This is a genomic window from Variovorax sp. GW458-11-26-14-LB1, from assembly GCF_059423965.1.
The window spans coordinates 1-54,517 of sequence record NZ_JBWKYW010000014.1; the positions used below are offsets into that span (position 1 = coordinate 1).

Below are 54,517 nucleotides of genomic sequence, written 5' to 3' on the forward strand. Positions count from 1 at the left end.
CGCCCTCGTCGTCATCGGCTGCCGCGCCGACCCCGGTCGCCGCCGCACGGCCCGCCCCGGTCGCCGCGCCGCGCCCGGCACCTGCCGCGCCTGCCCCGCGCGCGGGTGGCGGCAATCCATTTGACGCGCTCAAGTAATTGTCCGGTTTTTGAATTGGTTTTTAAACCAATGTATTAACGAATGGGCGTGCGATCTGGAAATGGGTCGTACAACTTTTTAATTCGTTTCTCAGTCCTATTGCGAAGGTATTGAAGCTTATGGCGACCAAAAGACAGAGCGTGCAGAAGCGTCTCCAAAAAGTGCGCCCGCCGCGCGTGCAACTCACGTACGACGTGGAACTCGGTGACGCCATCGAGAAAAAGGAATTGCCTTTCGTCGTCGGCGTGATCGCCGACCTGGCGGGCCAGTCCGAGGTCGAGCAGCCCAAGCTCAAGGACCGCAAGTTCGTCAACATCGACCGCGACAACATGGACGACGTCATGAAGGGCGTGGCCCCGCGTGCCGCCTTCCAGGTGCCGAACAAGCTGGACGGGCGAGGCGGCAGCTTCGGTGTCGACCTCACCTTCAACTCGATGGACGCCTTCTCGCCCGAAGCCGTCGTCGAGCAGATCGAGCCGCTCAAGCGCCTGCTCGACGCGCGCACCAAGCTGGCCGACCTGCGCAACAAGATGGCCGGCAACAGCAAGCTCGAAGACCTGCTGGCCGACGTGCTGAACAACACCGAGCAACTCCAGCGCCTGGGACAGAGCGCCGGCAAGAAGGACGAAAGCTGAACATGACCGCGCAAGCACTTTCGGCATCGAGCGGTGCCGCTTCGTCCGAGGCCACGGTCGACCTGCTCGACCAGATCGTCGAGAAGAGCAAGGTCGCCAAGTCCGACGTGGAACACACGCGCACCAAGGACCTCATCGGCGAACTCGTCAGCCAGGTCCTCGAAGGCTCGGTGATCGTCTCCGACAACGTGTCGGCCATGATCGACGCGCGCGTGGCCGACCTCGACGCGCTCATCTCCGCCCAGCTCAGCGCCGTGATGCACGCGCCCGAGTTCCAGAAGCTGGAGAGCACCTGGCGCGGCCTGGAGTACCTGGTCAAGGAAACGCCGACCGGCACCATGCTCAAGATCAAGGTCATCAACGCCACCAAGCGCGACCTGATCCGCGACTTCAAGGCCGCCGTCGAGTTCGACCAGAGTGCGATGTTCAAGAAGGTCTACGAAGAAGAGTTCGGCACCTTCGGCGGTGCGCCGTTCGGCGCGCTGGTGGGCGACTTCGACGTCACGCGCCAGCCCGAAGACATGTACTTCCTGGACCAGATGGCGCACGTGGCGGCCGCCGCCCACGCGCCCTTCATCGGCGCGGCCTCGCCCGAGCTGCTGGGCCTGGAAAGCTTTGCCGACCTGGGCAAGCCGCGCGACATGGCCAAGGTGTTCGACACCGTCGAATACGCCAAGTGGAAGTCGTTCCGCGATTCGGAAGACTCGCGCTACGTCGGCCTCACGCTGCCGCGCTTCCTCGGGCGCCTGCCCTACCACCCGCGCGAAGGCACGGTGGTCGACAGCTTCAACTTCGTCGAAGACGTCGACGGCACCGACCACGCCAAGTACCTCTGGTGCAACGCCGCCTGGGCCTTCGCCACGCGCCTGACGGCCGCGTTCGACGACTTCGGCTGGTGCGCGGCCATCCGCGGTGTCGAAGGTGGTGGCCTGGTCGAAGACCTGCCCACGCACACCTTCAAGACCGACGAAGGCGAGATCGCCCTGAAGTGCCCGACCGAGATTGCCATCACCGACCGGCGCGAAAAGGAGCTCAGCGACCTGGGCTTCATTCCGCTCGTGCACTGCAAGAACTCCGACTACGCGGCGTTCTTCGGCGCGCAGTCGTTGCAGAAGGCCAAGAAGTACAACACCGACAGCGCCAACGCCAACGCGGTGCTCTCGGCGCAGCTGCAGTACATCTTCTCGGTGTCGCGCATCGCGCACTACCTCAAGGCCATGATGCGCGACAAGATCGGCAGCTTTGCCTCGGCGCACAACGTCGAACAGTTCCTGAACCGCTGGATCGCGCAGTACGTGCTGCTCGACGACAACGCGACGCAGGAACAGAAGGCCCAGTTCCCGCTGCGCGAAGCCGCCATCCAGGTCGGCGAAGTGCCCGGGCGGCCCGGCGTGTACCGCGCGGTCGCGTTCCTGCGCCCGCACTTCCAGCTGGATGAACTGTCTATTTCACTGCGCTTGGTCGCCGATCTGCCGAAGTCAGTGAATAAGTAAGGAGGCAGATCGGGTGCGCGGCCGAGGGGCCGTGCTGCAACACGTTAACTGTCAGTAATCAATCAATCAAGAAGGGGAAGAAACATGAAAGATATCTACGTCAAGTTCGGCAGCCCGGCCATCAACGGCGAGTCGCAGGACAAGGACCACAAGGACTGGATCGAAGTCAGCTCGTGGCAGCACAGCATCGTGCAACCGCGCTCGGCCACCGCGTCGACCGCCGGCGGCCACACCGCCGAGCGCTGCGAGCACGGCGAGATGATCTTCACGAAGGACATGGACGTCGTCAGCCCGCTGCTGTACCAGCACGCGTCGGGCGGCACCACCTTCGACGAAGTCACGGTGCAGTTCTACCGTGCCGACGGCGAAGGCAAGCGCGTGCAGTACATGGAGATCAAGCTCAAGTACGTGCTGATCGCCAGCGTGAACCCGAAGGTCGTGAGCACCGACGTGGCCAGCGTGCCGAGCGAGACCTTCTCGCTGAAGTACGCCGCCGTGCAGTGGAAGTACACGCAGCAGAAGATCGGCGGCAACCAGGGCGGCAACTCGCAAGGCGCCTGGAGCCTCACGAAGAACGACAAGACCTACTCGGTCTGACGCCAGTCGGGCAATGACGACCGCGGCGCAGGCCGCGGTTTCTTTTTGGCGCCGCGCCCCTCGTGCGGCGCCGTGCCCGTTGTCCGACGCGAGAGACAGGGAGTGACCCATGACAGGATTCGAACCGGGCCTGCTCGACAAGCTCTTCGATGACGACTGGCGCGGGCCGGCTTCGCCGGTGCTGCGGCATTTGTCGCTTGACGAGGTCAAGAACGTGGTCGCACGCGACCTCGAATCCCTGCTCAACACGCGCATGGTCTTCGACGACGCCAAGCTCCAGGCCTACCCCGAGTGCCGGCGTTCTGTCATGACCTACGGCCTGAGCGATTTCTCGGGCCTGAGCCTGGCCAGCCACTACGACCGTTCGTTCATCTGCCGCTCGCTGGAGCAGGCCATCGCGCGCCACGAGTCGCGCCTGCGCGATGTCTCGGTGTCGCTCGAGGTCGACGGCCAGGCCAGCACCCACATGCTCTATTTCGGAATCACCGCCCTGCTCGTGCTGCCGGAGCTGGCCGAGCCGGTGAACTTCGACGCCATGCTGCAGCCCACGACGCTGCAGTACTCCATCACCCGCGGCACCGGCAAGAGCCGGTACGCCTAGCGCCACGCCGGACCCCGACGCCCACCATGGACGAGTTGCTGCCCTTCTACGAACGCGAGCTGGCCTTCCTGCGCGGCTACTCGCAGGAGTTCGCCAAGGGCTACCCGAAGATCGCCGCGCGCCTGGCCATCTCGGCCGACGCCAGCGAAGACCCGCACGTCGAACGCATGATCCAGTCGTTCGCGTTGCTCACGGCCCGCATCAGCAAGAAGCTCGACGACGACTACCCCGAGCTCACCGAAGCGCTGCTCGAGGTGATGTACCCGCACTACCTGCGGCCCTTTCCGTCGTGCTCCATCGCGCAGTTCGACGCCGGCGGCGCGGCGCTCGCCAAGCTCAGCAAGCCCGTCACCATCGCGCGCGGCACCGAGCTCACCTCGCAGCCGGTGCGCGGCGGCGCCTGCCGCTTTCGCAGCGTGTACGACGTCACGCTGGCGGCGGTGCAGGTGTCGAACGTGGTCTACCACTCGGTGGTGAATGCGCCTGCGCAGGCCTCGCTGCCGCGCAACGCCACGGGCTGCCTGTCGGTCACGCTCGAGGCCACCGGCGAGCAGAAGTCGCTCGGCACCCTGGCGCTCACGTTGGCGCGCCTGCGCACCTTCATCGACGCTGAGCCCTCGCTGGCCACGGCGCTGGCCGACGCCATCTTTTTGAAGACGGCCGCCGTCTTCGTGGAACCCGAGCGCAGCGGCAAGTGGACGCTGGTGCAGGGCGAGGCGCTGCACCCGGTCGGCTTCGAGGAGGCCGATGCGCTCATCGAGCTGCCGGCGCGCTCGCACCCGGCCTATCGCCTGCTCAGCGAGTACTTCGCGTTCCCCGAGAAGTTCAACTTCGTCGACATCGACCTGGCGAACGCGCTGCGCCACATCGGCTCGTGCCGCTCGATCACGCTGCACCTGGTGATGACCGGCGTGCGCGCCGATTCACCCACGGCGCGGCTGCTCGAGGGCGTGTCCAGCCGCAACCTGCGCCTGGGCTGCACGCCCGTCATCAACCTCTTCAAGCAGCGCAGCGACCCCATTCGCGTCACGCATGCCGCGGCCGCCTACCCGGTGGTGGCCGATGCGCGCCGTGCCTTCGGCTTCGAGGTCTACAGCATCGACTCGGTCAAGCTCGTGAAGCAGACCGCCGAGGGCGACGCGTACATCGAGTTCCGGCCCTTCTACTCGCTGCACCACGGCGAGCACCCGAAGGAGGCCGAGCACTACTGGTTCGCGCGGCGCAACGAGCTCGTGGCGCAGCGCAGCCCGGGCTACGAGACCGAGCTCTCGATCGTGGACATCGACTTCCAGCCCTCGCTGCCGCAGACCGAAACGCTGAGCATCGACCTCACCTGCACCAACCGCGACCTGCCGCACTCGCTGGCCTTCGGCCTGCCCGGCGGCGACCTGTTCATCGAGGGCAACTCGGTGGCGCGCTCGATCCGCATGCTGCGCCGCCCGACGCAGACGCTGCGCATGCCGCGCGGCAAGGGCGTGCAGTGGCGGCTGGTGTCGCACCTGTCGCTCAACCACCTGTCGCTGGCCACCAGCGGGCTGCCGGCGTTGAAGGAAATGCTGCGGCTGTACGACCTGGGCCGCTCGGCCGTGTCGGCGCGGCAGATCGAGGCCATCACTGCGATCGAGCAGCAGGCCACCACCCAGTGGTTGCCGGGCAAGCCCTTCGCGACCTTCGTGCGCGGCATCGAGCTCAAGCTCACGGTCGACGAGACCGGCTTCGTGGGCAGCAGCCTGCAGGCCTTTGCCCGCGTGATGGACCATTTCTTCGGTCTCTATGTGCACCTGAACAGCTTCACCCAGCTGGTGATCGTTTCGGCGCGCGACAAGGAGGAGCTGGTGCGATGCAAGCCCCGCAGCGGCGAATCGATCCTCCTGTAGCCGAAAGGCTGCTGCGCGAACCCTACCGCTTCGAGTTTTTCCAGGCGGTGCGGCTGATCGAGCTCATGCTGCTCAAGCGGCAGGAGCGCGACGTGCACCAGCGCCTGGTGCCCGGCGAGCGCATGGTGCCGCGCTGGGTGCGCTTTCGCAGCTCCACGAGCCTGAACTTCCCGCCCAGCGAGATCGAGGCGCTGGCGGTGCGCGACGCCGTGGGCGAGCTGATGTCGGGCGCGCAGCTGTGCGAGCCGCCGCTGCCGCATGAGGACGAGCACGGCCTGAGCCGCATCGAACTCACGCCCGCGTCTTTCGGCATGCTGGGCGTGTCGGGTGCGTTGCCCATCGTCTACACCGAGATGCTGATGCGCCGCGAGCAGCATCTGCGCGACAGCTCGGCGCGCGCCTTTCTCGACGTGTTCAGCAACCGCGCCGCCGCGCTCTTCTATGCGGCCTGGCGCAAGTACCGCCTGCCGCTGCACTACGAGCACGAGCGCAGCCGCGCCTACCTGCCGGTGCTGCTGTCGATGGCCGGGCTGGAGCACACGGCCCAGCGCGATCCGCTGACTGACGGCACGGGCACCGTGTTCGACGAGACCGTGGCCGGCTACGCCGCCGCGGTGCGCCACCGGCCGATGTCGGCGGCGTACCTGCAGCGCGTGCTGTCCGACTACTTCCGCAGCCACATCCGCATCGAGCAGTTCCTGGGCAAGTGGTACGACATGCCCGTGCAGCAGCGCTCCAGGCTGGGCGAGGGCAACGTGAGCCTGGGCCAGAACGCGATGGCGGGTGAACGCATCTGGCAGCGCGACCTGCGCATCCGCCTGTGGATCGGCCCGCTCAAGCGCGGCGCGCTGCGCGAGTTCTTTCCGGGCCGCGCGCATGCGAAGGCGCTCGAAAAGATGCTGGCGCTGCTGGCCGGCGTGACCTGCGAATACGAAGTGCGCCTGATCCTGGCGCGCGAAGAAGTGGCCGCAGTGCAGCTCAGCGACAGCGGCGGCAGCCACCTCGGATGGGACAGCTTCATCACCACCCGCGAGGCCGAGGGCGACCGCAGCGACACGCAGTACGAGCTTCAGCCCCTGCAGTGACCTTTCAACGAACACGACCGACAGAAGAACACCACCGCTCATGAGCACCTCGCTGAAGACACTGATCACCAAGCTCAACGCCAGCGCCCGCATGGCCACGCAGCGCGCCGCCAACCTGTGCCTGGCCCACGGCCACTACGAGGTCGACCTGGAGCACCTGTTCCTGGCGCTGCTGGAGCAGACCGACAACGACCTCGCACGCGTGCTGCACGCCAACCGCATCAGCGCCACCGCGATCCAGTCGGACCTGGAGCGCGAGATCCAGACCTTCAAGAACGGCAACACGCGCACGCCCGTGTTCTCGCAGCACCTGCAGCAGCTGTTCCAGCAGGCATGGCTGCTGGCCTCGCTCGACGCGCACGCGGCGCAGATCCGCTCGGGCCACCTGCTGCTCGCGCTGCTGACCCAGCCCGACCTCGCGCAGCTCGCGCAGCGCGGCTCGCCGCTCTTCGCCAAGATCCGCCTCGAAGACCTGAAGCACGACTTCGACAAGCTCACCGACGGCTCGAGCGAAGCGGCCGAGGCCGGCGCTTCGGGCGCGGCCGCCGAGGGCGACGCGCAGCAACCGGCGGCCGACCCGCTGGCCGCGGGCGTTCCGGGCAAGACGCCCGCGCTCGACCAGTTCACCACCAACCTCACGCAGCGCGCGAAAGACGGCGCGCTCGACCCCGTCATCGGCCGCGACACCGAGATCCGCCAGGTCATCGACATCCTGATGCGCCGGCGCCAGAACAACCCCATCCTCACGGGCGAGGCCGGCGTCGGCAAGACGGCCGTGGTCGAAGGGCTGGCACTGCGCATCGCGGCGCAGGACGTGCCCGAGTCGCTGCGCGCCGTGGCGCTGCACACGCTGGACATGGGCCTCTTGCAGGCAGGTGCCAGCGTGAAGGGCGAGTTCGAGAACCGCCTGAAGAACGTGATCGCCGAAGTGAAGAAGAGCCCGCACCCGATCGTGCTGTTCATCGACGAAGCCCACACCATGATCGGCGCGGGCGGCCAGGCCGGGCAGAGCGATGCGGCCAACCTGCTCAAGCCGGCGCTCGCGCGCGGCGAGCTGCGCACCATCGCCGCCACCACCTGGGGCGAGTACAAGAAGTACTTCGAGAAGGACGCGGCGCTCGCGCGGCGCTTCCAGGTCGTGAAGGTCGAGGAGCCCAGCGAGACGCTGGCCGCCGCCATGCTGCGCGGCATGGTGCCGCTGATGGAGAAGCACTTCAACATCCGCGTGCTCGACGAAGCCATCACCGAGGCTGTGCGCCTGTCGCACCGCTACATCAGCGGACGGCAACTGCCAGACAAGGCGGTGAGCGTGCTCGACACGGCCTGCGCGAAAGTCGCGCTGGGCCAGAGCGCAACGCCGGCGTTGATCGAGGAAGCGAACCGCGGCCTCGAACGCATCGAGGCCGAGAGCGCCGCGCTGGTGCGCGACACCGCGGCCGGCGGACGCCATGAAGCGCGCCTGGCCGAACTGGCGGAAAAGAAGAGCGCACTGCAGGCCGAGCTGGCCGCGAGCCAGCAGCGCCTGGCCGAAGAGAACGCGCTGGTCGAACGCATCCGTGCGCTGCGTGCGCAACGCGACGAATCGGCTGCGCAGCCCGAAGCCGCACCCGCTGTGGCGGAGAAGGCCCCGGTCCGCGCCGCCAGCCGCAAGAAAACTGCGGCCACCGCCGACCCTGCGCGCGACGAACTCGATGCCCTGCTCGCCGAACTGCGCGCACTGCAAGGCACCACGCCGATGGTGCCGCTGCAGGTCGACGGTCACGTCGTCGCCGAGATCGTCTCGGCCTGGACCGGCGTGCCACTGGGCCGCATGGTCAAGGACGAGATCAAGACCGTGCGCAGCCTCGACACGTTGCTCGCCGAGCGCGTGATCGGCCAGGACCACGCGCTCGCCGCCGTGGCCCAGCGCGTGCGCACCGCGAGCGCGCGCCTGGAAGACCCCAACAAGCCGCGCGGCGTGTTCATGTTCGTCGGCCCCTCGGGCGTGGGCAAGACCGAGACCGCGCTCGCGCTGGCCGACATCCTGTACGGCGGCGAGAAGAAGCTCATCACCATCAACATGAGCGAGTACCAGGAGGCGCACAGCGTCTCGGGACTGAAGGGTTCGCCGCCCGGTTACGTGGGCTATGGCGAAGGCGGCGTGCTCACCGAGGCCGTGCGCCGCCAGCCTTACAGCGTGGTGCTGCTCGACGAGGTCGAGAAGGCCCACCCCGACGTGCTCGAGATGTTCTTCCAGGTGTTCGACAAGGGCATGATGGACGACGCCGAAGGCCGCGAGATCGACTTCCGCAACACGCTGATCATCCTGACCTCGAACATCGGTTCGTCGCAGATCATGCAGGCCTGCCTCAACAAGGCCGACGACGAGCGCCCCGCGCCCGACGCGCTGGCCGAGGCGCTGCGCCCCGTGCTCATGAAGGCCTTCAAGCCGGCCTTCCTGGGCCGCATGAAGGTGGCGCCGTTCTATCCGATCACCGATGCGGTGCTCGAGCAGATCATCGCGCTCAAGCTGGGCCGCATCCGCGACCGCATCGCGACCAACCACAAGGCCGTGTTCGAGTGGGACGACGCGCTGGTCGAGGCTGTGCTGGCGCGCTGCACCGAGGTCGACTCGGGCGCGCGCAACGTCGACCACATCCTCAACGGCACCTTGCTGCCCGAGATTGCCGAGGCCGTGCTCACGCGCATGGCCGACGAGACGCCGCTGGCCAAGATCAAGGCCAGTTGCGGCAAGGGCGGCGAGTTCCGCTACCGGATCACCTAGGCGCCGCCGCCGCGCGTGCCCACGGGAGAACAAAAACAATGACGACGACCTTCACATCGGCCTCGCTCGGCGGCCTCATGCGCGCGGGCACCACGCAGCGCGATCGCCTGCTGGTGCTGCACACGCCGCTGGGCGAGAACAAGCTGTTGGCCGAGCGCCTGGACGGCGTGGAGTGCATCGACGGCGGCGGCTTTCGCTTCGAGCTCACCGCGCTGAGCGACGACGCGCACATCGAGCTCAAGGCCCTCATCGGCCAGGGCGTGCGGCTCGATCTGCAGACCGCGCAAAGCCGCACCGAGCTGCGCCCCTTCCATGGCCATGTGAGCGAGGCCGAGTGCGTGTCGAGCAACGGCGGCATGGCGCGCTACCGGCTCGTCATCGAGCCCTGGATGGCCTTCCTGCGCTACCGCCAGGACAGCTGCCTGTTCCAGCACCAGAACGTGTTCGACATCGTCGATGCCGTGTTCGGTCGCTACCAGAGCCAGGGCCAGCTCGCGCCGCAGTGGCGCTGGGAGATCGCCCAGCGTGACATCTACCCCGTGCGCGGCATCACCACCCAGTACCAGGAAAGCGACTTCGACTTCGTCGCGCGGCTGCTCGCTGAAGAGGGCCTTTGCTACTGGTTCGAACACGCCACGGGCAAGGACGGAGCACTGGGCAGCCACACCCTCGTCATCGCCGACCACAACGGCGCCTTCCGCGCCAATGCCCAGCCCACCATTCGTTTCCACCGCGCCGATGCCAGCGAGCGCGAAGACACCATCCAGCAGTGGCGCGGCCATCGCCAGCTGCAGACCAACAGCCTCGCGCAGCAGAGCTGGGACTACAAGAGCGTGAATGCACGCCCCGTGCAACAGCAAAGCCGCGCCGCGGGCCAGCGCACCCTGCACTGGAGCGACGACCCCGGCGCCTACGGCTGGGAGACCTCCGCGCAGGGCGAGCGCCTGCTCGCCAACGCCCTGCAGGCGCTGGAGCTGCGCAACAAGCGCTTCGAAGGCTGCAGCGCCGTGCGCACCCTGGCGCCCGCCACCACCTTCACCCTGAGTGGCCATGAACAGCACGACAAGGACAGCGAACAGGACCGCCGCTTCGCCGTGCTGGCCGTGCGCCACATCGCGCGCAACAACTTCGACGAAGACCTGAAGACCGGCATCGGCGAGCGGCTGGGCCTGCCCGACATCGCGACCGTGTTCGACAGCGGCAACGGCGATACGACCGCAGACGCCGTCACCCACTACCGCAACGAATTCACCACCGTGCGCGCGGCCATCCCCTACCGGCCGCTGAGCCTGGACGGCCACGGCCAGCGCATCCACCCCAAGCCCAGCGTGCACGGCAGCCAGAGCGCCATCGTCATCGGCGTGGGCGGCGCCGATGCGCCTGTGCACACCGACCGCGACCACCGCATCAAGGTGCAGTTCCACTGGCAGCGCGGCAGTGCGTCGAGCGCGCGCCAGTCGCGCACCGACGGCCAGGACAACGCGCCCGCCGCCGACCGCCTCGGCGCCTGGGTGCGCGTGGCCGCCAGCGCCGCCGGCGACAACTGGGGCCAGATGAGCCTGCCGCGCGTGGGCCAGGAAGTGCTCGTCGAGTTCCACCACGGCGACATCGACCGCCCCGTGGTCGTCGCCGCGCTGTACAACGGCGCCGGCCAGGTCGACGCCCAGCACAACCAGAAACCGGCGGGCGCCGCCCAGTCCACCGGCAACGCGCCCGCGTGGTTCGCCGGCGAAGGCAAGGGCGCCAAGGAGCACGCGCACAACGCCGTCTTCAGCGGCATCAAGACCCAGGAGCTGAGCGCCAGCCAGAGCGGCGACGGGGGCTACAACCAGCTCGTCTTCGACGACACCCCCGGCCAGGGCAGCACCAGCCTGGCCACCACCCAGGCCAGCAGCCGCCTGCACCTGGGCCACCACAAGCAGCAGGACGACAACGCGCGCGGCAAGGGCCGCGGCCACGGCGCCGAACTGGCGACCACCGCGCATGGCGCCATCCGCGCCGGCGCGGGCCTGCTCGTGAGCGCGTATGCGCAGCCGAACGCCAAGGGCGCGTTCATGGCGAGTCGCGAAGCGCAGCAGCAGACGAAACAGGCGGAAGAACTCGCCACCTCACTCGCCCAGAGTGCGCAGACGCAGGAGGCGCAGATCAAGGGCGAAGGTGCTCCGGGCGAGCTGCCGGCGATCGCCGCGCTGAAGCATGTGGCCGAGGTGTTGGAGGCGAAGCAGGAAGGTGGCGCTGCGGCATCGGGCAGCAACGGTGGTTCAGGCGGCGGCGAGATCAAGGCCACCGAAGGCGGCCACGGCAGCGTCACCGCGTACAGCGAGCCTCATCTGCAGTTCAGCGCGCCGATGGGCATCGGCTTCGTCACGCCGAAGGAAGTGATCGCCGTGAGCGGGCAGCACACCGCGATCGTCGCGAGCCAGGATGTCGACCTGCCCGCGCAAGGGCAGATCGCCCTGAGCGTGGCCAAGGGGGTGAGCCTGTACACGGTGGGCGCGAAGGCCGGGGAAGGCGGCGAGCCGAACCAGGAGCGTGGCATCGCGCTGCATGCGGCCAGCGGCAAGGTGAGCCTTCAGAGCCAGACCGGCGCCACGAAGATCGCGGCGGACAAGAAGGTGACGATCGCCAGCACGGCGAAGGACGTGGCCGTGGAAGCACCCAAGCACGTGCTGCTGACCAGCGCGGGGGCGTACATCAGGCTGGAAGGATCGAGCATCAAGATCCATGCGCCGGGGAAGGTGACGTTCAGGGGGATGCATAACTTCGTGGGGCCGCAAGGGGACAGCAGCAGCAACTCGCTCTCCGGCAGTGACCTGCAACCCTGTCCCAAACAAGACGACGCCGCGGCCAGCGGCGCCGTCGCCTTGTGAGGCAGCCACCCATGTTTGAACGCCTTGCCAGGCAACTGGGTGAATCATTGCAGGAGGACGAGACGCTCTCGGCCTACGTGCTGATCGACCCGATGCTGCGCGAGCCCTTTCCCGCCGAGTGGCTGGAAGCGGAGTCGCGCCAGACATGGCCTGTCCCCGTTCACCATCCGCTGCTCAAGGACAGGCAACTTCCCCGCCTGATCCATCTGCATCCGCATGACACGCGGCTGCTCGAAGCCAGCTTGGCACAGGCAGCAGATGAACAGGCCGATCCAGACTCCGAGCGCACGCAGGGGTTCGCGCTCGGCGGATGGCTGTTGACTGCCGCGCCAGTGGACGCGCTGGTTCGCCACCTTGCACGCGTCATGCAAGGTGGGTTCTGGGGGCAACGCAGTTCGCAGCTCATCCGCTGGGCCGATCGCAGGGTCATGCAGTGGATGTGGCCTGTACTCACGCCGGCACAGCAGGCTAGCCTTCTCGGCCCGGTGCAACGCTGGTACAGCCTCGACAGGTGCACGCAGCTGGTGCTTTTCCAGTCCGATGCCAGTCCAGACCCGGCGTCGGCCCGGTTCAGCACGGCGCAATGGAACCATGCGCTCAAGAGCGAAACGGTGCACGACCTCCTGCGGGGCTGGCAGCGCTTTGCCGGCGTGCTGCCGGCCGACCACCTGCAGCAGGCGTCGCGGGCCGCAGATGCGGTCATTGCCGCAGGCGTGGTCAATCGACAGGACCGGGTCCTGCTGGGCGCCTACGTCCTGCAGATCCACCCCGAGCTGACGACACACCCGACCGTGCGCACGGCCATCGCGCGTGCCATCGGAGGCGATGCATCGCTCGCCGAGGCGCTCGACGACATTCCCGACCCTCAAGGCTGGGACGCCATCCGGGCCGAGCTCGACCCGGCGTTCGCACCGGCCTCCATCCAACAGACTGCACAGGGAGAACACCTTGGCTAGCACCATGGCCCTCAATTCCTACTCGGCGGCGGCGAACAAGGCGGCCGCCAACACGCCCGCCTGCGCGACAGGAGGTTGCCCGGCCTGCGAGAAAGCCGGCCTCCCGGTGCTTCTGGTGCGTCCTGGTGTGGCCGACAAGGCGTATGCCGAGAACGCGGCGCGCAGCGGAACGACCCGGGTGCTGATGGATTCCAAGATCCCGGCGCCGCAATTGCCAACGTCGGGGCATGTCGCCAGAACGCTGCGCCCCGGTTATGTCATTGCCTACTACGAGAAGTCGCACACCCCGACCCTGAAGAGCCAACGCGGCTGGGAAGCCTTCAAGGTGCATGAAGGTGGCTACCTCACCCCGCACCCTCTCGAAGGCTCGGCCTCGGGCAAGGACGAAGAGGCCTTTTCCTGCAGTCGCACCGCCGCGTACGCCAGCGCGATGCTGTTCGTGATCCAGGACGCCAAGAACGCCGGCAAGGTCTGGGTGGCCTACAGCGACCATCTCTGGAGCCCGGAGGTTCGGCATCTGTACGGGAACGACAAGACGCTGCGTCGCAAGCGAATGACCAAGATCGATGCGCCCGACGCATCGTGCAGCCAATCCCTGCCGTTGACCGACAAGCTGGTGCAGACCGCGGTGGCCGACTACGATCCCGGCCGCCCTGCATCGGCGCTTCGCGGCAACCCGTTTGCACCGCTGCCCGGTTCCGGAAAGCCGGGCGTGGCCCACACGCGCCCGGAAACGGCCGGCACCCTGCATACGGAGGCCCAGCGAATCCTGGCCGCCGGCAACCAGGCCAGCAAGAAGAAGCCCTACTCGCCCAACGATGTCATGATCGTCGGCCTGATCGACCCGATCGGTGCGACCGCGGAAACCGCCCAGCGTCGCATCACCCTGTGCAACGATGCCGCCGAATGGGTCATCACGCAGACGTCCGGCTACCAGAAGCTGCAAACGGCGCTGACCATCGAAGGGCTTCTCAAGCGGGCCGACGAGCAGGCGCAGGCGCGCAAGGCGCCATTGACCGATCCGCAGTACGCCGGCCTGAATGGCAAGGAGGTCGGCGAAAAGGAGTTCAAGGACATGAAGGCGGCAGGCAAGCTCCCGCCCGAAGCCACCCTGGAACCCAAGTACACATACAACAACTACCGTGCCAACGGCAGTGGCCGCTACGTTGTGCCTGGGCGCGGCATCATTTCGTTTCCCAGCGCCTCGAAGATCGATGAGCAGGCCACCAGCCTGAAAGAAGACATTCTGGACGGGGTCACGGGGGGCAAGCGCAAACCCGCCCACCGCACCTTCCTGGGCAGCTACCAGACCAAGATCAAGGAAGACCGCCAACGCCTCGAACGTCTGGAGCTGGACTACCAGGTCTGGCTGCAGTCCGAGCAACGCAAGCTGATCACCGGCTTCGACTTCGACGAGGCGACACCCAGTGACGGCATCTTCTACGCCGCCGCGGTGGGCATGTGCACCCATGGCGGGCCGATCACCGACAAGGGCACCGAGTGGTTCAAGGACTTCCTGCTCAAGGACCCCAACGACAAGGAGGCATTGCTGGTGCGGTCGTTGCTGGGCAACCAGAAGTCGGCTTTCGAGAGTTTCCAGGAGGCCTTCAAACCCACCAAGGTCCACAAGGAAATCAAGAACCTCTTCAAGCTGATCGAGGAAATCGAGAAAGCGGTCGCCGCCGGCACGCCCTTGCCGGCCGGCGACAAGGCGTTGCTGCGTGCCGTGCCCGAGATACGCTGGCTCGCCCAGCAATTGCCGCTGCTGAAGAACCTGGCGTCCACCTATGGCCATCTGACCCTGACCGTCGTGGGCGCCACCTCCATGGCGCTGGACAAGCTCCAGCAACTGCCGGCGCCGCTGCGCGACAAGTTGCAGGCACTGACCGAATCGATCACCAACACGCTGGGCAAGGCCGCGGGCGTGACCGTGCACAAATTCAGCATCTCGCTGGACAAGGCGGCCGCCTACTGGCGCCAGCAGATGGGGCTGGTGCGGGGCCTGGCGCAGCGCGCTGCCGATGCGGCAGACAGCAAGCAGGTCAAGAGCCTGGTCCTGGGCGGCGCCATGTGGTTCAACGTCGGCGGCAGGCCGGGCACGGCCAACGCGCTGATCGACGTCTACGTCGCCGTGCGCCAGGGTGCCGCCGCCGCGCCGGGGGCGGTGGATGCGGCCACTGCGGCCGGGGCCAAGGCCGGCTCGGACGCGCGGGCAGCGGCCGGTGCGTCGGCCGACGCCGTGGCCGATTTCGCTCGCCGGGTCGGCAAGACGGGCTCGGACGTCATGCGCGAGAGCATGGCCGTATTCAAGCAGGGCAGTGCGACGTTTTCCGCGGCCGGCGCGCTGCTGCAGGTGCTGTCCATCAGCAAGACCTGGCACACGCTCGAGACGGGTACGCAGGAAGAGCGCACCTACGCCAGCATCACCTTGCTGACGACGGGGCTGGGCGTGACCGGCGCGCTGCTGGAAATCAGCGAGGCGTACGCGAAGCAACTCGGCAAGACGGCGTCGGCGCTGGGATTGAAATTGGTGGCGGGGAGCGCGTCGGCGATATCGCTTCTATTCGACGCTGTGAGTGCCTTCTTGCGGCACAGAAATGAAAAAGAAAAAGGAGATTCCGATGCATCGGCCCTGTACCTTGCCCAAAGCCTGTTCTTTGTCGGTGCAGCCATCGCCGGTGGAATGTACGTGGCCGGAACTGCAGGCTGGATCACGGGAACCGTGGCGGCCGGTTGGGGCTTGTCCTGGACGGGGTGGGGATTGCTGCTTCTCGGGCTGGGCTTGATTGCGGGTTTCATCGCCATGTTGCTGAACGATGCGCCCACTGTCGAATGGGTGAAGCGAAGCATCTGGGGCGAAGCCAGTGACAAGTGGGGAAATCTGCAGAGGGAACAGAATGAACTCAACAAGGTCTTGCTGGGTGTTCGCGTCGATTTCTATGCGGGAATCAAGACGACTTTGCAAGGACGCTCGGTTGGCATGGCCCCGATCCTGGTGAACGTTCCCACGGACACATACGAAGCATGGACGCGCCTGTTCATCCCGGTTCAGTTGCGTGAGCTGGTGAAATACGAACTCGGGTTTGAAGTGACTGGCACGCCGGATCAGCGCAAGCAGTGGAAATTGAACGCGCAGGACAAGATCGTCGAAGGGCCGAAGACCAAGATATTTCCGCTGGAAATCAATGATGAATCGATCACTCGACGGGTGGAAATGAGCCGCGACGCGATGAGCGGCATCAAGGGCAATGTGAGGATCTGGGATGCACCTGAAGGAGGCGAGCTCATTGTCGATGAGTCACTCGCCAAGTGACAGATCATGAGCCGTGAAAACAATCCGGACTACGACATTCGGCTGCCGCAATGGAATGCGCCCGACCCGCAGTTTGAGTTCGTCGAGAAAGTCCAGAAGAAGAGCCTGCTGGGAGGAAAGTCTCCCTGGCGCATCGCCTCGCGTGAAAAGCGCGAGCCCGTGCATGGGAAGGCGAGTTCGTGCGATTCCTTGTTGGGCATTCATCCGAACGCCATCGTTGTGGGCGCACCGGCGGGAACGACCGAAATCACATTCATGATGGGGCTGTACGCAGCCCTCATCGGATTCGCTGCCTGCATGTTCGGATGGGGCGCGTTCGAATCCATCATGGATCTGGATTCAAGCAGGTCGGACTACGTTCTGAACTTGTTGATGTCCATGGTTTCGACGATGGCCGCGCTCTTCTTTCTGGTCGCGGCCATCTTTTTCTTCAGAGTCGGATTCCTTACGCCCCGCGATCTGCCGGTTCTCTTCAATCGCAAGACCAGGGAGGTTTCATTCTTCACCGTCGTTCCGATGAAGTTCTGGAAGGTCTGGCAGCGCGCAGGCGTTGGCGAGGTCAAGACCTGTCGCTGGGACGACGCCTATGCGCGCAGCTACCAACTCACCGAGATCACGGGCGAAGCGGCGCGCTCTTCCTATCTGCTGGCGCTGCTGTGGGGCGACCCCAGGCAACCCAGGCAATGCCAGGAGATCGTGACCATTGGCTACAAGGGCTGGTGGGAGGATGAATTGCTCTGGCGCCTGTACGAGCACATTCGACGCTACATGGAAGAGGGCGGCCCGCCGATCCAGCCGGGCGAGAGCCTGCGGCGCTCGGGAACGGGCAAGTTGCCGCAATTCCCGCCAGAGGTCATCGCCGCCGCTGGCGGGTTGGCCTTGAGCGAAGAAGAGGTGCGTCGTTCGGCAGGCATTCGCGAATGACGGACGCCTGCCATGCGAGACAGCCCTTTCATGTCCCAGATCAGTGGAGGCAATGACCGTCATGACATCCGCCGACCGTATTCCCGCGCCATGCGGCGCCCGCGGCCTGTGAAGAGATTCGCGCTGCTTGCTGCGGGTGCTGTAGCACTCCTTATTGCATCGGCGGTGGCCTATCGCGGCTATAGGGTGAACGTGAGCACCTCCGACATATCCACCGCGGTATTGAGCGACGAGAGCCGGGCCCAGGGAAGGCTGTTGGCAAAGCTTCGTTTCGATGCACCGTCCTTTGGCGATTGCTCGGTCCATGACGCGTGGCTGGAAAAGTCCTCCACGTTCGTGACGCGCAGCTGGTTCGGCATCCGTCTTGGAAATGAAACCATTCCCACAGCCGCCATTCATGTGGTCCTCGACATGCCCAAAGATCCGTTCCTGTCTGCGCAGATCTTGAGCTTCGATGAGACGAACCCGACCGCGTCCAGCCTGGGGCTGACCGGCTCGTTCACCCAGACCGTCACGATCAACGCCAAGCGCTACGGGCTGTTCGGATCGAACACCGTGTTTCCGCCGCCTGCGGTCATGACATTCAGCTGTGGCACAGCAAACGCACATGCAACGTTGGCGAACTAGGATTTTTCTGGTCCACGCGATGGCGATCGGCCAGCCCCTGAACCGACAGGGCGGGAAGATCGCGCGCGGCCATGCATCGAACGAAGACCGGCACGACCGGCACTGACACCAGGGAGGTGGATATCCATGTCATCAGACACATCAAGCAGCTTCATGCCGACGCCATGGAAGCTCGAGGGGCTGAACGTCGCGCGGCTGTCGGAGCAGGCGCGGCTCATCAAGCTGCAGCTGCCCGCGTCGGCGCCGCAGAACGCCGTCGTCGTCGAGCGCTTCACCGGCACCGAAGGCCTCAACGAACTCTTCGACTTCACCATCGACACCCTCGCCACCTCGAGCGAGTTCGACCCGTTCGCGCTGATCGGCGAAGAGCTGAGCCTGCGCCTGCTGCTGGCCAACGGCAGCTTTCGCACCTGGCACGGCTACCTCACGGCCGTCGATGCGCTGGGCGGTGACGGCGGCCTGGCGCGCTACCGGCTGCACCTGCAACCCTGGCTCGCCGCGCTCGGCCTGCGCCGCGACAGCTTCGTGTACGCCGCCAAGCACGTGCAGGACATCGTCAGCGAAGTGTTCGCCGATCACACCACCGCGAGCTTCAGCTTCGAAGTCACGCAGGAGATGCCCGTGCGGCCCACCTGCGTGCAGTACCGTGAGTCGGACCTGGCCTTCGTTCTGCGCCTGCTGGCGGAAGAGGGCCTGAGCTTTCGCTTCGAGCATGAGCAGCAACAGTCGACGGGCAGCGGAAGCGGCAACACCACGCCCTCGCACCATCGCCTGGTGATCTTCGACCGCGCGGCAACCCCGCCCGACTGCGCCCTTTCTCAGATCCGCTTCCACCGCGTCGATGCCACCGAAGCGACCGACGCCATCACCGCCTGGAGCAGCCGGCGCCAGGTCGCCACCAATGCCGTCATGCGCAACGCCTGGGACGCCAGCGTGCTGCAGGCCCCCACCGGCGCGGTGCAGAGCGCGCTGGCCATGGGCGACGTGCCCGTGCTGGAGCACTACGACGGCACCGGCGCGCAGCGCTATGCCGACAGCGCCACCGCCGCCCGCCGCGCCGAACAACAGCTGGTGGCCTTCGAATCGCGCATCAAGCGCTACGGTGCCGCGGGCAGCGTGCGACAGCTCGGTGCCGGCGAGCGCTTCACGCTCACGCAACACGACCGCTACGACGGCCGCAGATTCCTCGCACTGCGCGTGCGCCACGAAGCGGCCAACAACCTCGGCGCACAGGCGGCGCAGGTGCTCGAGGCCGGTGAACTCGAGAAGGGCAGCTACCGCAACAGCTTCGAGGCCCAGCCGGCCGAGGCGCAGGTCGTGCCGCTGTGGCTACCCAAGCCCACGGCTCCCGAGGCGATGGTCGCGCTTGTGGTCGGCGGCGATGACGACGAGGCACCGACCGCCGTCCACACCCAGCGCGACCATCGTGTGCAGGTGCGTTTCCATTGGCAGGCCCAGCGTGCGGACCAGCAGCAGTCGACCAGCAGCGGACAAGGCAGCCTGGTCGCCGCCGGTCGTCACGCCAGCAACCGCCAGTCCGTCTGGCTGCGCGTGGCTGCGCCCGTTGCGGGCCCGAACTGGGGCGCACATCACCTGCCGCGCGTGGGTTCTGAAGTGCTCGTGTCCTTCATCGAAGGCGACATCGACCGACCGGTAGTCGCCCAGCAGCTCTACAACGGACAGGACCTGCCGCCCTGGTCGGCCGGCACCGATTCATCGGCCAACCATGCGGGCGTGCTCTCGGGCTGGCACAGCCGCGCGCTCGACGGCAGCGGCTACAACCAGTGGATCGCCGACGATGCGCCCGGACAGGTGCGCACCCGCCTGGCCAGCTCGCACGCCGCCAGCCAGCTGAACCTGGGTCATCTCAACGCCCAGTCACCCGACGAGAGCAGCCGCGGCGCCTGGCGCGGCAGCGGCGCGGAGCTGCGCTCCGACGCCTGGGTCGCCACGCGCGCCGGCGAGGGTTTGTTGATCTCCACGCTGGCCCAGGAACGCGCGGCAGGCAGCGTGCAGGACACTACCAGCGTGCGTGGCCAGCTCGCCGGCGCGCTGCGCGAGGCGCAGAAGCTGTCCGATGCGGCCGGCGGCGCGAAGGCGCTGGCGCTGAGCGCCACGGCGCTGCTGCAGCTACTGATCGACGACATCGATCCGCAGAAGAACGGGCACTATCCCGGCAGCGTCAACGGACAGGACGCGCGCGAGCCCAAGGGTGGAGAAGGCGCAGGCTCACGCGAAGGGCAAGACCCGGTGCCCGCCTTCGCCAGGCCGCTCATGGTGCTCGATGCGGCCATGAGCCTGAGCATGGCCACGCCCGCCAGCGCGACTGTGTACGCGGGCGAGGCCATCCACTGGACCGCGCAGGCGCAGGCCCATATCGCGGCGGGCAAGACCGTGAGCTTTGCGGCCGCCAAATCTGTGGGCCTTTACAGCCACGAAGGTGGCATCCAGGTCATCGCTCAGGACGGACCCGTGAGCGTGCAGGCGCACACCGACGAACTCGAATGGCTGGCCAAGGAAGGCTTCACGGTCACCAGCAGCAATGACGAGATCCATGTGCTGGCGCAGCAGAAGATCACGCTCAAGGGCGGGCAGACGAGCATCGAGCTGAATGGGGTGAACATCACCTTGAAGATGCCGGGGCTGCTAGATGTGAAGGGGACGAGCAAGAGCTTTGTGGGGCCGGGGCGGGGTTCGGTGGAGTTGCCGCAACTACCGTCCGACGCGATGGACCTCAAGAACTGGATCGCACTCACTTATCACTATGCCGATCTGGACCCCGTCGCAGGCGCCAAGTACACCGCGACCTTTTCCGATGGTTCTGTTCGCAGCGGCAACTTGGACGCACAGGGGCATGCTCGAATGGAGAACGTGCCACCGGGTCCGGTCAAGGTGAAATACGAGGAGGTGAAGACGATCGACCCCTCCGTGCATTCCAAAGACAAGGCACAAGCGGACGTCTCGGCATGGCGCAGCGCGCTCACGGCGGCGTTCGCGGATCAAGTTGAACAGGGAGTCAAAAAATGAGCGGCGACAGAGGTGAATTGGTCAGTCTCGAAGACGCGCATGCGCACACCTACCTGAGCGACGCGTTCGATTGGGTGCGGGACCTGGCGGCCAAGGGCGCGCGCAGCGCTGCGGACACCGTGGACGACTGGACGATCGAACTCGACAAGCTGAACTTCAATGGCTCCGACGCATTGAAAAGCTACCTGCGCGAGCAAGGCAACTGGGTCTCCGACTTGTTCGCTGAAATACTCAGCCTTGTCGAACTGATCAATCCGCTGACCATCGGCAAGCAGATCGCCATCTGGATTCTGGAAGACTTCCGCGACGTGTTGCGCGCCCTGGCGTTGCTGGTCGACTCCAAGGACGACACGGCAGAGGAAACCAAGGGTGCCTTGGTGGAGCTGGGCATGGCCGCTGCCGCCTTGTGCATCCCCTACGTGGGACGGGCTGGCAAGGTGATCTACCGGATGCTGCCGAAGTTCGCCAACATGCGTTTTGCGGTTGCTGCGCTGGAGACCGGCGAAGGTGCCGCGATGCTGCGGTTCCTGGGCACCGGTGACACCCTGGGGTACCTCAAGGGACTGAACTTCCCTTCCTACGCGGGCAAGATCAACTCGCTGCTGCGCCAGATATTCGACAAGATCGGGGCTGCCGTGGGGCGCTACCTGCCCAGGATGTCCAAGGTGATCAGCGAGTGGTACGCCAAGATCAGTGGTTGGGTGATGAGCGCTCTCAAGCAGGTCCAGATCTGGGTGGCTGCTGCCGTTGCCAAGCTCCAGCATGTGGTCTACAACGCCGCAACCAACATCACGAACCCCAAGGTGCTGGACAAGATTCCCGACAAATTGCTCGACTGGATGTACGCGCAGATCAACGGCAACTTGTGCGAGAGCTGCGTGGACAATTACTTCATCAACTTCATGGGCTACTCGCGTCTTTTCCCAGCGCCAAACACATCCAAGCGCGATACCAGCGCGTTCTTCGGCTCGGACCAGGGCATCGATGGCCTCTTCGAAAAAGAGCCCAGTGTGGTGACCGGTGGCACCTTGCTGCCACCGCACTACAACGGTATCCCCAACAGCCTGGGCTGGATACTGGACGAACTCGATGTGGAGATACCTGGTGAGCAGATTGCGAAGGCGGCCGTCAGCCGCAGCATCAAGCCCTTCGGCGATATCGATTCAGACTTCAACCCGGTGACGGGCAAGCCCGCAACGTTTCCGCGCTTTGTGGTGATGGAGGCCAAGTTCGGCTATCACGTCAAGTCGGGCAACAAGCTTCAGGACATTGAATGGAAGAACAAGCTGGGGACGACGACGACGGGACAGAAGCAAATGAGTCGCAACTGGATCAATAGTCGTCTGCAAAGCACCGTTTTCCCTCCCGATCCCGTCACAGGACAACCACCTGCAAAGCTGAAATCCGTAATAGCACAGTATCTTCGGTGGCTCTATGGTTGCCAGCCCGCAAATGCCAAGAACAAGAAGGTAGCGCAATCCCGAGGTGGAAGGCGCATGAAGGGCCTGGCCTTCTTCCCACCTTATGCATTGCGTGGCTACGACATCGACAAGATGAATTGGAAAGTTTAAGAGCGGACAAATGAGCAACTTCTACTCGATCCGACGTGAGAGGTTCTTGAACGAAGAGCCCTACGTAGTTCAGACCAAAGGCAGGACTGCATCGATCCAGGACTACCAACGCTCACTGGTCGAAGAACTCGCGGATGCTGGCGAGTTCGCGTGGCATGGTTGGAACTGGTTCATCGCCTCGAATAAGCTCGAATTGCTGGTTCTGAACTATTCAGCTGGCGAGCCGATTGGCGAGTTGGCGCTTTCTTTTGAGAATGTGCTTGCAGCTCAGGAGCCATCTGCCCTTCCGCACCCTACACAGCGCACGGAACCAGTTTTCCTCGAAGAACTCGATGGCTACCACTACGCCATGACTTTGCTGTCGTTGGCCAAGCTGCTGCGCCACGACGACCTCGTTCCACGCGTGGTCGCACTGTTCGAAGTAGCTCGGACCGAGAACCGCGGGAAAGATGCCTTGTATGAAGCGCTGCTGGAGAAACTGGGCCTACCAACAGTTCATGCAACGGGCATGCTGCGCTTCCTGAAAGCCCATCCGCTGCTGCTAAAGGCCATCGAAGCTGAACCCCGAAAGCGCCCGCTGTTTATCGCCGAGTTCTTAAAAAAGTGGTATCCCTCCATGAAGGGGACTTACTGGCATGGCCTGCACGACAAGGTACCGCAGAGCTTCTTCGGCTACTGGGCCTTCGAGGCCGGGCTGGTGACCTACCTCTGGGACATCGACGACAGCAGCTACCGAGACCTGCCGTTCTATCCCAAAGACCTCGTTGACTATGCGCGCACGCATAGCGCGGTCGCATCGCCTGACACCAGCGCTTCCCTTTCGGCACAAGACGGCCCTCCGATCTCAACACGAGGTGGAGAGCCCTGCCCACTGGCCGGCTGGTGGTTCACGCCAGCCAAGGCGGGCAGCCGACGCTACTTCAAGGCGGACGAGGTCATGCCCGTCATCGAGGGCAGCAGCTACGGCGCAACCTTCTGGCAATGGAGTGCGGATCAAACGGCGCCCAAGCTCTGAGACTCAAGTCAAATGCGCGGTTTGGACTGGTGAGCTATGAGTAGTTCTTACTCGAAGCGTCGCGAACGACTTGTGAATGAAGAGTCATGAGCACAACGATGAAATTTTTCGATACGCAGGATATCGATGAGCTTGTTACCGAACTGAAGGAGTGTGGCGACGACTTCGAAAAGATGAATTGAAAAGTTTGAGAGCGAACAGATGAGCAACTTCTACTCGACCCGACGCGAGAGGTTCTTGGACGAGGAGCCTTATCTACTTCTTGTGAACGCAACCCGAGCAAACGTCGCGGAGCTTGAAGGCTATCTAAGAAATGATCTGGCCTCCGCGGATGAAAATGCTTGGTCCCGCTGGCACAGCTTCTTGGCCGGTTCGAAATTTTCCTTGTTCGTTGGGGACTATTCCGCAGGGAGCCCGGTGCAGGAAATCGCGAGAGCTTTTCCTTCTTTGATTCAAGCTGTCGAGGCCGAAAATCTGCCTCACCCGATCTATCAGACAGAGCCTGTTTTCCTCGAAGAACTCGACGGCTACCACTACGCCATGACCTTGCTGTCGTTGGCCAAGCTGTTGCGCCACGACGGTCTTGTTCCGCGCGTGACCGCCCTGTTCGATGTGGCTCGGGCCAAAAATCGCGGAAAGGATGCTTTGTACGAAACGCTGCTTGGACAGCTCGGCCTACCGACAGTTCCTGCAAAGGGCCGGTTGCGTTTTCTCAAAGCCCATCCGCTGCTGTTGAAAGCCATCGAGGCCGAGCCGAGAAAGCGCCCCTTGTTCGTGACCGAATTCCTCAAGAAGTGGTTCCCCGCCATGAAGGGCACTTACTGGCATGGGCTGCACGACAGAGCACCGCAGAGCTTCTTCGGCTACTGGGCATTCGAGGCCGGGCTGGTGACTTACCTCTGGGACATCGACGACAGCAGCTACCGAGACCTGCCGTTCTATCCCAAGGACCTCGTTGACTATGCGCGCACGCACGGCGCGGTCGCATCGCCTGACATGAACGCGACCCTTGCGGCACAAGACGGCCCTCCCGCCTCCACTCGAAGTGGAGAGGTTTGCCCGAAACAGGGTTGATGGTTCAACCTGTCCCATGTGGCTCTACCTGCATCACACCGCCTCCGACCTCATCGACCTGGACCCCACAACCGGCCGCTGGCGCCCAGTCGACGACGCCGAGAAACCCCCAGGCGCATCGGTCCTCGCCGACCTCCCCGTCAAAGGCGGCTACACGATCGAGAACGACAAGCGCTACTACAGCTACTGGACGTCCGACGAGAAGTTCGTCTTTCGCGCCGACGACGGTGCCGTGTTCAATATCTGCCAGAAGCGCGACGACGGCTCCGTGGTGATGCTCTCGCCCGTCCTGCGCAGCGAGATCGCGCCTTCGCGGTATGGCGATGGGCGTTTGCGGCAGGGCTTCAGCCAGTTCCGGCTGATGAACGCCGCGACAGGCCAGGTCGTCTTCGAGCTGGACTACAACGCCGAGCGCTATCGGCGCCTGTACCAGGCCGACTTCACCGCCGCGGCGGCGGAACAGGATCTGTCCGACTGGGATTTCTTCATCGCCTTGCAAGGCGCCATCGAGATTTTCGAAGAGCGTGCCGCGTCCGGCCGCGTCGCTTTCTCCGTGCAGGACGATGGCTCGGCGCAGGTCCAGGGGCACCGCATGCGCCGCGATGAGCTGCTGTTTGCGGACACGGGCCAAACCTGCCCCCGCTCGGGCGTCTGGGCCTGCCTGACCGATCTGCGGGTGAGCGCGGCGGTCACGCAGGGCGAGCCGATGCCCTCGAACGCTGGGCAGCCGGTGCAATGGGTCTGGAGCCGCACCGACTGAGCAGCGTAGCCCGCGGCTTTTGACCCCGCCCCAGCCGGGTCACAGACCCTTGCGCATAATTGACGCAAGCTATGACTCTCACCGAACTCAAATATATCGTCGCAGTCGCCCGCGAGCGGCACTTCGGCAAGGCGGCCGAGGCCTGTTATGTGTCCCAGCCGACGCTTTCGGTGGCCATCAAGAAACTCGAGGACGAACTCGAGGTCAAGCTCTTCGAGCGCAGCGCCGGTGAAGTGACCGTGACGCCGCTCGGCGAGCAGATCGTCCAGCAGGCCCAAAGCGTGCTCGACCAGGCCGCCAGCATCAAGGAGATCGCCAAGCGCGGAAAAGACCCGCTGGCCGGCCCGCTGAACCTGGGCGTGATCTACACGATCGGCCCGTACCTGCTGCCCGACCTGGTGCGCCAGGTGATCGCGCGTACGCCGCAGATGCCGCTGGTGCTGCAGGAGAACTTCACGGTCAAGCTGCTCGAGATGCTGCGCGCCGGCGAGATCGACTGCGCGATCATGGCCGAGCCCTTTCCCGACACGGGCCTGGCGATGGCGCCGCTGTACGACGAGCCCTTCATGGCGGCGCTGCCCGTGAAGCACAAGCTGGCCGACCGCGAGTCGATCACCTCGGAAGAGCTGCAGAGCGAGACGATGCTGCTGCTGGGCACGGGCCACTGCTTTCGCGACCACGTGCTCGAGGTGTGCCCCGAGTTCGCGCGCTTCTCGAGCAACGCCGAGGGCATCCGCAAGAGCTTCGAGGGCTCGTCGCTGGAGACCATCAAGCACATGGTGGCCTCGGGCATGGGCGTGACGCTGGTGCCGCGCCTGTCGGTGCCGGCCGAGGCGCTCAAGCCGAAGGTCAAGGGGCGCAAGGAGCCCGAGCAGATGGTGCGCTACCTGCCCGTGCGCGACGCGCAGGACCGCGACCCGCCGATGCGCCGCGTGGTGCTGGCCTGGCGCCGCACCTTCACGCGCTACGAGGCCATTGCGGCGCTGCGCAACGCGATCTACGCGTGCGAGCTGCCGGGTGTCAAACGACTCTCCTAGCGATTCGGGGCCTTCGCCTACGCGCGGGCTGTTTGGGATCGCTGATCGCTGGGATAGAGTGAAGCTGTTGCGAAGCCGCCTGCCGGCTTTCAGAATTTCGGTGTTGTCACCCAACTTCAAGAAAGACCCCTCCGCCATGGCCAAACCCTCGAAGAAAACCAAGTCCCCGTCGCCCGCAGCTTCCGCCGGCAAGGTGCCCAAGAAGGGCGGCGCCGTCGTCGCGCAGGAGTCGGGCAGCCGCAACGCGCCGATCATCAACATCGGCATCGAACGCCAGGACCGCGCGGCCATCGCCGAAGGCCTGAGCCGCGTGCTGGCGGACACCTACACGCTGTACCTCACGACGCACAACTTCCACTGGAACGTGACAGGGCCGCACTTCAACTCGCTGCATGCGATGTTCATGACGCAGTACACCGAGCTGTGGGGCTCGACGGACGTGCTCGCCGAGCGCATCCGCGCGCTGGGCCACTACGCGCCGGGCTCGTACGCCGAGTTCAGCAAGATCGCCACCGTGCCCGACGTGCCGCAGACCCCGCCCAAGGCGATGGAGATGGTGCGCATCCTCGTGAAGGGCCACGAGACGGTGTCGCGCATCGCGCGCGAGTTCATCCCGGTGGCCGAAGAGGCCGGCGACGACCCGACCGCCGACATGCTGACCGCGCGCTGCACAGTGCACGACCAGACGGCCTGGATGCTGCGCTCGCTGCTCGAGGACTGACGGCGGCCTCCTGATCTCCCGGTGCGCCGGGAGTCCCTGCAAGAGCGGCACAATGGCCGCTCTTTTTTCGTCTGCCCGTCCGCCGCATGCTTGCCCGCCGTTTTGCGCTCTACCTCGATCTGATCCGCTGGAACCGGCCGGCCGGCTGGCTGTTGTTGCTGTGGCCCACGCTGGGCGCGCTCTGGTTCGCGGCCGACGGCTGGCCCGGTTTGCACCTGCTCGCGGTGTTCACGCTCGGCACCTTCCTGATGCGCAGCGCGGGCTGCTGCGTCAACGACGTGGCCGACCGCGACTTCGATCGCCATGTGAAGCGCACGGCCCAGCGGCCCGTGACGAGCGGCGCGATGTCGGTCAAGGAGGCGTTGGGGCTGGGCGCGGTGCTGGCGCTGCTGTCCTTCGGGCTGGTGCTCACCACCAACCGCACGACGGTGTTGTGGTCGTTCGCGGCGCTGGCGATCACGCTGATCTATCCGTTCGCCAAGCGTTTCGTGTCGATCCCGCAGGCGGTGCTGGGCATCGCCTTCAGCTTCGGCATCCCGATGGCCTTTGCCGCGGTGCAGTCGACGGTGCCGGCCTTTGCCTGGTGGCTGCTGGCGGGCAACCTGTTCTGGGTGCTGGCCTACGACACCGAGTACGCGATGGTGGACCGCGACGATGACCTGAAGATCGGCATGAAGACCTCGGCGATCACCTTCGGTCGTTTCGACGTGGCGGCGGTGATGGCCAGCTACGCGATCTTCCTGGCGGTCTGGATCTGGGCCGGTGCCAGCCGGTCGCTGGGGGCGCTCTTCTATGTAGGCATTGCCGCGGCGGTGGCCCAGGCGCTCTGGCACTGGCGCCTGATCCAGGACCGCACGCGGGAAGGCTGCTTCAAGGCCTTCCGCGAAAACCACTGGCTGGGCTTCGCGGTGTTCGTGGGCATCGTGGCGGGCTACGCCCTCCGATAGCCCGCCGGGCGGGTCAGCCGCGCCCGAATTCCTCGCCCAGCTCGGCCGCGCGCTTCTGCGCCGCGCGGATGGCGGTCTTGAACTGGCCCTTCACATCCGAGGCTTCGAGCGCGCTCAGGGCCGCGTAGGTCGTGCCGCCCTTGGAGGTCACGCGCTCGCGCAGCACCGAAGGCGGCTCGGTGGCGCTGTGCGCCAGCGCCGAGGCGCCGGTGAAGGTGCCGATGGCCAGCCGCTGGGCCTGGTCGGGCGTGAGGCCCATCTCGACGCCGGCCTCGGTCATCGCCTCGATGAAATAGAACACGTAGGCCGGGCCGGAGCCCGACATGGCGGTCACCGCGTCGAGCGCGGGCTCGGCGTCGACCCAGATCAGCTCGCCCGTCGGCGCCAGCAGCTGGCCGACGCGTGCGCGGTCGGCGCTTTCGACGCCCGCCCGCGCGAAGAGGCCGGTCATGCCCTTGCCGACCAGCGCGGGGGTGTTGGGCATGGCGCGCACCACGCGCTCGGTGCCGAGCCAGCGGGCGATGCTGTCGGACGGGATGCCCGCCGCCACGCTCAGGTGCAGGGCGTCGGCCGCAAAGGCGCGCACCGGGCGGGCGGCTTCGGCAAAGGTCTGGGGCTTGACCGCCCACACCACCACGGCGCAGCGCGCGAGGGCCTCGCTGGCCTCGGCCTTGGCGACGATGCCGTAGGACTGGGCCAGCCTGGTGCGGGCCTCTTCGAAGGGCTCGACCACTTCGAAGTTGTCGGCCGCGACGCCTTGCTGGATCAGGCCACCGATGATGGCGCTGGCCATGTTGCCGCCGCCGATGAAGGCGATGGGGGGCAGGGGGCCCGGCGCGGTGCGGGGCAGGAAGGTCACGGCGATGGTCATGGTCGGTCGGTGTAGGCGAAGGCGGCGAACTGCGTCACTTGCAGCGGGTTGAAATTGTCGTCGCTCACGACCACCAGCAGGCGGCGGCCGTCGGGCAGCGATGGGCCCCAGCACATGCCCTCGGTGTTGTCCAGGCGCGAGAGGCCGAGGGTGGCGAAGTTGGCCACCAGGGTCTTGGCGGTCGGGCGGTGGTTGCCGGGGGTGAGGGCGTCGATGGCGAGCACGTCGTCGGCGGCCCGGGTGTCTATTTCATACAGGCGCAGCGAATTGCCGGCGCCCGTGGCGTAGGCGCGTTCCAGCACCAGCATGCGGTGGGCGTCGAGCATCAGCACCTCGCTCACGCCGTTGTCGGCGTAAGTGCCCGGCACCAGCGGGCGCAGCGGGATGGCGTCGGGCACGTAGGCGATCTGGCGCATGGCGCGGCCGGTCGCGAGGTCGAGCTGGGTGAAGCGGCAGGGGCCACCGGGGGCGGTGGTGGTCGGGACGGGGCCGTCCTGGACCAGGGCGTTTTCCATCGCGAGCCAGGCCGACCGGTCGTCGGGCGTGAGGGCCAGGCCCTCGAGTGTCTGGTTGTCGCGTGGACCGTGGCGCTGGGTCGGGTCCGGGGCGAACATCGCCGGCAGGGCGAATTCGCGCAGGAAGCGGCCATCGCGCGCCGATTCATACAGGGCGGGGCCGAAGCCGCGGGCCAGGTCGCCTTCGCTGGTCCAGAGCAGGGTGCCGGCCGAGGGGCGCAGGCGCAGGGCTTCAGGGTCGGGCACGGGCAGGCCGTCGATTGCCTGGCGCCGCCCGGGCCACGGGCCGCCGCCGGGGCGTTGCAGCTGGACAACGCCGGTGGGCTCCGGGGCGGCGTCGGCCGGCTGGGGCCAGCGCGCGGTGTAGCAGCGTACGGGAGCCAGGTCTGACCGGTCATCGCTGAGAAGCAGGTACTCACCTTTGATGGGATCGTAGTCGATGCCGGAGAGGCCGCCTGCCGTGGTGCTCTCTATAGAGCGTCGGTGCGCCCAGCGGGCTTCCCCCAGGCGCTGCAGCCGGCCGGTGTCCGGCGCCGGTGTTGCGCTGCGGCAACCCGCAAGCCCCAGCGATCCCAGTCCCAGCAGGCCCGCGCCGCCCGCCAGCAGGCGTCGGCGCAGCACGGAAGGCGGCGAAACGAGGGGGTGGATGGGGGCGCGCACGCCACAAAGTCTAGCGGCTGTCGAAGTTCGCGTGATGAGGCAGTTGACATCGCCCGGCATGGGTGCCACAATCGCGGGCTTCGCTTTCAAAAGGCGAAGCTTTCAGCCCAAAGCGGAAGCGTCTCGAGTGGTTCGAGGCGTGGACGACGGGCCCAAGACTGACCGCGGTGTCTCCCTCCTGGAGGCTCATCGGTACAAGTTGGGAATATCAAGAAATGATCCAAACTGAATCCCGGCTCGAAGTGGCCGACAACACGGGCGCGAAATCCGTCCTGTGTATCAAGGTGCTCGGTGGCTCCAAGCGGCGTTACGCCAGCGTGGGCGACGTCATCAAGGTCAGCATCAAGGAAGCCGCTCCGCGTGGTCGCGTCAAGAAGGGCGAGATCTACAGCGCAGTGGTGGTCCGCACCGCCAAGGGCATCCGTCGTGCTGACGGTTCGCTCGTCAAGTTCGACGGCAATGCCGCCGTGCTGCTCAACGCCAAGCTGGAGCCCATCGGCACCCGCATCTTCGGACCGGTCACGCGCGAACTGCGCACCGAGAAGTTCATGAAGATCGTGTCGCTGGCACCCGAAGTTCTCTAAGGACACAACGCCATGAACAAGATTCGCAAAGGCGACCAGGTCATCGTGTTGGCCGGTCGTGACAAGGGCAAGCGCGGCGTCGTGTCGCTGCGCGCAGACGATTCGCATGTGATCGTCGACGGCATCAACCTCGTCAAGAAGCACACCAAGCCGAACCCCCTCAAGGGTACGACCGGTGGCATCGTCGAGAAGACCATGCCGATTCACCAATCCAACGTGGCGATCTTCAATGCTGCGACCGGCAAGGCCGATCGCGTGGGCATCAAGGTCACCCAAGGTGCCGACGGCAAGCGCGTGGCTGTTCGCGTCTTCAAGTCGAGCGGCGACGAAATCAAGTTCGCCTAAGAGGTACTCACATGGCACGTCTCCAACAACACTATCGCGAAAAGATCGCGAAAGACCTGACGGAAAAGTTCGGCTACAAGTCGCCGATGCAAGTTCCGCGTCTCACCAAGATCACCCTGAACATGGGTGTGGGTGAAGCAGTCGCCGACAAGAAGGTTCTCGACAACGCTGTCGCCGACCTGACCAAGATCGCTGGCCAGAAGCCTGTGGTCACCAAGTCGAAGAAGGCCATCGCCGGCTTCAAGATCCGCGAAAACCAGCCGATCGGCTGCATGGTCACGCTGCGTGGCGTGCACATGTACGAGTTCCTGGACCGTTTCGTCACCGTGGCCCTGCCCCGCGTGCGTGACTTCCGCGGTATCTCGGGTCGCGCATTCGACGGCCGTGGCAACTACAACATCGGCGTCAAAGAGCAGATCATTTTCCCTGAGATCGAGTACGACAAGGTCGACGCCCTGCGCGGTCTCAATATCAGCATCACGACGACGGCCAAGACCGACGAAGAAGCCAAGGCGCTTCTCGCTGGCTTCCGTTTCCCGTTCAAGAACTGAGGTGATCTGTGGCTAAAGCATCTTTGATCCAGCGCGAACTCAAGCGCGACAAGCTGGTTGCCAAGTTCGCTGCGAAGCACGCAGAACTGAAGGCAACTTCCAACGACGCGAAGAAGAGCGACGAAGAGCGCGCAGCGGCCCGCCTGGCCCTGCAGAAGCTCCCGCGCAACGCGAACCCCACGCGCCAGCGCAACCGTTGCGAAATCACCGGTCGCCCCCGTGGCACCTTCCGTCAATTCGGTCTGGCCCGCGCCAAGATCCGCGAACTGGCTTTCAACGGCGACATCCCCGGTGTCACCAAGGCCAGCTGGTAAGCCAGGCAGGAGCAAACAACATGAGCATGAGTGATCCCATTGCCGACCTGCTGACGCGTATCCGTAACGCGCAGATGGTGGCGAAGCCCACCGTGTCGGTCCCGTCTTCCAAGGTGAAGATCGCGATCGCACAAGTCCTGAAGGACGAGGGCTACATCGACGGCTTCCAGGTCAAGACCGAAGCCGGCAAGAGCGAACTTGAAATCTCGCTGAAGTACTACGCTGGCCGTCCGGTCATCGAGCGCATTGAGCGTGTGAGCCGCCCCGGCCTGCGCGTCTACAAGGCCAGCACTTCCATTCCGCAAGTCCAGAACGGCCTCGGCGTTGCGATCGTCACGACCCCCAAGGGCGTGATGACCGACCGCAAGGCGCGCGCCACCGGTGTCGGCGGCGAAGTTCTGTGCTACGTCGCCTAACCGAGACATCGAGGAGTTACTGAAATGTCCCGAGTAGGAAAAATGCCGGTCGCCATCCCCGCAGGCGTGGATGTGTCGATCAAGGAAGACCAGATCAGCGTCAAGGGCACGGGCGGCACGCTCAGCCTGGCTCGCAACGCGCTGGTGAATGTCGTCAACAAGGACGGCAAGCTGAGCTTCGAGCCCGCCAACGATTCGCGTGAAGCGAATGCGATGAGCGGCACGATTCGCCAGCTGGTGAACAACATGGTGGTTGGCGTGACCAAGGGCTTCGAGAAGAAGCTCAACCTGGTCGGCGTCGGCTACAAGGCTGCAGCGTCCGGCGCCAAGCTGAACCTGCAAGTCGGTTACTCGCACCCGGTCAACATCGACATGCCGCAAGGCATCACGGTGACCACCGCGACCCCGACCGAAGTGGTGATCAAGGGCGCTGACCGTCAACGCGTCGGCCAGATCGCCGCTGAGATCCGCGCTGTTCGTCCGCCAGAGCCCTACAAGGGCAAGGGCATCCGCTATGCGGACGAGAAGATCGTGATCAAAGAGACCAAGAAGAAGTAAGGGGCAGCAAAATGATGTTGACCAAAAAAGCACAGCGTCTTCGCCGCTCGCGCCAGACCCGCATCCGCATTGCGACGCAGGGCGTGGCTCGCCTCACGGTGAACCGCACCAACCTGCACATCTATGCCACCGTCATCTCCGACGACGGCACCAAGGTGATCGCAACCGCATCGACCGCCGAAGCCGAAGTGCGCGCAGCACTCGGCGCCTCGGGCAAGGGTGGCAATGCCGCCGCTGCCACCGCCATCGGCAAGCGCATCGCTGAAAAGGCGAAGGCTGCCGGCGTCGAGAAGGTCGCTTTCGATCGCGCAGGTTTCGCCTACCACGGCCGCGTCAAGGCGCTGGCCGAGGCAGCCCGCGAAGCCGGTCTGCAGTTCTAATCGGACACGAGATTCAAAATGGCAAAGATTCAAGCAAGAACGCAGAACGAAGGTCCTGAGGACGGTCTGCGCGAGAAGATGATCGCGATCAACCGCGTCACCAAGGTGGTGAAGGGTGGTCGTATCCTCGGTTTCGCAGCACTGACCGTGGTCGGTGACGGCGATGGCCGCGTCGGCATGGGCAAGGGCAAGTCGAAGGAAGTGCCTGCTGCCGTGCAGAAGGCAATGGAAGAAGCCCGTCGCAACCTGTTCAAGGCTCCGATCAAGAACGGTACGCTGCACCACCAGGTGCAAGGTCACCACGGTGCTGCCACCGTCGTGATGTACCCGGCCCCCAAGGGTACCGGCATCATCGCCGGCGGCCCGATGCGCGCCGTGTTCGAAGTCATGGGCATCACCGACATCGTGGCCAAGAGCCATGGTTCGTCGAACCCCTACAACATGGTTCGCGCCACGCTCGACGGGTTGAAGAACTCGACAACGGCCGGCCAAGTGGCTGCCAAGCGCGGTCTCACCGTCGAAGAAATCTTCGCCTGAGCGCAAGCTCTCGCAAGGCTGAAGGAAGCATTCAAATGACGCAACAACAAACCCTCAAGGTGCAGCTGGTGAAGAGCCCGATCGGCACCAAGGAATCGCATCGCGCGACCGTGCGTGGCCTCGGCCTGCGCAAGCTCAACAGCGTGAGCGAGCTGCAAGACACGCCCGCAGTGCGCGGCATGATCAACAAGATCAGTTATCTGGTCAAAGTTCTGTAAGAGAGACTGATATGGAACTCAATGGCATCAAGCCGGCAGCTGGCGCCAAGCACGCCAAGCGTCGCGTCGGCCGCGGTATCGGCTCCGGCATCGGCAAGACCGCAGGTCGCGGTCACAAGGGCCAGAAGTCGCGCGCAGGCGGTTTCCACAAGGTCGGCTTCGAAGGCGGTCAAATGCCGCTGCAGCGTCGCCTGCCCAAGCGCGGCTTCAAGTCGCACCTGCTGAAGTACAACGCCGAAGTCACGCTGACTGCTCTCGAGCAGCTCGGCCTGGCCGAAGTCGATGTCCTGGCACTGAAGCAAGCCGGCCTCGTGGGCCAGCTCGCCAAGGTCGTCAAGATCATCAAGACCGGCGAACTCACCAAGGCCGTCAAGCTGACGGGCGTGGGTGCGACCGCTGGTGCCAAGGCTGCGATCGAAGCAGCCGGCGGCAGCCTCGCCTGATCACCATCGGACTGAAAGAAGTTCTTCGTGGCAACTAACGCGGCAACGATCGCAAAAACAGGCAAGTTCGGCGACCTCCGTCGTCGGCTCGTCTTTTTGCTGCTCGCGCTCGTGGTCTACCGGATTGGCGCGCACATTCCTGTGCCGGGTATCAACCCGGACCAGCTGGCAGCGTTGTTCCAGGGCCAGCAGGGCGGCATTCTGAGCCTGTTCAACATGTTCTCGGGCGGGGCGCTGTCGCGTTTCACCGTGTTCGCGTTGGGGATCATGCCGTACATCTCGGCGTCGATCATCATGCAGCTGATGACCTACGTGCTTCCGACCTTCGAGCAATTGAAGAAGGAAGGCGAGGCTGGTCGCCGCAAGATCACGCAGTACACGCGCTATGGCGCGCTCGGCCTGGCTCTGTTCCAGTCGTTCAGCATCGCAGTGGCCCTCGAATCGTCGGCCGGTCTGGTGATCGCCCCCGGTTTCGGCTTCCGCCTGACCGCCATGGTGAGCCTGACGGCAGGTTCGATGTTCCTGATGTGGCTCGGCGAGCAGATCACCGAACGCGGCCTGGGCAACGGCATCTCGATCCTGATCTTTGCAGGTATCGCGGCCGGTCTGCCCGGTGCGATCGGCGGCCTGGCTTCGCTGGTGACGACCGGTGCGATGAACCCCATCGTTGCGCTCTTCATCATCGCTGTCGTGGTGCTGGTCACCTACTTCGTGGTGTTCGTGGAACGTGGTCAGCGCAAGATCCTCGTGAACTATGCGCGGCGCCAGGTTGGCAACAAGGTCTACGGCGGTCAGTCGTCGCACCTGCCCCTGAAGCTGAACATGGCCGGTGTGATTCCTCCGATCTTCGCGTCGTCGATCATTCTGCTGCCGGCAACGGTGGTGGGCTGGTTCAGCGCTGGTGACGGTGGCTTCCGCTGGATCAAGGACATCGCCAGCGCACTGCGTCCGGGCGAGCCGATCTACGTGCTGCTGTACGCCGCTGCGATCGTTTTCTTCTGCTTCTTCTACACGGCACTCGTGTTCAACAGCAAGGAAACGGCCGACAACCTGAAGAAGAGTGGTGCGTTCATTCCTGGCATTCGCCCGGGTGACCAGACCGCTCGCTATATCGACAAGATTCTGGTTCGCCTGACGTTGGCTGGCGCGGTGTACATCACCTTCGTCTGCCTGCTGCCCGAGTTCCTGATCCTGAAGTACAACGTGCCGTTCTACTTCGGTGGTACCTCCCTGCTGATCATCGTGGTCGTCACGATGGACTTCATGGCCCAGGTGCAAAACTACATGATGTCCCAGCAGTACGAATCGCTGCTGAAGAAGGCGAACTTCAAGACATCGTAGGGCTGTGAGTTTCAGTATTGAGTCCGGGCGGTAGACCGCCACGTTAAACAGTTTTAGGAGAATGAAATGAGAGTTTCGGCTTCGGTCAAAACCATCTGCCGTAATTGCAAGGTCATCCGCCGTAAAGGTGTGGTGCGTGTGATTTGCACCGACCCGCGCCACAAGCAGCGCCAGGGTTGATTGAAGAGTATTAGAGGACGCACATGGCACGTATTGCTGGCATCAACATCCCGCCGCACAAGCACGCTGAAATCGGCCTGACCGCCATTTTCGGTATCGGTCGCACCCGCGCCCGTCAAATCTGCGAAGCGAGCGGCATCGAATATTCGAAGAAGATCAAGGATCTGACCGACGCCGATCTCGAAAAGATCCGCGACCAGATCGCTCTGTTCACGATCGAAGGCGATCTGCGTCGCGAGACGACGATGAACATCAAGCGTTTGATGGACATCGGCTGCTATCGCGGCTTCCGTCACCGTCGCGGCCTGCCGATGCGCGGCCAGCGCACGCGCACCAACGCCCGCACCCGCAAGGGTCCGCGCAAGGCTGCGCAGTCCCTGAAGAAATAAGGATAGACAAGCATGGCTAAAGCACCTGCAAACAACGCCGCACAGCGCGTTCGCAAGAAGGTTCGCAAGAACGTTGCGGACGGTATCGCCCACGTGCATGCCTCGTTCAACAACACCATCATCACGATCACCGATCGCCAGGGCAACGCCCTGTCGTGGGCTTCGTCGGGTGGCCAGGGCTTCAAGGGCTCGCGCAAGTCGACCCCGTTCGCTGCGCAGGTCGCTTCCGAAGTGGCCGGCCGTGCTGCTGTCGAACAAGGTATCAAGAACCTCGACGTCGAGATCAAGGGCCCCGGTCCTGGTCGCGAGTCGTCGGTGCGCGCACTGGCTGCGCTCGGCATCCGGATCAATTCCATTGCCGACGTGACGCCCGTTCCGCACAACGGCTGCCGTCCCCAGAAGCGTCGCCGCATCTGATCGTCAGTCCGCAAGGCGCAGCCAGCTTTCGAGCGGCTGCGCATTTGTTTTTTCACTAAGCCCACCGCCATCGGCATATCCGCCGACGGCTCCCGCAGGCAACTGCGGCAGATGACACCAAGGAAATACCGTGGCACGTTACCTCGGCCCCAAGGCCAAACTTTCCCGCCGTGAAGGCACCGACCTGTTCCTGAAGAGCGCCCGCCGCTCCATTCAAGACAAGGCCAAGTTCGACTCCAAGCCCGGCCAGCATGGTCGCACCTCGGGTCAGCGCACCTCCGACTACGGTCTGCAGCTGCGTGAGAAGCAGAAGGTCAAGCGCATGTACGGCGTGCTCGAGAAGCAATTCCGCCGCTACTTCGAAGAAGCCGATCGTCGCCGTGGCAACACCGGCGCCAACCTGCTGTTCATCCTCGAGTCGCGCCTGGACAACGTGGTCTACCGCATGGGCTTCGGCTCGACGCGCGCCGAAGCACGCCAGCTCGTGTCGCACAAGGCGATCACCGTGAACGGCCAGTCGGTCAACATCCCGTCGTACCTGGTCAAGACCGGTGACGTGATCGCCGTGCGCGAAAAGTCCAAGAAGCAGAACCGCATTGTCGAAGCGCTGCAACTGGCCCAACAAGTCGGCATGCCGGCCTGGGTCGATGTGAACGCCGACAAGGCCGAAGGCACCTTCAAGAAGGTCCCGGATCGCGACGAATTCGCAGCCGACATCAACGAATCGCTGATCGTCGAACTGTATTCGCGTTGATTTTCTCTACCCGCCTGCGCGTCTTTGCGCCGGCGGGAGATTGATATTGTTGTTCACGTTCCTGCTCCGCACTCTGTTGCGGATCAGGCGCTTCACCAGCCTTACCGGTGTAACGAGCCGGGGGTATTGAGAGGAAGTCTGCATGCAAACCACCCTGCTGAAACCCAAGACCATCCAGGTCGAGCAACTTGCCGCCAACAAGGCCAAGGTCACGCTCGAGCCTTTCGAGCGCGGCTACGGCCACACGCTCGGCAACGCGCTGCGTCGCGTTCTGCTGTCGTCCATGGTCGGCTACTCGGCCACCGAAGTCACGATCGCTGGCGTTCTGCATGAGTACTCGTCGATCGACGGCGTGCAGGAAGATGTCGTCAACATCCTGCTGAATCTCAAGGGCGTGGTGTTCAAGCTCCACAACCGCGACGAAGTCACGCTGAGCCTGCGCAAGGACGGCGAAGGCCCGGTCCTTGCATCGGACATCCAGACCCCGCACGACGTCGAGATCATCAACCCCGACCACGTGATCGCGCACCTGTCGCAAGGCGGCAAGCTGGACATGCAGATCAAGGTCGAAAAGGGTCGCGGCTACGTGCCCGGCACGATGCGCCGCTACGCGGACGAGCCGACCAAGTCGATCGGCCGCATCGTCCTCGACGCGTCGTTCTCGCCCGTCAAGCGCGTGAGCTACACCGTCGAAAGCGCCCGTGTCGAACAGCGTACCGACCTGGACAAGCTGCTGGTCGAGATCGAGACCAACGGTGCGATCAGCGCCGAAGATGCCGTTCGCGCATCGGCTAAAATCCTGGTCGAGCAGCTCGCCGTGTTCGCGCAGCTCGAAGGCGGCGAACTCGCTGCATTCGATGCACCCGCACCGCGCAGCGCCCAGCAGTTCGATCCGATCCTGCTGCGCCCTGTCGACGAACTCGAACTGACGGTGCGTTCGGCCAACTGCCTGAAGGCCGAAAACATCTACTACATCGGTGACCTGATCCAGCGCACCGAAAACGAGCTGCTCAAGACCCCGAACCTGGGTCGCAAGTCGCTCAACGAAATCAAGGAAGTCCTCGCTTCGCGCGGTCTCACCCTTGGCATGAAGCTCGAAAGCTGGCCGCCGGCTGGTCTCGACAAGCGTTGATTTGAATTTTTGAGAAATCGGCCCCCTGAAAAGGGCCAGTGCACCGGACAGTACCTGACACGGCTGTCTGTTTTTATAAAGTAAAGGAAAGCACCATGCGTCACGGACACGGACTCCGCAAACTCAACCGCACCAGCTCGCACCGCCTCGCGATGCTGCAGAACATGATGAATTCGCTCATCGAGCACGAAGTCATCAAGACCACGGTCCCCAAGGCCAAGGAACTGCGCCGCGTCATCGAGCCGATGATCACCCTGGCCAAGAAGCCCACGCTCGCCAACAAGCGCCTGGCCTTCGACCGCCTGCGCAGCCGCGACAGCGTCGTCAAGCTCTTCGGCGAACTCGGCCCGCGTTTCGCCGCGCGTCCGGGCGGCTACACCCGCATCCTGAAGATGGGTTTCCGCGTGGGCGACAACGCGCCGATGGCGCTCGTCGAACTGGTCGACCGTGCTGAAATTAAAGATGCTGGCGCTGAGCAAAACGCCGCTGAATAAGCTATAATTTATACTTGCCGCGCGATGGAGCAGCCTGGTAGCTCGTTGGGCTCATAACCCAAAGGTCGCAAGTTCAAATCTTGCTCGCGCAACCAACATTGGAGACCCCGCTGATGCGACTGCTAATAGCAGTTGTTCAGCGGGGTTTTTCATTTGTGCCCAGCTTTCCCCAGTCTCTGGATCACGCCGCAGCGTGACCGGGCCGAGCAATTCAGCAATTACCGGACGGGCCGCGCTCACGGTATTTGCTTCACCGCTTAATGTCTCTTTTAAATTCATCACGAGCTGCCTGTAGCGTGATGCAATTTCGGTAGCACTGACCTGCAATTGCGGCGCTTGTTCAAGCGTTGCCTGAAGTGTTTTTCGCTCCAGCTCTGCCGCACGCAAGCGGTTGGCCAGTGCTTCGCTGGCACCCACGGTCACGATGGCATCCACGATGCGCTGGATCTCGCGGTCGAGATCGGCGCCGCGCCGGCGTGCGGCGGCCTGGGCACGTTCTTGCCCGCCGTCCAGCTCGGCCAGCAGCCTGCGCACTGTGGTCTGCACCTCGGCCAATGCGGCCGGGCTCAGCAAATCCTCTCTCAACTCCGCCAGCAGTCGGTTGTCGACGTCCGTGCGCCGCCATGTGGCCGCGTTTCGGCACGATGTTGGGCCTTTGTCCTTGTGCGCACTGCAGCCGTAGCGGCTCGCGTTGATCGCGATGATGGGACCACCACACGTATCGCAGCGCAGCAGGCCGCCGAACAAGGTGCCGTGCGGTCGACCGCGCGTCGGGTTGCCGCGCTTGAGTTCATGCGGGCGGGTCTGGCCCCAAAGCGTCGCGTCGATGATGCGCAGCTCCGGCGCTTCACGCACGAGCCATTCGTCGCGCGGCCGTGCAACTGGCAGGCGCTTGCCCGTGTCTGGATCTTTCAGCCACTGGCGGCGATTCCACACGAGCCGGCCGATGTACATCTCATTGTTCAGTAGGCCGTCTCCCATCTTCGCGTTGCCCACCAGCGCACTGGCGGCCCAGCCATTGCCGCGCGGGCTCGGCACGCCCTGCGCGTTTAAGGTGTAGACGATGCTGCGCAGCGTGGCGCCGGCGGCGACCTGCTCGTAGATCCACCGCACGTGCTTCGCCTGTTCTTCGTCGATCACGATTCGGTGCCCGCCTTCCACGGGCACGCTCGTGTAGCCGTAGGTGCGTCCGCCCGCGGCCATGCCCCGCTCGAATTGCCCCTGCAGTCCTCGGTGCGTCTTCTTGCGCAAGTCGTCGATGTACAACTCGTTCACGAGCCCGCGCGCGATACGCATGACCTTGCGCCCTGCTTGCTGCGTGTCGTACCCGTCGGCCGTTCCGATGATGCGGATGCCGCGGTGCTCCATGCGCTTGACGGTGCGCTCTTGCTCGGCCAGGTCGCGCGTGATGCGGTCGAGCCCTTCAACGATCAGCACGTCGAAGCGGTCGGCCAGCGCGTCGGCAAGCAGGGCCTTTCCGCCGGCGCGCAGGGCAACCGGCGTCGAGCCGCTGATTCCTTCGTCCGCATGCATCGCGGCGATGGGCCAGCCTTCTCGGGCCGCTCGCTCGCGACCAGCTCGCAGCTGGTCTTCGATGCTGTTCTGGCTCTGGTTGTCAGTGCTGTATCGGGCGTACAGGCAGGCTCTCATTGCGCTCTCTGGTGATGTCGTTGACGAGCTGGCGTGCCAGGATCTCGATGAGTCTTGAACACGCGCCCGTTCGGTCTGTTTCGGGGCGGATAGTAGCCGCGCCCGCCAGGCGGGGCGGCGGGCTTCCGTCAGCCGAACCGCGGCTCACTGGGTCGGCCCCTTCGGATCGAGCGTCACCGGTGGCAGGCCACGGATGTCGCGCAGTCGCTGAAAGTCAGATGCCATGAGCGCCTTCTCGGCCTCGACGCGCTGGTCGACGAACGCAGCTATGCGACGCATCGCGGCGCTGCATCGTCGGTTGAGGCTGAACACTGGGCGCGTCTTCATGGCAACCATCCCAAAGCGGCGAGGGCGCGTTCGATCACGAGATACCACGCCCAAAACGGAACCGTGACCGCGAACACGGTGGACCAGAAGCCCTTGGCGAGCACGGCCCCCGCCAGCCAAGCAATGCCCAGAATCCAGCTGGTGACGATCTCGCTCATTCGTGGCCTCGCGCCACGCTCAACGCGACCGCCACGTTGCGCACCCAGATCGGGGCGCTGCTCAGTGCGAATGTCTCGCCGCTCCACGCGAGCATGAGCGTGCGGCCCATCTCTTCGGCGATGGCAGTAGCAGCGGCCGGCGGCACAGCGTTGCCGATGCGCTCGCGCCATGCCTGATCGCTCAGGCCGTCCAACTCCAGCTGCTCTTCAGGGTCGACCAACGACTGCAGCGCCGCAAGCTCCAGCGTTGTGAACGGGCGGTGCCAGGTACCATCGAGCGCCTGGATGCGGCACAGCACCTTGTCGGCTGCGGCTGGGATGCGCGGGTCGGCAACACTCCACCGGCCGTTGTCGTGCCCAGCGGCAGCGCTGACAGCGCCAGCCGGCCCGGACCACGCCGTCACCCCATAGTGCCCAGCGGTCAGGTAGTTGTCTCCCTTGCCACGTTGCATGCCGCTGCGTGGATCGGCTACCGCGAACGCGCCTTGTCCCGTGGTGCTGCCGCTGATGACGGTGCCGGCAGCTTGTTCGTAGGCCGTCACTGCGTACTTTGCGAAAGCCTCGCCGGATTGCCTCGGATCTGCGACGCCCTGGCCGGTGCCGTGCGCGCTCGTGATCGCGAGGCTGGCGCGGTTCCACGGGACGATGCGGAATTCGTTGCTGTGCTTGGCCGGCCCGGTGTGGCGCGGATCGGCGATGCAGTAGGCCCCCTGGCCTGGGTTCTGCTGTCCGCCAATCGTCCCACTCGTGTCGCCCCAGCGCCGCACACCATAGGCTTGCCCGTCGGTCCACTTCGACGACTGTTCAAACCGCGGGTCAGCCGGCGCGAATGCAGCCGCCTGCATGGCGGGCTCGATCATGTAGTCGCGCAAGTGCCCGTCCTCGATCGCCAGCTTGTTCAAGCTGCGCCAGTCGCTTCCGGCCTCGACGAAAGCCAGCCGCACCCACGTCTTCCACTGCAGTGACGGCACACGATGCATCGGGCCTGCGCGCATGTCGCCGGGCAGCAGCATGCGGCCCAGCACATCGCCAACCGCACGCAGCTGCTTCTTCGCCGGCTCGTACAGGAACGGCGGCACCTTCTCGAGATGGCGGGCCACGAGCAGGAACCGCTTGCGACTCTGTGCAAGGCCGGCCAGCTCGCCGCAGTCGTGCGTTGTTTCGGCGACGGCATACCCGTAGGCGCGGAGCAAGTCGCCGATCTGGTCGAGCAGATGCCGGCCGCGGGTCGCGATGCGGGGCACGTTCTCGAAGAGCAGCATTTCGACCGGGTCGTGTTTGTAGGCTTCCAGCAGCAGCCAGATGCCGCGCAACGTCAGACGGTTGAGCGCCTGGTACTTGTCCGTCTTGCTCTTGCCCTCGGACAGCAGCCCGCTGAATCCCTTGCACGGTGCGGACAGAAAAACGATGTGCGGCCGTTCGTTGTGAAAGGCTGCGTGGATATCCGCCGGCGTGGCCTCGCGCCAGTCGGCCGCGGGCTCTGCACCGTGAAAGTCGCTGTACTGGCTTCGGTCGAACATGTCGAGCACGGTGCCGGCAACACCAGCCGCTCGCGTGAAGTCGCGAATGGCCGCGGGGTCGTTATCGATTCCGCCAACGCAGCGGAAGCGAGCGCGCTGGGTGCCGATGATTGGCCGCGCTGCATTGAAGCCCTTGGCGCCGCCGCCCAGGCCACAGAAGAGGTGGCCGTGTCGGATCTCGGTAGTCGTGGACATCAGCATGCTTTGTCCCTCCCGACCACGAGGATGCAGATCGTGCCGGCGCCGATGACGCCGCCGATTAGCAGGCCGGCGATGAAGAAGATCAGTTCACTCATGCGGTGACTCCTTTGGATTCGGTGGAATAGATCTCGGCGCCGGCCACGTCTGCGAGAGACGCGACGCCGTCGCGGATGCGGCCGGCGATGTAGTCGCCGCTGGGGATGAGGTCGAAGCCGATGCCGGCGTGTGCGATCAGCAGGTCTTTCGCTTCGGTGGCCGCGTCCGACAGCACGCCGGCCTGCGCCGCCTGCCAGGCGTTGTCGATGCTCAGCTGGACGACGGTGCGAAGCGCGGCATGCAGGCGCTTCGCCTGTGCCAGCCCTGGCGCGACAACGGCCGCGATCTCGGCGCCGATGCCGATGACCCAACCCAGGTGCGCGAGCAGATCGCGCGCCGGCTCGCCGTCGGCCGTCATGTAGATGGCGATGCTGACCGTGGTCATGTGGCTGGCCATCTGCGCTTTGGCGACGGCGGTAGCTACCGGATGACTGCGGCACAGCTCGCGCCGGTTGCGCACTTTCCCGCGGCTCACGACAGCAGCTCCTGCAGGTTGAGCACCGGCAGCGCGCCGAGCGCTTTCTCGACTCGGGCCGCCGCGGCCAAGTCGGCCGCATCGATGGTCCAGCCCGATGTCTTTCCAATCGCGTCAGCGATGGCGCCACGGTTCGTGCTGTCGAGCTGATGGCTCGCCCACACGAGCACATCGTTCGTAGTGCGCCCGTGCAGCTCGTGCGCCTTGCTGCAGGCGTACGTCGGACCGTGGCCAGGGCGGCCGGACTCGGCCAGCATCTTGACGATGTGTTGAGCGAGCGGGCAGAGCTTCAGAGTCTTCTTCGGCATGGCTCAGCCCTCCAAACGAGCGGCGGCGCGGATGGCCTCGATGCAACGACGGGCACCGAGGTACTGGTAACCGTGGGCCTGCGTGACCGCCGTGTGATAGCCGTGAGCGGCGAGGACAGATTTCAGCTGTGCCTGGTGGTAGCCGGCCACCTTCTCGCAGATGGCGAGCGCAGCTTCGTGGCTGACTTTTGTCACTGCCGCCGAAGCCCGGATTCCGCCCTCATCCTCTGCCTGGACGGCGTGGTTGAGGAACTGGCTCACGAAGTCGTCGACGCTTCCCGCGAAGCTGAAGTGCTCGGGCATGGCCTCGGCGCCTTCGGCCAGGGTGACAAGCAGGCCCAGGGCACGCCCGATGTGATGCTCCAGCGACGCCCCCTTGCTTCGCGACCAACCGGGCAGAAGATGGATGCGGTCGCACGTGACGAGCTGGGCGATGTCGGCGCGCATGCACGCGCTCCAGCCGGTGCTGGGGTCGATGTTGATCTCGGCGGGGTTGACGACTTCGAGGCCCACGCGGCGCAGCGCGCTGGCTTCCGCGCGAAACGCCGGAAAGTTGAGCTCAGCGTAGCCCGTCATTGGCCCTGCGATGTAGACGCGATGCAAAGCTGGAAGTGGCTGAGCGAACGTCATGTCATTGCCGTGCGCGAGGTCGACGCCGATGAAGTCGGGAGCAAGTTGGTTGGTCATGGGTTAGGGCGTGGTGAAAGGGTTGGTGGTCAGTCGTCGTCGCACTCGCCCGAGGCGGCGCGCTTTCTGTCGAAGAGGGGCAGCGCGGTGGCTGGCAGGCGCCGGGCGAAGAGCCGAGGCGCGCGAGCTGCCGCGAATCCGGCCGCGCTCGGATGGGCAACCGCAAGACGCACGAGCCGGCTGCGGCAGGCGTCCTGCATCACCGTCTCAAAGCTGTCCGTCCACCGGAAGCGGCGCGCCATGCGCTCGCACGCGTCGCGCAGCTGCTGGTCGGTGGGCTCGATCACGGACGGCATCGCGGCGCGGTCGCTCAGTGCCAGCCAGGCATGTCAAGGTGCCGCGCGTTCGGGCCGCAGCTGCCGTCCGTCGAGCGCGCGACGTCGAGCGCTTCCGGCCGGCCCGCCTGCCGTGCTGCAGGGCTGTCGCACAGCAGACGCTCTCCACAGGTGGTGGAGTGCGTGCAGAGCTGGCAGGCTCGGAAGGGCGTGATGAGCTGGTGCGTCCGTGGGCGGGAGGGCGTGTGCTGCGCGGCGCTCATCGCGTTGCCCATCCGGCGAAGACGGGCACCAGCAGCGCCAGCACGGCCAGCGCGCAGCCCAGCAGCGTGATGCGGTCGGCGATGCGCTTGCCGCGTGCCTTCTTCCTGGCCCGGTCCTCGAAGGACTTGACGGCCTGGATGTCGTGGTGGTTGAGGCGGTGCGCGTTCATTCGCCGTCGCCTTGCTGTGACAGCAGGTCGCGCCGATCTTGTTCGGCGATGTCCGCGATCACGGTCTGGACCTTTTCGTTGACGCGCTGCAGTGCCTGCTTGTGGGCGGCGCTTCCCCAGCCGATGGCTTTGGGATCGACACCACGCCCGAGGCTCCCGTTGTTGACGAGCCGCAGAACGCAATCAAGTTCGTCGGCGAAGGTGTCGATGTCCAGGCCGTTGCCGCCGCGGATCAACGCCACCGGCTGGCTTGTTCGAATTCCGCTCATGCCGCCCTCCGCTGCTGTTGGGCAACGATGCGCAGGACCGTCGACGGGAACATGTCGGCCTGCTGGATGGCCAGCGCGTCCGCGCGCCGCGGCTTGCGCCGGCCGGCGGCCTGACTCGCGAGCAGGCCGCGCACGCGCTCGATGGTGGCGCGCACGTCGGTGGCGCAGGCTGGCGAGTAGGGCGCGGTGATGTGCACCTTGTGCGCCAGTGGCGGCGCATAGGGCTTGTGCTGTGCGATCTGTACGACCGCGGCGGTGGTGGTGCGTGGCATGGTGGTGCGGCTCCGGTTGGTGGTGGATCAGTGGCCAGCTGCCGCGAGGGCGCGCAGGCGGGGGGCGGAAGCCTTGACGCGAGCGATCAAGGCGGCGAACTCGGGTGACGAGGCGTCATCGATGGCGCGGGGCGCCGGCGCTGCGGGCGCAACTGGGCGCACTTCGGCCTGGCGAATCAGTGCCGCGGCTGCGGCGATGCCCGCATCGGGCATGCGGAAGGTCGTGCGCTCGCCGTCGATGACGTGGATCTGCTCGTTCGGTGGCGCTGTCGGTGTTCGCCGCCCTGCTCGGGCGGGCCGGAATGGCTCCAGCGGCAGGATTTCTTCCGAATCGAAGGGCTTGGCCCACGGCCGATCACCCTGCATGAGCTGCCGCAGCGGCTCGCGCGTGAGGCGGGCCGTACAGTTATTGAAACGAGTCCAAGGGCGGCCCATCGCTTCGCGCTGGGCCTTGTCCTGCGCGGCTTCGCCGGCGCAGGAAGCCCACGACTGCCGACGGCTCACGAGCCAGTTTCCGGCCTTCGTTTCGACGCCCACCACGGTCTTGCGCGTGATGGTTTCGTCATAGACGTTCTTGCAGCCTTCGTTGACCCGCACGGCGGTGCGAAGCATCCACTCGCGGCGCTTGCGGCACATGCCGCCCTGGGCACCCACGTACCGCTCCCACGATGCCTGCAGGTCGCCGTGCTTGTGGCATGCCCACCATGCCTTCACGGCGGCGGCGTCACCGAAGTCGAGGCGCAGCTGTGCGCGGTCGATCTGGTCTTTCGTGACACGGCGCATTTCGCGCCACACCGTCACGCTCGGCTGTCCGATGGCTTGGAACTGCCGGATGCCCCAGGTGCTGGCCCAGGCATCCACGCGCTGCCAGCCCTTGAACTCGCGCGTGTCCATGACGTGCTCGAAGCCGTCGATGGTGTCGGTGTGCTGGCCGACGCCGGCATCGCCGCCATCCTCCGCGCCGATGTTCTTGGCCACGTACTTGGCGACATAACCAGCGGCGCCACCGCGCGTCATGGCGATGAACTTGCACCGGTTGCGCACGGCGCCCGGCTCGTCGCCCGCATCGCTGAGCCAGTAGCCGCTGATGATCTCTTTCGCCAGCTGGGCCTGCTCGGGCGTGGTGAACCACAGCAGCGCGTGCCAGTGCGGGCATCCGTCGTGGTGCGGCTCTGCCACGCGGAAGCCATAAGCCGCCACGCCCTTGCGTGCCATTTTGGCGCGGGCCTTGGCCCACATGCGGCACAGCCACTGCTGTGCATCGCGCGGGGAGTCGCCTTCGTACTTGTTGTTGCGCGACGGCTTGGACCAACGCGACTTCCCGCCCGACAGCACCGCATGGAACCGGCTCGGGCAGGTAAGCGTGAGGAACAGCCCGTGATGCCCGTTGGCGTCGGCGAATTCCTCGCAGCCGCGAATGCGCGTCATCAGCTCGCCGCGGCGGATGTCACGATTGCTTGGCGAGAGCGCGGCCAGCTCGGACAGGCTGTAGACCTGGCCGGCTTCGTTGCGCATCTTCACGCGCTTCAGCAAATCGGCATTGCGCTTGTTTTGGTCGAAGCGCCGGCGGCATGCTTCGTCGCTGGCATAGCCACCGTTCTTGTGGTGCACCACGCCCAGCTTGATGGCCGCATGCTCAACCGTGCGCGCCACCTTCTTGCGTAAGGCGCGGCGCCACCATTGCTCATTCACCGCGCGCGCGATCAGCCCCTCGGGCGTCGTTGCAACCGGCTTTTCCACACCGATGCGCTCGCAGTAGTCGAGCACGATGTCGAGCCTGTCCTGCTTGCTCATCGGCAACGCGTGGCCGTTGAGCATGTCGTCGAGCGCATTGGCGCAGCGCCGCGCACGCGCACACACCTCGCCGTCTCCCACCGTCCAGTGCAGGATGTCCTGGTGCTCGTGCTCGAAGGCACGCATGGCATCGACGCGCCCCAGGTTCCAGCTGACCCAGTCCGCACCCATGGCCTTCACCGAGGGCTTGAGCGGCATGATCACGTCGAACGCAGGCACCCACTGCGGCGGCAGTTCCTTGCGCAAGCGCGCATCCATTCGGCGGGCGACCTTCACGACGTGCTGGTCGTTCGGAAGGCTGGAGCGAAGCCGCATCCAGAAGACTGGATCGGGGGTGGCAGGGCGTGCGGTGACGAGACGCATGGGGTGCCTACAGCGTCAAAACGCTGAGCGCATCAAGGTCGCGAATCCACGCGCGCAGCGTTGCGCGGATCGCGCTCCGCTCGGCATCGGGGAACTCGCGCCAGCCTCGCCGCAACGCGTCATCCGGGTCGGCCATGCCGGCCTCGGTGAGCACGAAGAAGCGCAGCATGAGCGGCAGAGCCCGCCATTCGTCCTCTTCCAGCAGCGCGCGCCGCTGGCCGAAAGCGATGACGACGCACTCTTCGCGCAGCTTCGCGAGCTTGGCCGCGTGGCGGGCATAGAACGGGTTCGGTTTGCCATCGGGAATGGGCGGTGGTGGCTTGGCCTGGCCGTGGAACTCGTGGTGTTCGGGCGTCTCGGCGCAGTCCATGCCATCAGGAAGCGCATGCGGTGCGAGCGGCGCCCGCGTTGGCAGCGTTCAGCGGCGTGCCGGTATCTGTTGCGGGGTGGCGGCCCTGCGTGGCGGCCGTGATGTGGCCGGCCTCGATCGCATCGACGACCCACTGCCGCATGCAGCTGGTTTCGACCGCGCGCTGTCCGTGCATGAAGATGACGCGGTCGCGGGAAATCTCCGAACCGTCTGCATGGACGTCGACCACGCGCCAACCGGCGGCCAGCAGCGCATTGGCGACCGCGTTCTGTGTCTTGGGGTCGCGCCAGCTCGAAAAGGTGTCGCCGGCCCTCAGCACGACGGCGTTGACACGGCGCCCATAGCGGCCGAGACGGTGGCTCGCGTAGCCCAGGCGCACTTCGGTGACGTCGAGATAGGCACCGTCGGCGCGGGCGGCGCGCACGATGGGGTCGAGCGCGGCCAGCTTGTCGGCCACGCGCCGGATGTCCGCCAGCCGGGCGGCGTGTCGCTCGTGCTCCTGCAGCAGCACGCGATCCAGCAGCGGCAGGCGCTCTGCCTCTTCGCGTGTAACTTTCGCCAGCTTGGGAACGTCGATGCGTTGCACAGGCTTGTCGGTGAAGCGGCGGGCGGTGAGGGACATGACTTCGGCTCCTGTGACGGAAAAAAGGCGTGAGAAGGGCCGCACGCCTTGAAAAAGGCGCGTGGCAGTGAGTCGGGGAGGGCGGTGCGCCGGCGGGCGCGGGGACTAGATCAGTCCGGCGGGGCGGCGGGCATGGCGCTGCTGACGCCCCAATCGCTCACGGGCGTGTGCAGATTCGCGAGATAGGAGGCTTCGTCGTCGGCGACGTTGCCTTCGTCTGCCAGCTGCAGGGCAAGCTGGCCGCGGCGGATGTGCCGCGAAAGCGGCAGCGAAACGTCTGCCGCAGGGATGCTGGAGAGCACCAGCACGCGCTGAAATTCCAGCGTGGCGACACCGGTGAAACCGCATTGCCAGTTGCGGCAGCGGTAGGTGATCTCGCGCATGGTCTTGCTCATCGCGCGGCTGTCGCATGCCACGCAGCGCGTGCCGCAGTGCGGGCACTCGATGGTGATGCGCATGTAGCGGTTGCTGGCGTCAGCCGCCTGCTCGTGTTGGCACGCGTTCATTGCGGCTTTCCTCCTGATGTGACCAAACGCGGCCCGCGGCGGCGGCCGGTGACGTGCTCCACGCCCTTGCGCAAACGCACCTTGGCAAGCCACACCACCACGTCTTCGACGCTGTCCAGTCCCTGCGCCCGGCGCACCCGTTCGAACACTGCGTGCTCGGCGTCGGTCAGGTTGATCTGGTGGAAGCACGTCATCTTTTCGTCAGACATTCGGCGGGGCTAAGGCTGGCTGCAAGCCGCTTTTGAGCGACTGGCTTTAAACCGCGGTGCGGGGCAGACTGCCGTCGGCCAAAGGCTCACGGCTGACGCCGAGCAGCTCTTCGGCCTGGCGCAGGGCCAGCTCGCGGATCAACGTCGTGGGCTGCTCGCCCAGGTAGTCGGCCAGGGCGCGCAGCAGCTTTTCCTCATAGTCGTCGAAACGCACGGTGAGGCGGTTGTCGCGGATGCGCTTGGGATCGGGGTACATCGTCGAAAGTCCTTCGGGCAAAGGAGGGGTCAGGTGATGGGGATTCAGGTCGAGGCGCGGCCGGCGTTGGACAGCTCGGCTTCATATTGCGCGAGGCCCTTGAGGTACACGCGGCGCGCGAAGTTGCCGAGTGATCGACCTTCGCTGGCGGCGTACTGCAGGGTGCGTTCTTTCTCGGCTGGTGCCAGCCGCATCGCGATGGGCGCTTCGTTGACGATGCGAATCTCCGGGGGTAGCTCCGGACGACCACGGCGGCGGGCAGGGTGGGCCATGCGATTAATATCCGAACGGGTTAATTTGTGTGTGCGGCGGACTTTATCACTCGATTGGATGAAGTTCAACAGGTATTTATCCAAATGAGTGATTTTCCTTCTCGGCTCAGAGAGGAACGCAAGCGCCTTGGGTTGTCCCAGGAGGATCTGGCAACGGTGGGCGGCGTGAAGCTGAACGCTCAGTCCAATTACGAGAACGGCAAGCGCGCGCCCGATGCGGACTACCTCTCTCGTGTTGGAACGTGCGGCGTGGATGTCGGTTTTCTTTTCACGGGCGTGCGCACGTCTGCGGCCGATGTGCCCCCAGAAGGCAGCGTGGTGCGGACGGTGACGCACGAGGAAGCCGCGCTTTTGGACAACTACGAAGCAGCAGACGAACGTGGGCGTGCCGCCGCGCGCAGCGTTCTTGATGCGCTCGCGCAACCGCAGCCGAAAAGGGCCAACGGGTAGTTGGGGGTGGGCAGTCGCAACGCTCGCGCGTTGGGTGCTGATAGCGATGAGGGACGCCGCGACCGACGCGGCGGAGTAGGGTCTACCGAATGCAAACCGCTTGGGTGCTGACGTTCTTGGTCGTGACGGTCGCAGGTTGCACCTGGGGTTGGCGTCGCACCCGTGCAGCGCTTTTGCGGCGCGGTTGGCGTTCCCTGCCGGCCCATTGCCTTGCCGCCGCATCAGGCATCTTCGTCGCAGTGCTTGCGTTGCTGGTGTTGGCCATGGTTGCCGCCCCAGGAATAGCGCTCATTGGCCGGCTTGTGTTTCTGTTTGCCTGCCTGCTGGTGCTCTTCGGGCTTTGGCGCGTGACGACCGACGATTTCCTGACGGGCGGCACGAAGAAACCAGCGGCGCCGGAAGTCGTCGGCAAAGCAGACGCTGCGCCTCAGCCTCGGACAGTCGCATCGCAGCAGCAGACCGACGAGCATCCCGCCGAGAACACCTTCGCATTCACATATCGAAAGTCGGACGGTACAGAGAGTCGCCGAACCGTTCGGGTCGAGCATCACGGCTTTGAAGGTCACAGCGAGTACGTCGAAGGTCATTGCAGCGTGGCGCGTGCGTTGCGAACCTTCCGCTTGGACAGAATTCAGGGGTCTGTGACGATCATGGCTACTGGTGAGCTGATTTCTCCAGCAGAGATGTATCGACGCCTTGGTCGCCCGGCGTTGTCGCTTGAAGTCAGCAGCTTTGTTGCCGAACAAGCAGAAGCAGGCCGTGTGCGTCGGCCTGGTTGGCAGACTGCGGTTTTCTTCGCAGGCTTCGGCGCGAACCAGTTTGCCGAACTCGCTGAATTGGCTGAAGCTGCAGACATGGATGTCCGCTTCAGGATCAGTCGCACGGTGGACTACGTGGTGACCGGAAATCTGGCAGGCCGGCAGCAGCTTGCGCAGGCCGAGGCGCATGGCATCGCCGTCATCGATGAAGGCAAATTCAGAGGCATGGTCTGACTCAAGCCATTCGGCCGATCAGCTCTTTGAGCTTGACTGCAATTGGCTCAAACCAAGAGAAATCCTCGTGGACGCCTCTGGCGCAAATAAATTCAACAAAATCTGTCTTCTTATCTGGATCGAATTTTTTAATTGCTTCTCCCTTTTTTTCATTCCACCTGTCAATCAAAAATCCCTCCAAAAGCTTAGGGTCGAAACAATTTTCTATGCCTCGCGAAACGTATATGTTGTTGCGATTTTCGGGAAGAATAATCCAGTGTGTGTCCCCCCGTTCAGGAGGAACCTCGGGTTTCACCTCCGGGTCCATCAGACACACCACTTGGGATGATTTGTGCGGAATTCTGGCAAAGAAATTGAATAGCGTGCCAATTTGGCCCGTTCCAGTATGCCCATCCATTCCTCGCAAGATACCAACCTCCTTTTCGAGACCAAAATAAACCAATGCTTTTGAAATCAAAGCATTGTTCTTCCCCTCGGTGATGATCGAAACCTTGTAGCTTGCTGCCTCATCAAATATTGTTAGGCCTTGCTCCAAAGTGGCAAAACCCTCCGTCAGCAATGACACCGCTGCACTGCGTTCTATTTTCCTTATTCGATCAGGTCCTGAGGGCAGCATCTGATACAAGGAAATTTCTGGCGCTATAGCAACCGTGGTTGGAGAGTGAGTCACCAATATCACTTTGGTCCCACGAGGAATAAGGACATCCTCGATCACGCGAATAAGCCCACTAACCATCGATGGATGCAGAGAACTATCCACCTCGTCAAGCAGTACGAGCTTAGGAAATTTTCCCCCAGTTTTTCCCTTGTACAAGATGCCTGCCAAGGCCAGCATCGTCTTCTCGCCAGAAGAAAGCGATGAAAACTTGATTTCAATCTTTGGATTATCTTTGTGGGTCAGCTTTAACTCAAATCGTCCAAATGGGTCCACGCCTTCGGGAGAGCTGGCTTTGTATTTAATTCCGCCGAATCCCTCAATAATGGAATTCAGCAAATCCCATGGCTTTGGCCCGTGTATATTCTCAAACTGATCCGGCGGCAAATAGTCGACCGTTTGTGGCAACCCATTGGCGGCATGGAAACCTGCCATGTCATTTCTAAACTGCTTTAGGTAATAGTCCCACATCATCAACGAAAGACGATTTGGCAATGTCACGGAATTTGCACCATGAGTTGGCCAATATGTGTAAAAGTCCTGCTCAGTCACACAGTCCGGGCTACATGGAATAAATTGCAGAAACTCCAGAAATTCTGCCCGCCTTGTCAATCGAGTGAATGACTCCTCTTCATGGAGTACCTTGGCCAAATCTACTTGGCCGGAATTCCACAAGTACTCTGCATACGACCCTCTGGATTGCCTCAATTTTTTTTCAATCTCTGGGTAATCGTCTCCCAGGTTTTGCCTCAATTTCAAAATTCTTGGAAACCTGCCCTCGGTCTCCCTCCACTCCGCGTACATACCGGCTCTCTCTTCGGCGAGTTGCGTACCCTGCTGCGGATGCTCGTCATTCAGTAAGAACTGTTCCTGCAGAATGTGCGCAATAGAACTAGGTTCGATATCTTCGACCACGGCGTTCTGTGTCGCAGTCATTGCCTGCAGAAGCTGCGATTTCCCGCTCCCATTCACTCCAGTAAGAACTGTGAATTCAGGAAAATCAAAGTTCATCCCTTTCTCAAGAGACAAATAGTTCGCAACAATTTCTACGCGCATAAATAAGAATAAATGTGAAGAGATAGGGGCGCACTTTTTTCTCACTGCGCGCGCTGGATTTAAACACCCACAGCCCAGCAAAAAAAGCCCCTGCGGCCGAAGCGGCAGGGGCTCTTGTTCACGACGGCGCAGTCGCCTGTACCAGCTCAGCGAACGCCGCTTCGGTGCCGAAGTCTTACCGTCCCGGGCTTGAGCGCGATCTTTCTCTTCACTCCTCCCCCGCGCCTTCCTGCCCTTCGACGCCTTCAGCCTGTTCGGTCTCGAGCGTGAGCTGACTGACGTAGCCGCCGCCGTCGAGCGTGTGCCGCACGCGGGCAACGATCCACGGCGTCTCATCGATCTGCCGCTTGTAGCCCGCCACGCGCGCGGGGCGCTGCGGCGTGATGTCGGCGCGGCCGTAGGCGAGGGTGATCTCGAAGTCGAAGATCCCGCGCTGGATGCGCAGCCATTCGGCCCGCGCAGCCGCCAAGGCGTCCGCTTCGCTCGCGAAGGTGGTGCGCAGTTCCTTCGCTCGGCCGCTGATGCCTGCAACGACGGCGCTGCGGGTCCCGGTCTTGATGTTGGTGTACATCGCGCGCACGCCGCTGTATGCGTCCCGGTCGGCGCGGCTCCAGCGGTGTTGATCGCCGTCCTGCCGCGTGATGACCACGGGCGCGAGCACCTTGCCGCTTGCCGTGCGCGCAGCGCGCGCCTGGCTGAAGAGCAGTTTGCCGCCCTTCACGGTGCAGAGGCAGTCGTAGGTCTGCGCGAGGCGGCGCAGAAATGAGGCGTCAGACTCACTGAGCTGGTCGGCGTGCTTGACCTTGCGCGCCCCCACGGCCTTGTCGACGACGGTTTCGATCCCATTGCGCTTGGCCACGCTGCTGACGATGGCGCCGACCGTGGTGTCGTGCCAGGACTGGTCGCGCAATCCGCGCAAGGTGTCGAGCAGGTTGGCCGCCCTGGCGCGGATGGTGATGGTGTCGGGCGTGCCGGCGTACTCCACTGCCTGCACGGTGTACCGGCCTTTGTCGATCAACCCAACCGGAAAGCCCATGTCTTCGGTGGTGAACTGGCGATACGGCGCCGCGGCAGGCTCTGCGCGCCATCCGATGGCGACTTCTACCGTGTCGCCGGTGGCCGGCAGCTCGACGGCGCCGTCGTGGTCGCTGACGACGAGTTCGATCTCGT

61 protein-coding genes and 1 tRNA gene (1 of these 62 cut by a window edge) are annotated in these 54,517 nt (G+C 64.5%); 40 read left to right on the forward strand and 22 right to left on the reverse strand.

The window, feature by feature from the left end; translation table 11 throughout:
- The first annotated feature begins 257 nt into the window (after positions 1-257).
- The 20 genes from tssB to ubiA all read left to right on the forward strand — a co-directional run bounded on the left by tssB (position 258) and on the right by ubiA (position 28,032).
- On the forward strand, positions 258-773 hold the full coding sequence (gene tssB / locus AC07YS_RS11700) for a type VI secretion system contractile sheath small subunit (RefSeq protein WP_070062960.1): 516 nt from the start codon (positions 258-260) through the stop codon (positions 771-773).
- A 2-nt stretch (positions 774-775) separates the two neighbouring features.
- On the forward strand, positions 776-2,266 hold the full coding sequence (gene tssC, locus AC07YS_RS11705) for a type VI secretion system contractile sheath large subunit (RefSeq protein ID WP_095747207.1): 1,491 nt from the start codon (positions 776-778) through the stop codon (positions 2,264-2,266).
- Positions 2,267-2,350: 84 nt separating this feature from the next.
- Complete coding sequence (locus AC07YS_RS11710; RefSeq protein WP_062474768.1) at positions 2,351-2,863, forward strand: Hcp family type VI secretion system effector; 513 nt, start codon at positions 2,351-2,353, stop codon at positions 2,861-2,863.
- 109 nt (positions 2,864-2,972) lie between these two features.
- Positions 2,973-3,464 carry a type VI secretion system baseplate subunit TssE gene (tssE, locus tag AC07YS_RS11715; RefSeq protein WP_062474770.1) on the forward strand — a complete coding sequence of 164 codons (492 nt, stop codon included), beginning with the start codon at positions 2,973-2,975 and terminating at the stop codon, positions 3,462-3,464.
- Between the two features lie 26 nt (positions 3,465-3,490).
- Positions 3,491-5,341: a type VI secretion system baseplate subunit TssF gene (gene tssF / locus AC07YS_RS11720; RefSeq protein WP_070062961.1), complete on the forward strand. Its 1,851-nt coding sequence runs from the start codon at positions 3,491-3,493 to the stop codon at positions 5,339-5,341.
- Complete coding sequence (gene tssG / locus AC07YS_RS11725) at positions 5,305-6,426, forward strand: type VI secretion system baseplate subunit TssG (protein ID WP_495267995.1); 1,122 nt, start codon at positions 5,305-5,307, stop codon at positions 6,424-6,426. The genes tssF and tssG overlap by 37 nt, the downstream gene beginning before the upstream one ends.
- A gap of 40 nt (positions 6,427-6,466) precedes the next feature.
- Complete coding sequence (tssH, locus tag AC07YS_RS11730; RefSeq protein WP_495267994.1) at positions 6,467-9,190, forward strand: type VI secretion system ATPase TssH; 2,724 nt, start codon at positions 6,467-6,469, stop codon at positions 9,188-9,190.
- Positions 9,191-9,228: 38 nt separating this feature from the next.
- Positions 9,229-12,060 carry a type VI secretion system Vgr family protein gene (locus tag AC07YS_RS11735; protein ID WP_495267993.1) on the forward strand — a complete coding sequence of 944 codons (2,832 nt, stop codon included), beginning with the start codon at positions 9,229-9,231 and terminating at the stop codon, positions 12,058-12,060.
- Positions 12,061-12,071: 11 nt separating this feature from the next.
- Positions 12,072-13,016, forward strand: a complete 945-nt coding sequence (locus AC07YS_RS11740) for a DUF4123 domain-containing protein (RefSeq protein WP_495267992.1) — start codon at positions 12,072-12,074, stop codon at positions 13,014-13,016.
- Positions 13,009-16,329: a T6SS effector BTH_I2691 family protein gene (locus tag AC07YS_RS11745; RefSeq protein WP_495267991.1), complete on the forward strand. Its 3,321-nt coding sequence runs from the start codon at positions 13,009-13,011 to the stop codon at positions 16,327-16,329. The genes AC07YS_RS11740 and AC07YS_RS11745 overlap by 8 nt, the downstream gene beginning before the upstream one ends.
- A 6-nt stretch (positions 16,330-16,335) precedes the next feature.
- Positions 16,336-17,253 carry a DUF6708 domain-containing protein gene (locus AC07YS_RS11750; RefSeq protein WP_495267990.1) on the forward strand — a complete coding sequence of 306 codons (918 nt, stop codon included), beginning with the start codon at positions 16,336-16,338 and terminating at the stop codon, positions 17,251-17,253.
- A gap of 30 nt (positions 17,254-17,283) precedes the next feature.
- Entirely contained in the window at positions 17,284-17,880 is a 597-nt protein-coding gene (locus tag AC07YS_RS11755) for a hypothetical protein (RefSeq protein WP_495267989.1), read from the forward strand.
- 153 nt (positions 17,881-18,033) lie between these two features.
- A complete protein-coding gene (locus AC07YS_RS11760) occupies positions 18,034-20,907 on the forward strand; it encodes a type VI secretion system Vgr family protein (RefSeq protein WP_495267988.1) in 2,874 nt (957 codons plus the stop codon).
- Positions 20,904-22,478: a hypothetical protein gene (locus tag AC07YS_RS11765; RefSeq protein WP_495267987.1), complete on the forward strand. Its 1,575-nt coding sequence runs from the start codon at positions 20,904-20,906 to the stop codon at positions 22,476-22,478. Before AC07YS_RS11760 ends, AC07YS_RS11765 begins: the two co-directional genes overlap by 4 nt.
- A gap of 10 nt (positions 22,479-22,488) precedes the next feature.
- Positions 22,489-23,493 carry a PoNe immunity protein domain-containing protein gene (locus AC07YS_RS11770; protein ID WP_159274851.1) on the forward strand — a complete coding sequence of 335 codons (1,005 nt, stop codon included), beginning with the start codon at positions 22,489-22,491 and terminating at the stop codon, positions 23,491-23,493.
- A 201-nt stretch (positions 23,494-23,694) separates the two neighbouring features.
- The gene (locus tag AC07YS_RS11775) at positions 23,695-24,567 is read left to right on the forward strand and encodes a PoNe immunity protein domain-containing protein (RefSeq protein WP_495267986.1); all 873 of its coding nucleotides are present in this window, start codon (positions 23,695-23,697) and stop codon (positions 24,565-24,567) included.
- 16 nt (positions 24,568-24,583) lie between these two features.
- Positions 24,584-25,327 (forward strand): hypothetical protein, encoded by a 744-nt coding sequence (locus AC07YS_RS11780; RefSeq protein ID WP_495267985.1) that lies wholly within the window; start codon positions 24,584-24,586, stop codon positions 25,325-25,327.
- Positions 25,328-25,398: 71 nt separating this feature from the next.
- Complete coding sequence (locus AC07YS_RS11785) at positions 25,399-26,364, forward strand: LysR substrate-binding domain-containing protein (protein WP_062474802.1); 966 nt, start codon at positions 25,399-25,401, stop codon at positions 26,362-26,364.
- A gap of 136 nt (positions 26,365-26,500) precedes the next feature.
- Entirely contained in the window at positions 26,501-27,085 is a 585-nt protein-coding gene (locus AC07YS_RS11790; protein ID WP_369630563.1) for a Dps family protein, read from the forward strand.
- A gap of 86 nt (positions 27,086-27,171) precedes the next feature.
- Positions 27,172-28,032, forward strand: coding sequence for a 4-hydroxybenzoate octaprenyltransferase (gene ubiA, locus AC07YS_RS11795; protein WP_495267984.1), 861 nt, complete (start codon positions 27,172-27,174; stop codon positions 28,030-28,032).
- Positions 28,033-28,045: 13 nt separating this feature from the next.
- On the opposite strand, the gene proC is transcribed toward ubiA, so the two are convergent.
- Together proC and AC07YS_RS11805 are read right to left on the reverse strand one after the other, a co-directional pair.
- On the reverse strand, positions 28,046-28,903 hold the full coding sequence (proC, locus tag AC07YS_RS11800; protein ID WP_495267983.1) for a pyrroline-5-carboxylate reductase: 858 nt from the start codon (positions 28,901-28,903) through the stop codon (positions 28,046-28,048).
- Positions 28,900-30,036 carry an esterase-like activity of phytase family protein gene (locus tag AC07YS_RS11805; RefSeq protein ID WP_495267998.1) on the reverse strand — a complete coding sequence of 379 codons (1,137 nt, stop codon included), beginning with the start codon at positions 30,034-30,036 and terminating at the stop codon, positions 28,900-28,902. The genes proC and AC07YS_RS11805 overlap by 4 nt, the downstream gene beginning before the upstream one ends.
- A 257-nt stretch (positions 30,037-30,293) precedes the next feature.
- Between AC07YS_RS11805 and rplN the strand changes: the two genes are divergently transcribed.
- From rplN to AC07YS_RS11895, 18 genes are all read left to right on the forward strand, one after another.
- A complete protein-coding gene (rplN, locus tag AC07YS_RS11810) occupies positions 30,294-30,662 on the forward strand; it encodes a 50S ribosomal protein L14 (protein WP_009124801.1) in 369 nt (122 codons plus the stop codon).
- A 12-nt stretch (positions 30,663-30,674) separates the two neighbouring features.
- On the forward strand, positions 30,675-31,007 hold the full coding sequence (gene rplX / locus AC07YS_RS11815) for a 50S ribosomal protein L24 (protein WP_062474813.1): 333 nt from the start codon (positions 30,675-30,677) through the stop codon (positions 31,005-31,007).
- Between the two features lie 11 nt (positions 31,008-31,018).
- Positions 31,019-31,558 carry a 50S ribosomal protein L5 gene (gene rplE, locus AC07YS_RS11820; RefSeq protein WP_056576993.1) on the forward strand — a complete coding sequence of 180 codons (540 nt, stop codon included), beginning with the start codon at positions 31,019-31,021 and terminating at the stop codon, positions 31,556-31,558.
- Positions 31,559-31,566: 8 nt separating this feature from the next.
- Entirely contained in the window at positions 31,567-31,872 is a 306-nt protein-coding gene (gene rpsN, locus AC07YS_RS11825) for a 30S ribosomal protein S14 (protein ID WP_056576989.1), read from the forward strand.
- 20 nt (positions 31,873-31,892) lie between these two features.
- Positions 31,893-32,288, forward strand: coding sequence for a 30S ribosomal protein S8 (rpsH, locus tag AC07YS_RS11830; RefSeq protein WP_062474816.1), 396 nt, complete (start codon positions 31,893-31,895; stop codon positions 32,286-32,288).
- A gap of 24 nt (positions 32,289-32,312) precedes the next feature.
- Positions 32,313-32,846 carry a 50S ribosomal protein L6 gene (gene rplF / locus AC07YS_RS11835; protein ID WP_062474819.1) on the forward strand — a complete coding sequence of 178 codons (534 nt, stop codon included), beginning with the start codon at positions 32,313-32,315 and terminating at the stop codon, positions 32,844-32,846.
- 14 nt (positions 32,847-32,860) lie between these two features.
- Positions 32,861-33,226 (forward strand): 50S ribosomal protein L18, encoded by a 366-nt coding sequence (gene rplR, locus AC07YS_RS11840; protein WP_056577252.1) that lies wholly within the window; start codon positions 32,861-32,863, stop codon positions 33,224-33,226.
- An 18-nt stretch (positions 33,227-33,244) separates the two neighbouring features.
- Positions 33,245-33,763 (forward strand): 30S ribosomal protein S5, encoded by a 519-nt coding sequence (gene rpsE, locus AC07YS_RS11845; protein WP_056576983.1) that lies wholly within the window; start codon positions 33,245-33,247, stop codon positions 33,761-33,763.
- 35 nt (positions 33,764-33,798) lie between these two features.
- Positions 33,799-33,981: a 50S ribosomal protein L30 gene (rpmD, locus tag AC07YS_RS11850; RefSeq protein WP_019653974.1), complete on the forward strand. Its 183-nt coding sequence runs from the start codon at positions 33,799-33,801 to the stop codon at positions 33,979-33,981.
- 11 nt (positions 33,982-33,992) lie between these two features.
- Positions 33,993-34,424, forward strand: coding sequence for a 50S ribosomal protein L15 (rplO, locus tag AC07YS_RS11855; RefSeq protein ID WP_056576982.1), 432 nt, complete (start codon positions 33,993-33,995; stop codon positions 34,422-34,424).
- 27 nt (positions 34,425-34,451) lie between these two features.
- Positions 34,452-35,765 (forward strand): preprotein translocase subunit SecY, encoded by a 1,314-nt coding sequence (gene secY, locus AC07YS_RS11860; protein ID WP_056576979.1) that lies wholly within the window; start codon positions 34,452-34,454, stop codon positions 35,763-35,765.
- A 66-nt stretch (positions 35,766-35,831) separates the two neighbouring features.
- Positions 35,832-35,945: a 50S ribosomal protein L36 gene (gene rpmJ, locus AC07YS_RS11865; RefSeq protein ID WP_013544106.1), complete on the forward strand. Its 114-nt coding sequence runs from the start codon at positions 35,832-35,834 to the stop codon at positions 35,943-35,945.
- 23 nt (positions 35,946-35,968) lie between these two features.
- A complete protein-coding gene (gene rpsM, locus AC07YS_RS11870) occupies positions 35,969-36,334 on the forward strand; it encodes a 30S ribosomal protein S13 (protein ID WP_013544105.1) in 366 nt (121 codons plus the stop codon).
- Positions 36,335-36,346: 12 nt separating this feature from the next.
- Positions 36,347-36,751: a 30S ribosomal protein S11 gene (gene rpsK, locus AC07YS_RS11875; RefSeq protein ID WP_009124825.1), complete on the forward strand. Its 405-nt coding sequence runs from the start codon at positions 36,347-36,349 to the stop codon at positions 36,749-36,751.
- 130 nt (positions 36,752-36,881) lie between these two features.
- Entirely contained in the window at positions 36,882-37,505 is a 624-nt protein-coding gene (gene rpsD, locus AC07YS_RS11880) for a 30S ribosomal protein S4 (RefSeq protein ID WP_056576976.1), read from the forward strand.
- 142 nt (positions 37,506-37,647) lie between these two features.
- Positions 37,648-38,637 carry a DNA-directed RNA polymerase subunit alpha gene (locus AC07YS_RS11885; protein WP_056576973.1) on the forward strand — a complete coding sequence of 330 codons (990 nt, stop codon included), beginning with the start codon at positions 37,648-37,650 and terminating at the stop codon, positions 38,635-38,637.
- A gap of 95 nt (positions 38,638-38,732) precedes the next feature.
- Complete coding sequence (gene rplQ, locus AC07YS_RS11890) at positions 38,733-39,131, forward strand: 50S ribosomal protein L17 (RefSeq protein WP_056576970.1); 399 nt, start codon at positions 38,733-38,735, stop codon at positions 39,129-39,131.
- Between the two features lie 18 nt (positions 39,132-39,149).
- Positions 39,150-39,226: transfer RNA gene (locus AC07YS_RS11895), tRNA-Met, on the forward strand.
- Here AC07YS_RS11895 and AC07YS_RS11900 read toward each other — a convergent pair.
- From AC07YS_RS11900 to AC07YS_RS11985, 18 genes are all read right to left on the reverse strand, one after another.
- Complete coding sequence (locus AC07YS_RS11900) at positions 39,183-40,781, reverse strand: recombinase family protein (protein ID WP_495267997.1); 1,599 nt, start codon at positions 40,779-40,781, stop codon at positions 39,183-39,185. The genes AC07YS_RS11895 and AC07YS_RS11900 overlap by 44 nt on opposite strands.
- A 144-nt stretch (positions 40,782-40,925) precedes the next feature.
- Entirely contained in the window at positions 40,926-41,108 is a 183-nt protein-coding gene (locus AC07YS_RS11905) for a hypothetical protein (protein WP_495267982.1), read from the reverse strand.
- A complete protein-coding gene (locus tag AC07YS_RS11910) occupies positions 41,105-41,266 on the reverse strand; it encodes a hypothetical protein (RefSeq protein ID WP_495267981.1) in 162 nt (53 codons plus the stop codon). Before AC07YS_RS11910 ends, AC07YS_RS11905 begins: the two co-directional genes overlap by 4 nt.
- On the reverse strand, positions 41,263-42,987 hold the full coding sequence (locus AC07YS_RS11915) for a DNA cytosine methyltransferase (RefSeq protein ID WP_495267980.1): 1,725 nt from the start codon (positions 42,985-42,987) through the stop codon (positions 41,263-41,265). The genes AC07YS_RS11910 and AC07YS_RS11915 overlap by 4 nt, the downstream gene beginning before the upstream one ends.
- Positions 42,988-43,078: 91 nt before the next feature.
- Entirely contained in the window at positions 43,079-43,558 is a 480-nt protein-coding gene (locus AC07YS_RS11920) for a hypothetical protein (protein ID WP_492737344.1), read from the reverse strand.
- Positions 43,555-43,866, reverse strand: a complete 312-nt coding sequence (locus tag AC07YS_RS11925) for a hypothetical protein (RefSeq protein ID WP_492737342.1) — start codon at positions 43,864-43,866, stop codon at positions 43,555-43,557. The genes AC07YS_RS11920 and AC07YS_RS11925 overlap by 4 nt, the downstream gene beginning before the upstream one ends.
- A 3-nt stretch (positions 43,867-43,869) precedes the next feature.
- Complete coding sequence (locus AC07YS_RS11930; protein ID WP_495267979.1) at positions 43,870-44,553, reverse strand: DUF4406 domain-containing protein; 684 nt, start codon at positions 44,551-44,553, stop codon at positions 43,870-43,872.
- Between the two features lie 29 nt (positions 44,554-44,582).
- Positions 44,583-44,849, reverse strand: coding sequence for a hypothetical protein (locus AC07YS_RS11935; RefSeq protein ID WP_495267978.1), 267 nt, complete (start codon positions 44,847-44,849; stop codon positions 44,583-44,585).
- A 238-nt stretch (positions 44,850-45,087) separates the two neighbouring features.
- Positions 45,088-45,261, reverse strand: a complete 174-nt coding sequence (locus AC07YS_RS11940; RefSeq protein ID WP_495267977.1) for a hypothetical protein — start codon at positions 45,259-45,261, stop codon at positions 45,088-45,090.
- Entirely contained in the window at positions 45,258-45,530 is a 273-nt protein-coding gene (locus AC07YS_RS11945; RefSeq protein ID WP_495267976.1) for a hypothetical protein, read from the reverse strand. The genes AC07YS_RS11940 and AC07YS_RS11945 overlap by 4 nt, the downstream gene beginning before the upstream one ends.
- A complete protein-coding gene (locus AC07YS_RS11950) occupies positions 45,527-45,802 on the reverse strand; it encodes a hypothetical protein (protein WP_495267975.1) in 276 nt (91 codons plus the stop codon). Before AC07YS_RS11950 ends, AC07YS_RS11945 begins: the two co-directional genes overlap by 4 nt.
- 27 nt (positions 45,803-45,829) lie before the next feature.
- A complete protein-coding gene (locus AC07YS_RS11955) occupies positions 45,830-47,911 on the reverse strand; it encodes a replication endonuclease (RefSeq protein ID WP_495275712.1) in 2,082 nt (693 codons plus the stop codon).
- A gap of 55 nt (positions 47,912-47,966) precedes the next feature.
- Entirely contained in the window at positions 47,967-48,329 is a 363-nt protein-coding gene (locus AC07YS_RS11960; protein ID WP_495267973.1) for a hypothetical protein, read from the reverse strand.
- Between the two features lie 4 nt (positions 48,330-48,333).
- Complete coding sequence (locus tag AC07YS_RS11965) at positions 48,334-48,951, reverse strand: hypothetical protein (protein ID WP_495267972.1); 618 nt, start codon at positions 48,949-48,951, stop codon at positions 48,334-48,336.
- A gap of 110 nt (positions 48,952-49,061) precedes the next feature.
- Complete coding sequence (locus AC07YS_RS11970; protein WP_495267971.1) at positions 49,062-49,409, reverse strand: Ogr/Delta-like zinc finger protein; 348 nt, start codon at positions 49,407-49,409, stop codon at positions 49,062-49,064.
- Positions 49,410-49,453: 44 nt separating this feature from the next.
- Positions 49,454-49,666, reverse strand: a complete 213-nt coding sequence (locus tag AC07YS_RS11975; protein ID WP_492737325.1) for a hypothetical protein — start codon at positions 49,664-49,666, stop codon at positions 49,454-49,456.
- Between the two features lie 46 nt (positions 49,667-49,712).
- Positions 49,713-49,922 carry a hypothetical protein gene (locus AC07YS_RS11980; RefSeq protein WP_447779391.1) on the reverse strand — a complete coding sequence of 70 codons (210 nt, stop codon included), beginning with the start codon at positions 49,920-49,922 and terminating at the stop codon, positions 49,713-49,715.
- 44 nt (positions 49,923-49,966) lie between these two features.
- Complete coding sequence (locus AC07YS_RS11985) at positions 49,967-50,194, reverse strand: hypothetical protein (RefSeq protein WP_495267970.1); 228 nt, start codon at positions 50,192-50,194, stop codon at positions 49,967-49,969.
- Positions 50,195-50,278: 84 nt separating this feature from the next.
- Here AC07YS_RS11985 and AC07YS_RS11990 point away from each other — a divergent pair, with 84 nt between their 5' ends.
- Both AC07YS_RS11990 and AC07YS_RS11995 read left to right on the forward strand, forming a co-directional pair.
- Entirely contained in the window at positions 50,279-50,644 is a 366-nt protein-coding gene (locus AC07YS_RS11990; protein ID WP_495267969.1) for a helix-turn-helix domain-containing protein, read from the forward strand.
- 89 nt (positions 50,645-50,733) lie between these two features.
- Complete coding sequence (locus AC07YS_RS11995; protein ID WP_495267968.1) at positions 50,734-51,636, forward strand: WYL domain-containing protein; 903 nt, start codon at positions 50,734-50,736, stop codon at positions 51,634-51,636.
- Position 51,637: 1 nt separating this feature from the next.
- On the opposite strand, the gene AC07YS_RS12000 is transcribed toward AC07YS_RS11995, so the two are convergent.
- A complete protein-coding gene (locus AC07YS_RS12000; protein WP_495267967.1) occupies positions 51,638-53,302 on the reverse strand; it encodes an AAA family ATPase in 1,665 nt (554 codons plus the stop codon).
- A 253-nt stretch (positions 53,303-53,555) separates the two neighbouring features.
- Positions 53,556-54,517, reverse strand: partial view of a contractile injection system protein, VgrG/Pvc8 family gene (locus AC07YS_RS12005; protein ID WP_495267966.1) — the 3' portion only. 193 nt of this gene lie beyond the right edge of the window; the window shows 962 of its 1,155 coding nt (coding positions 194-1,155); its start codon lies off the right edge, out of view; it ends in the stop codon at positions 53,556-53,558.

Excerpts from the sequence above, each read along its gene's own strand:
- AC07YS_RS11780 (WP_495267985.1), top strand. The coding sequence starts at position 24,584 with ATGTGGCTCTACCTGCATCACACCGCCTCCGACCTCATCGACCTGGAC.
- AC07YS_RS11990 (WP_495267969.1), top strand. The coding sequence starts at position 50,279 with ATGAGTGATTTTCCTTCTCGGCTCAGAGAGGAACGCAAGCGCCTTGGG.
- rplN (WP_009124801.1), top strand. The coding sequence starts at position 30,294 with ATGATCCAAACTGAATCCCGGCTCGAAGTGGCCGACAACACGGGCGCG.
- rpmJ (WP_013544106.1), top strand. The coding sequence starts at position 35,832 with ATGAGAGTTTCGGCTTCGGTCAAAACCATCTGCCGTAATTGCAAGGTC.
- tssH (WP_495267994.1), top strand. The coding sequence starts at position 6,467 with ATGAGCACCTCGCTGAAGACACTGATCACCAAGCTCAACGCCAGCGCC.
- AC07YS_RS11975 (WP_492737325.1), bottom strand. The coding sequence starts at position 49,666 with ATGTCTGACGAAAAGATGACGTGCTTCCACCAGATCAACCTGACCGAC.
- rplR (WP_056577252.1), top strand. The coding sequence starts at position 32,861 with ATGTTGACCAAAAAAGCACAGCGTCTTCGCCGCTCGCGCCAGACCCGC.
- AC07YS_RS11960 (WP_495267973.1), bottom strand. The coding sequence starts at position 48,329 with ATGGACTGCGCCGAGACGCCCGAACACCACGAGTTCCACGGCCAGGCC.
- AC07YS_RS11785 (WP_062474802.1), top strand. The coding sequence starts at position 25,399 with ATGACTCTCACCGAACTCAAATATATCGTCGCAGTCGCCCGCGAGCGG.
- proC (WP_495267983.1), bottom strand. The coding sequence starts at position 28,903 with ATGACCATCGCCGTGACCTTCCTGCCCCGCACCGCGCCGGGCCCCCTG.
- AC07YS_RS11995 (WP_495267968.1), top strand. The coding sequence starts at position 50,734 with ATGCAAACCGCTTGGGTGCTGACGTTCTTGGTCGTGACGGTCGCAGGT.
- rpsM (WP_013544105.1), top strand. The coding sequence starts at position 35,969 with ATGGCACGTATTGCTGGCATCAACATCCCGCCGCACAAGCACGCTGAA.
- AC07YS_RS11970 (WP_495267971.1), bottom strand. The coding sequence starts at position 49,409 with ATGCGCATCACCATCGAGTGCCCGCACTGCGGCACGCGCTGCGTGGCA.
- AC07YS_RS11985 (WP_495267970.1), bottom strand. The coding sequence starts at position 50,194 with ATGGCCCACCCTGCCCGCCGCCGTGGTCGTCCGGAGCTACCCCCGGAG.
- AC07YS_RS12000 (WP_495267967.1), bottom strand. The coding sequence starts at position 53,302 with ATGAACTTTGATTTTCCTGAATTCACAGTTCTTACTGGAGTGAATGGG.
- AC07YS_RS11735 (WP_495267993.1), top strand. The coding sequence starts at position 9,229 with ATGACGACGACCTTCACATCGGCCTCGCTCGGCGGCCTCATGCGCGCG.
- ubiA (WP_495267984.1), top strand. The coding sequence starts at position 27,172 with ATGCTTGCCCGCCGTTTTGCGCTCTACCTCGATCTGATCCGCTGGAAC.
- rpsE (WP_056576983.1), top strand. The coding sequence starts at position 33,245 with ATGGCAAAGATTCAAGCAAGAACGCAGAACGAAGGTCCTGAGGACGGT.
- AC07YS_RS11915 (WP_495267980.1), bottom strand. The coding sequence starts at position 42,987 with ATGCTGATGTCCACGACTACCGAGATCCGACACGGCCACCTCTTCTGT.
- AC07YS_RS11750 (WP_495267990.1), top strand. The coding sequence starts at position 16,336 with ATGAGCCGTGAAAACAATCCGGACTACGACATTCGGCTGCCGCAATGG.
- AC07YS_RS11945 (WP_495267976.1), bottom strand. The coding sequence starts at position 45,530 with ATGAGCGGAATTCGAACAAGCCAGCCGGTGGCGTTGATCCGCGGCGGC.
- rpsK (WP_009124825.1), top strand. The coding sequence starts at position 36,347 with ATGGCTAAAGCACCTGCAAACAACGCCGCACAGCGCGTTCGCAAGAAG.
- AC07YS_RS11765 (WP_495267987.1), top strand. The coding sequence starts at position 20,904 with ATGAGCGGCGACAGAGGTGAATTGGTCAGTCTCGAAGACGCGCATGCG.
- tssF (WP_070062961.1), top strand. The coding sequence starts at position 3,491 with ATGGACGAGTTGCTGCCCTTCTACGAACGCGAGCTGGCCTTCCTGCGC.
- tssG (WP_495267995.1), top strand. The coding sequence starts at position 5,305 with ATGCAAGCCCCGCAGCGGCGAATCGATCCTCCTGTAGCCGAAAGGCTG.
- rpsH (WP_062474816.1), top strand. The coding sequence starts at position 31,893 with ATGAGCATGAGTGATCCCATTGCCGACCTGCTGACGCGTATCCGTAAC.
- AC07YS_RS11885 (WP_056576973.1), top strand. The coding sequence starts at position 37,648 with ATGCAAACCACCCTGCTGAAACCCAAGACCATCCAGGTCGAGCAACTT.
- AC07YS_RS11925 (WP_492737342.1), bottom strand. The coding sequence starts at position 43,866 with ATGCCGAAGAAGACTCTGAAGCTCTGCCCGCTCGCTCAACACATCGTC.
- tssE (WP_062474770.1), top strand. The coding sequence starts at position 2,973 with ATGACAGGATTCGAACCGGGCCTGCTCGACAAGCTCTTCGATGACGAC.
- rpmD (WP_019653974.1), top strand. The coding sequence starts at position 33,799 with ATGACGCAACAACAAACCCTCAAGGTGCAGCTGGTGAAGAGCCCGATC.
- rplE (WP_056576993.1), top strand. The coding sequence starts at position 31,019 with ATGGCACGTCTCCAACAACACTATCGCGAAAAGATCGCGAAAGACCTG.
- rplQ (WP_056576970.1), top strand. The coding sequence starts at position 38,733 with ATGCGTCACGGACACGGACTCCGCAAACTCAACCGCACCAGCTCGCAC.
- AC07YS_RS11980 (WP_447779391.1), bottom strand. The coding sequence starts at position 49,922 with ATGTACCCCGATCCCAAGCGCATCCGCGACAACCGCCTCACCGTGCGT.
- AC07YS_RS11900 (WP_495267997.1), bottom strand. The coding sequence starts at position 40,781 with ATGAGAGCCTGCCTGTACGCCCGATACAGCACTGACAACCAGAGCCAG.
- AC07YS_RS11955 (WP_495275712.1), bottom strand. The coding sequence starts at position 47,911 with ATGCGGCTTCGCTCCAGCCTTCCGAACGACCAGCACGTCGTGAAGGTC.
- AC07YS_RS11935 (WP_495267978.1), bottom strand. The coding sequence starts at position 44,849 with ATGCCGTCCGTGATCGAGCCCACCGACCAGCAGCTGCGCGACGCGTGC.
- AC07YS_RS11710 (WP_062474768.1), top strand. The coding sequence starts at position 2,351 with ATGAAAGATATCTACGTCAAGTTCGGCAGCCCGGCCATCAACGGCGAG.
- AC07YS_RS11775 (WP_495267986.1), top strand. The coding sequence starts at position 23,695 with ATGAGCAACTTCTACTCGACCCGACGCGAGAGGTTCTTGGACGAGGAG.
- AC07YS_RS11965 (WP_495267972.1), bottom strand. The coding sequence starts at position 48,951 with ATGTCCCTCACCGCCCGCCGCTTCACCGACAAGCCTGTGCAACGCATC.
- AC07YS_RS11760 (WP_495267988.1), top strand. The coding sequence starts at position 18,034 with ATGCCGACGCCATGGAAGCTCGAGGGGCTGAACGTCGCGCGGCTGTCG.
- rplO (WP_056576982.1), top strand. The coding sequence starts at position 33,993 with ATGGAACTCAATGGCATCAAGCCGGCAGCTGGCGCCAAGCACGCCAAG.
- rplF (WP_062474819.1), top strand. The coding sequence starts at position 32,313 with ATGTCCCGAGTAGGAAAAATGCCGGTCGCCATCCCCGCAGGCGTGGAT.
- AC07YS_RS11755 (WP_495267989.1), top strand. The coding sequence starts at position 17,284 with ATGTCCCAGATCAGTGGAGGCAATGACCGTCATGACATCCGCCGACCG.
- AC07YS_RS11940 (WP_495267977.1), bottom strand. The coding sequence starts at position 45,261 with ATGAACGCGCACCGCCTCAACCACCACGACATCCAGGCCGTCAAGTCC.
- AC07YS_RS11950 (WP_495267975.1), bottom strand. The coding sequence starts at position 45,802 with ATGCCACGCACCACCACCGCCGCGGTCGTACAGATCGCACAGCACAAG.
- rplX (WP_062474813.1), top strand. The coding sequence starts at position 30,675 with ATGAACAAGATTCGCAAAGGCGACCAGGTCATCGTGTTGGCCGGTCGT.
- AC07YS_RS11790 (WP_369630563.1), top strand. The coding sequence starts at position 26,501 with ATGGCCAAACCCTCGAAGAAAACCAAGTCCCCGTCGCCCGCAGCTTCC.
- tssB (WP_070062960.1), top strand. The coding sequence starts at position 258 with ATGGCGACCAAAAGACAGAGCGTGCAGAAGCGTCTCCAAAAAGTGCGC.
- tssC (WP_095747207.1), top strand. The coding sequence starts at position 776 with ATGACCGCGCAAGCACTTTCGGCATCGAGCGGTGCCGCTTCGTCCGAG.
- AC07YS_RS11905 (WP_495267982.1), bottom strand. The coding sequence starts at position 41,108 with ATGAAGACGCGCCCAGTGTTCAGCCTCAACCGACGATGCAGCGCCGCG.
- AC07YS_RS11910 (WP_495267981.1), bottom strand. The coding sequence starts at position 41,266 with ATGAGCGAGATCGTCACCAGCTGGATTCTGGGCATTGCTTGGCTGGCG.
- AC07YS_RS11740 (WP_495267992.1), top strand. The coding sequence starts at position 12,072 with ATGTTTGAACGCCTTGCCAGGCAACTGGGTGAATCATTGCAGGAGGAC.
- AC07YS_RS11770 (WP_159274851.1), top strand. The coding sequence starts at position 22,489 with ATGAGCAACTTCTACTCGATCCGACGTGAGAGGTTCTTGAACGAAGAG.
- AC07YS_RS11930 (WP_495267979.1), bottom strand. The coding sequence starts at position 44,553 with ATGACCAACCAACTTGCTCCCGACTTCATCGGCGTCGACCTCGCGCAC.